The following is a 56838-nucleotide window of genomic DNA, read 5'->3' as shown; positions in this document are numbered from 1 at the left end:
CCCGGCTGCTCCGCTCGTCTTCGATACTTCAATGATGGGATAAATAAAGGCAAAGCTTGAACCAAGATAGGCCGGTACCTTTCCTCTTGTAATCAGCAGATAGGCGAGAGTTCCAAATCCACTGGATACTAAAGCGACGGCTGGGGAAAGTCCAGTCAGAAAAGGGACAAGGATGGTAGCGCCGAACATCGCAAACAAATGCTGCAGGCTTAAAGTCAGCCACTTTCCGGCTGCCGGAACTTCATGAATGTCTAATGCTGGTTGATGTTTTTCCACTTGTTCATTCCTCCTCTGCCCGTAAAAAAAGCCTCCCTACGCTTAAAAGGCGTAAAGAGGCACACGTGTAGCGGCTACACGAAGGGTCCATACGATTCCTTTTAAGCCTCACGGGACTTTTTTAAAGGGCATGTTCATTCAGTTATCTTTCGAAAATTTTCACTTCGTCTTTCTCATCCGTTTCCGCAAGCGTTACGGTGATGACTTCCTCCAGGGAGGTTGGCACATTCTTACCGACATAATCCGCCCGGATAGGAAGTTCCCTGTGTCCTCGGTCAACGAGAACAGCAAGCTGGATTTCCTTCGGTCTCCCGTGATCCATCAGTGCATCCATTGCGGCACGCACCGTTCGTCCTGTATACAGCACATCATCAACGAGAATCACTTTTTTTCCATCAATATCCGTTTCAATATTGGTTTCTTTTAATTCCGGTTCGGACGTCTGTTTCTCAGGAGTGAGATCATCCCGGTATAACGTGATGTCCAGTTCTCCCCCCGGCAGTTCCCGGCCTTCAATTTCGGCTACTTTACTTCTTATCCTCCGGGCAATGGGAACACCGCGTGTTTTTATCCCGACAAGAACAAGATCTTCAATCCCTTTATTTTTCTCAATGATTTCATGGGAGATTCTGGTGAGTGCCCGCCGGATGGCTGCATCGTCCAGAACCGTGGCTTTCGGATTCATGGGCAAGCTCCTTTACAAAAAAACCCCTTTTCCGCATGCAGGCAGAAAAGGGGTTTTTCACGCATAGATCACTCGTAAAATCACCGTACCTTCTCAGCCTCACGGGACTGCTCTTAAAGGTCTTTATATTCTATTAAGGATTATGTCAAAGCATTCATCTTTTGTCAAGACTGGATTTATCATTCACGAAGCTCGAGTTCACGAAGAACATCCGCAAATTCCTGGGGAGGATCCACTTCAAATTGCATCCACTCTCCTGTTGAAGGATGCTCAAAACCCAGCACTTTGGCGTGAAGCGCCTGACCATTAAGATCGAGAGTCTTTCTCGGGCCGTATTTCGGGTCACCAGCCAGCGGGTGGCTGATGTACCGCATATGGACACGGATCTGGTGGGTGCGCCCTGTTTCAAGCTTGCACTCGACGTGGGTAAAATCATTAAAAAGACGAATGACCCGGAAATGGGTCACGGCATCACGGCCGCCATCGACAACCGTCATCTTCTGACGGTCCTTCGTATCACGGCCGATCGGGGCGTCAATGGTTCCATATTCATGACTGATCTCCCCATGGACGACCGCTTCATATTTCCGCTCCACTGTTTTCTTGGAAAGCTGGTCTGCAAGAGAACGGTGGGCCTTATCATTTTTAGCCACCATAAGGAGCCCGCTCGTATCTTTATCAATTCGGTGGACAATGCCCGGCCGTTCCACCCCGTTGATGCCGGAAAGATCTGTACAATGATGAAGCAGCCCGTTGACGAGCGTGCCGGAATAATGACCAGCGGCCGGGTGGATGACCATGCCTGAAGGTTTATTGACGACGATCACATCGGAGTCTTCATAAACGATATCCAAGTTCATATCTTCCGGCAGAATATCCATCGGCTCCGGGTCAGGAACATGCCATGTAATGGTTTCCCCTTCCTGCACCTTATAATTACTTTTGACAGCTTTTCCGTCCACAAGAATGACATCACCCTTCAGCCATCCCTGGATCTGGGATCTGGACACATCTTCAATGACTTCTGTTAATAATTTATCAATCCGGGTGGATTGGTCTTTTTCTGTTACGTTGTATTGTTCACTCAAGATTCTATACTTCCTTTCTTTTTACGCTCGTCTAAAAAAGCAGCGATCATAATGAAAGCAACACCGATGACGAGCGCCGAATCGGCGACATTAAAGATCGGGAAATCGTAGGTGAAAATATATGTGTTCGCAAAATCCACGACTTCCTTCCGAAAAATCCGGTCAATGAAATTGCCGACAGCTCCGGCGAGTATCAAGGAAAGGGCTGCTCCTACAAGGCGGCTCTGCTTTCCCATCTGCTGAAGATAGTAAATGACAAATCCAATCACGATTACCGTAATGATGTAAAAAAACCACATCTGCCCCTGGAGAATTCCCCAGGCAGCTCCCTGGTTCCGGTGTGACGTTAAATAGAAGAAATTCTCGATAACCGGGATGCTTTGTCCTATTTCCATTTTAGTAACGACCAGATACTTCGTCCACTGGTCCAGTATGATCAGCACTAAGGCTGTCAGATAATACACATACATACGCGTCCTCCATCAAACAATTGTTATCCCTGGCTATTGTACCACATTTCGACGGGCGAAACCTGTTCCCATAGGAAAAGGCACCGCTGCACAGAACGGTGCCTGATGAATGGCACGGACCAGTTTATGTAGAATGCTGTTAAGGCTGGGAGCTGTACTCCTGTTCCATTTTCCGTTCCACTTCCTGCTCATTGTCAATCTCTGTATCAAACAGATGATCCCAATCATCATTTTCTATCATATCAATCTGTGCTTCCACAAGCATACGGAGCCTTGTTTTGAACACTTTTGCCTGCTTTTTCATATCCTCGACTTCAATGGAGATCCGGCGTGATTTTTCCAGTGCTTCATTAATAATACGGTCGGCGTTCTTTTCTGCTTCTTTAATAATGAGCTTCGACTCTTTGTTTGCACTGTTTTTTACATCTTCGGCCGTTTCTTGAGCCACAAGGATGGATTTATTCAATGTCGTTTCAATATCATTGAAATGACCAAGTCTCTCATTCAGCTGCGTCACTTCCCGCTCCAGTTCTTTCTTTTGACGGATGACAATTTCATAATCCTTAATGACCTGATCAAGAAATTCGTTAACCTCATCCTCGTCATACCCACGGAAGCCCCGGGTGAATTCTTTGTTATGAATATCCAATGGTGTTAAAGGCACACCAGCCACCTCCCCATCTAACTCGTTATGTTAAAGATTCGACAACAACCTTCGATTTCCTTCTTTTCAGCAGGATTAATTCAGGCGTGCTGTAATAATTTTGTATTTGTCCTTTTTCGTCTGGCCCGTTACTTCATCCAGACGGCTCCGGCCTTTTCCCTTGAGAGAAATCAAATCTCCTGGCTCCAGTGAAAATGCGCCGTCATCCACGGTCCGGAAATTCACTTTCACATGGCCGCCTTCAATAAAAAGACCAGCTTTCTTTCGGGACATGCCGTAGATTTCTTTAACGATTACATCCAGACGGAGTGAAGACACAGTCGTTTCTCTTTTTGTCCACGTTTCATCACTTTCTATACGATCCGCCCAAGGAACCTCCTTGAAATCGACGGTGGAACGCTTGATTCCCGTCAAATTCATTTTAATATAATCGCTGATTTCAGCGGCGGCTGTCAGCTGGATGATTCCATCCTTCACGACAACATCCCCGATTTTCTCACGACGGATGCCGAGGGACATAAAAGCCCCGAGCACATCTCTGTGTTCCATCGTTACAAATTTCACCGGATATTCGGCTTGAAGCAGGATCAGCTGGAAATCTTCCTTGTCGATCTGCTCATAATCAGGAGCAATGACCGCCCGCTTCCGCTCACTGTTTTCCGCACCACCTTCAAGCTGGTGGATCAGATCCGCGTCATTCCCCATCACTGCTTTGACAATTTTCTGCTCACGCGGGTCGAGGAAATCTGATAAACGCCGCTGGTACTTTAAAGCCACATCCTCCCGCCAGGAAACCACCTGGTCGATAAACGGATGCTCTTCCTTTCTAAAATGCTGGTACATGTCCATAAAAAGCCTCCATAACTACCAAAAGGAACAGAAAAGAGCGGGAAATGCTCTAGCTTCTGTTCCTTCTTTTATAACCCTGCAAGCATCCAGTAAAGCTGGTTCAATCCCTGCGAAGCAAACCGCAGAACGATAATGGCGACAAGCGGGGAAAGATCGATCATCCCAAGCGGTGGAATGATTTTCCTGAAGGGCTCAAGAAACGGTTCGGCCAGGCGGCCGAGTATCTGCCCAAAGCTGGATTCACGTGCTCCCGGAAACCAGGAAAGCAGGATGTAAATGATTAAGATCCAGCTGTATAATTGTAGTGCTGTCGTTAAAATGTTAAAAACAAAAGCCATGACTTACCACCTTCTATTCAAGTCCTCTTCTTCTGCTGTTATAATATCAGAAATCGATCCGGAAATTTCTACATTATCCGGTGTACAGAGGAAGGTTTGTGAACCTAGTTTTTGAATGTCTCCACCTATAGCATATACGGTTCCGCTTAAAAAATCTACTATCCGCTTCGCCTGATTGTGATCGACACGCTGCAGATTAATGACAACGGCACGGCGGCTCACCAGCTGATCCGCAATATTCTGCGCCTCATTGTAGCTGTTCGGTTCACTCAGGACCATTTTGGATGAGGACTTTGCACTTTTCAGGCTGACAATGTTGTTACTATCCTGCTTCTTCGTGTTTTTCTGGGGCTGATGGGACTCTTCGTCGTCTTCTTCCACTTCTTCTTCAATGTATTCATATTCATCGTCTAACGTAAAAAATGAACGGAATTTATTCTTCATGCTCATTTCCATCACCTCATTGTTTTATTGTCCGCCGACAAGACAGGAACCGAGTCGTACGTGAGTAGCTCCTTCTTCTACAGCCAGCGCATAATCATTGCTCATTCCCATGGACAAGTATTCACACGGCGCATGGGCATACCCTTTATCCCTGATTCGGTCCCTTAAGGCCCGAAGCTGACGGAAGACGCCGCGGAGACGCTCCTCATCTTCTGTATGCGGAGCCATTGTCATCAGACCAACGATTTTAACTTGTTTAAAGTCCTGCACAGCTTCTATAAAGCTTTCCACTTCTGAGGCAGGCAGTCCATGCTTGGAGTCCTCCCCGCTGATATTCACCTGAACGAAGCATGGTACAGGTGCAGACGCCCTTTTGTCAATTTCCTTAGCCAGGGAACGTCTGTCAAGGGAATGAATCATTGACACATAATCGATGACTTCCTTCACTTTCCGGGACTGCAGCGTCCCGATGAAATGCCAGGTAGCCTGATCGCCGACTGCCTCATATTTTTCAAGCAGCCCTTCCCTGCGATTTTCCCCAAGATTGTGTATCCCTGCTTCCAAAGCTTCCTGCGCCCGCTCGGTGGACACGTATTTCGTAACCGCCACAATGGATACTTCATTGGCATCACGTCCGCACCTTTGACAGGCCTGTTCAATATTTTCTTTAATTTCTGCTAGATTTTCTGCTACAGACATTGCTGAACTCCTTCCCGTCCCTTAAGCTTTCAAAGCAATAAAACCGAGCATCCGCCCTGTTTTCCCCTGATCGCGGCGATGGGAGTAAAACTGATCTTCCTTCTCGTATGTACATGCTCCGGAAATCTGCACAGCAGATTCCTGCATTCCCATTTCGATTAACATTTGTCTATTTAATTCTTTCAAGTCCAGTTGATACCGACCGCCGCCTTTATTCAAAACGCATGCTTCGTAGTACCGCTTGGGTATGTGACGGATGACGTTGTCGTCCACTTCATACTGCTCCGGACTGATGCATGGACCGATCACAACCTGGATATCCTCCCTGGAGCACCCTTTCTCCTCCAGCGCAGAAATCATCCGGCCGGACATGCCGTGAACGGTTCCTTTCCATCCGGCATGAGCAATTCCAATCCATTGGGATTCTGGATCAAAAAAGTACAGGGGCACACAATCGGCATAAAAAGCTCCAAGAACCAGATTCTTCTCTTTTGTGATCAGCCCGTCCACTCCAGCAGCGGCTGTTTCCAAAGACTCGGAACCAGCGCCAGCCGGCAGGGAGCCGGCGTCAGCTACTTTTGTGCCGTGAACCTGTTCCCCTATGACCCAGCGGGACAAAGGGATACCGATTTCCTCTGCAAGAAGCCTGCGGTTTTCTATGACCAGGTCCTCTTCATCATGGACATGGAGCCCCATATTCATGGATGAAAAAGAACCACGGCTGACCCCTCCGTTCCTTGTCGTTATCCCGGAAATGATTTCAGGATACTGCTGGAAACAGGAGAGCTGTCTCGTTGATTGTCGTTTGAAGGGTTCCACTTCTTAACCACCACCTCAATTTCATTCATTTTAACACATTTTCCTTCTCATTTCTTGCTCTATTCCGCTGAATCTGTCTTTTGAACTGCAGGCAGTCCTTTATAGGCAGACTTTTTCACTAATATAACGTCCGCTCCAATGTTTACGATCTGATCCCATGGGATGGTCATTTCTTCTTCTTTTCCGAACAGACCCATAGCTTTCCCTTTCATCGTCAGTACAAGCCCTTTCAAGCGCCCCCGCTGCGTATCAATGTCAAGGTCGCTGATATACCCGAGACGCTCTCCTGTTTCCATGGCGATGACGTCCTTCATCTGCAGTTCGGTAATTTTCATTTCAGCTCACACTCCTTATCTTACTATATGCAGCGGCTGTGGAGAATAGAAAAAGTGGCTCGTTCTCCTGTATTCTTAAGGATTTTCCGACATAGTACCTGCCGTGTTGGAAACAAAAAGAACTTTTCTGCCAGGCGGCAGAAAAGTTCTTTTATTGAAACATGGAGGTATTCATTTCTTTAATGGCTGCTTTTTCAAGCCTTGATACCTGAGCCTGGGAAATTCCGATTTCTTCGGCCACTTCCATCTGGGTTTTCCCCTGAAAAAAGCGTTTGGTCAAAATCATTTTTTCCCGGTCGTTCAGTTTTTTCATCCCTTCTCTCAGGGACAGTTCATCGATCCATACGGTATCTTTCTCACGATCATCCTTCAGCTGATCCACTACAAAAATCGGGTCGCCTCCATCATTGTATATGGGTTCAAACAGAGAGACCGGATCCTGAATAGCGTCCATAGCGAATACAACATCCTCATGAGGAACACCCATCCGTTCAGCAATTTCATGTGGAGCTGGATCTTTATTGGTTTCACTGATCATCTTCTCCCGCATCTGCAGGGCCTTATAGGCTGTATCGCGCAGGGACCGCGAAACCCGGATCGGGTTATTGTCTCTTAAGTATCTTCGGATTTCTCCGATGATCATCGGTACAGCATAGGTGGAAAATTTCACATTGTGACTGAGATCGAAGTTATCTATGGATTTCATAAGACCGATACATCCCACTTGGAATAGATCGTCGCCATATTCTCCACGATTGTTAAAGCGTTGAATCACGGATAAAACGAGGCGGAGATTTCCATTCACCAGTTGTTCCCTGGCCTCAAGCTCTCCACTCTGCAGTCGTACAAACAGGTCTTTCATTTCTGTGTTTTTCAGTACCGGAAGTTTTGATGTATCTACGCCGCATATCTCTACTTTATGTCGTGTCAATGTAAGACCCTCCCAGGAAGCTGTAATCAGTTCTCAGTATCTCCCTGGGTGGGAATTTTATGCATCGGCTTTACATGAGGTTTTTAGACCATTTTGTCGAACTCCCGCTGCAGACGGCGGATAATTTTCTTCTCCAGCCTTGATATATAAGACTGGGATATCCCCATCATATCGGCTACATCCTTCTGGGTTTTCTCTTTCTTTCCAATCAGGCCGAAACGGAGCTCCATAATCTGTTTTTCCCTGTCATTCAACTGCTCGAGTGCTGATTTGAGAAGCTTTTTATCGATTTTCTTTTCGATTCCTTTTGTAATCAGATCTTCTTCCGTACCAAGAATATCGGATAATAGCAGTTCATTGCCGTCCCAGTCGACATTCAAAGGTTCATCAAAGGAAACCTCGGTTTTCAGCTTATTGCTTTTACGCAGGTGCATCAGAATCTCATTTTCTATACAGCGGGAGGCGTAAGTGGCTAGCTTGATCTTTTTCTCCGGGTCAAAGGTATTCACGGCCTTGATCAGACCAATGGTCCCGATACTGATCAAATCTTCTATGTTTAACCCTGTGTTTTCAAACTTTCTGGCAATATAAACGACCAGCCGCAGGTTTCTCTCAATCAGCATGGCCCGGGCAGCTTTGTCCCCTTTGGGCAGACGTTCCAGAAGCTCTTTTTCTTCTTCCCTGGAAAGGGGTGGTGGAAGTGCCTCACTGCCACCGATATAGTAGATTTCATCCTGCTTAATCCCAAGCTTCATTAACAACCGGTAATACCAGAGCCGCGCTCTGAACATCCACTTAAACATGAAATCCTCCTTCTCCCTTACGCTGATTTTCCTTTGACCATGACATGGGGGTGGATCAGCATTTGATAAAGTCCGTCCCGGGTTAATGGTTGATGCTGGACGCCGACAAGAGGGTGTTTGATTACCAGCGGACCCTCATTCGTCTGTACAGTAATCTGATCAATCATGAGTGTAACGAGAAGCTTGCCGGATATCCCTGCTGCCTGATAAGGAACAAGCCGCACAGCGGACTGCAGCGTTTCGGGCAGTTCATGGAGAGAAGCGAGTACATCTTCCTCTTTTAACTGCTCCAGCTCCCCATCGGCCAGAAGCTGCTTCCACACCGATGGATCAGCGAGAAACACCATTTTTCTGCTGACTGGATCAATCAGCTGATTTCCACTATCCACAAGACCTTGGCATACAGCATGTTGACCGTTCCACACCATTTCCACCTCATAAACATCCTCATATTTCAATTGATGAATCTGGAGCTGGTTGAACCGCCATTTGGTAAACAGATAAGCCGACGGACAGCCGGCAGCAACAAACAGCCAGCTTACCGGATCTCCATAACCGCCGCTGAACGTGACGACCGCCCCTTTCAAGACGTCGACTTCTGAAGCGAGAAAAAAATGGACCCCCATCATACTTCCTCCAATGGCAAACGTTACGAAATAAAACGTGACCCACTGGACAAAAAAAGCACGGAGGGAGGTAAAGGTAAAGGCAGTCAGGATAATGACCACGGAAAAAAGCAGTTTCCCTGCACTGCCCACCAGCCATGAATCCGGCATATAAATGGTCACCGGTACAATCAGCGATGCAGTAAAAGCTCCGACAGCCATCCTCCATTTCGAGGACCCTGCACGGGTGAGACCCTGCGTAAGCGACAGGATCATGCCGTCCATCAAAAGATTAAGCAGCCAGACAGCATCCAGATATAAAATCCTCTCTCCCTCCCTTTTTCTGCTGTTACACCGAGTATAAGCCCGTCCCATTGAAAAGTCTGTCGCAATCTGATTACGCTGCTGGCAAGTTTTGTAGAAGGCTGAAACCGAAAAAAAGCCGCCGTACTCATATGAGTACGGCGGCTTTATGCCATCATCATCAGCGGCGGCGGTTTCGGTTTCTAAGGAATGTAGGAATATCCAGGGTGTCTTCTTCCTGCGTATTTCCTTTCTGCTGTGGCTGCGGCGCTTCACGACGCGGCTGTTCTTCACGAACACTACTGCGCTCACGTTCCGGCTGCTGCTGTTGAGGAGCAGGCTTCTGCTGGTTGATCTGCGGGCGCTTTTTCTGCTGTCCCTGTGCCAGCTGAGATTCGTCAAATCCAGTTGCAATAACCGTTACGACGATTTCATCTTTAAGATTCTCGTTGATAACGGAACCAAAGATAACGTTCACTTCCTGATCGGCTGCAGACGTTACAATATCAGCGGCCTCCTGTACTTCATACAAGCTCAGGTTCGCTCCTCCGCTGATGTTCATCAGCACCCCGTGGGCACCATCAATGGAAGTTTCAAGCAGCGGAGAGGAAATCGCTTTTTTAGCTGCTTCTGCTGCGCGGCTTTCTCCTGTAGCAATACCGATGCCCATCAGAGCAGAACCTTTGTCTACCATGATCGTTTTCACGTCGGCGAAGTCCACGTTGATCAAACCAGGAACGGCGATCAAGTCGGAAATCCCCTGAACACCTTGACGAAGGACGTTATCCGCCTCACGGAAGGCCTCAAGCATAGGCGTATTCTTATCTACGATTTCAAGAAGACGGTCGTTTGGTATCACAATCAATGTGTCTACCGCGCCTTTCAAGCCTTCGATTCCGCCTGTAGCCTGTGTAGAGCGCTTGCGTCCTTCAAATGTAAATGGACGTGTAACAACCCCTACCGTCAGGGCACCCAGTTCTTTAGCAACCTGGGCAATGACAGGAGCTGCACCCGTACCGGTTCCTCCGCCCATTCCAGCGGTAACAAAGACCATATCGGCTCCTTGAAGGGCCTCCTCAATCTGCTCTTTGCTCTCTTCAGCCGCTTTGCGACCGACTTCCGGATTTGCTCCGGCACCTAGTCCGCGTGTCAATTTTCCACCAATCTGCATTTTCACTTCTGCTTTGGAAAGGTTCAAAGCCTGGGCATCTGTGTTGACAGCGATAAATTCTACGCCCTGGACTCCATGTTCAATCATTCGGTTGACGGCGTTGCTTCCGCCGCCTCCAACACCGATTACTTTAATAGTTGCCAGCTGATCCATGCTTGTATCAAAATCTAACATCTTCCGTTCCTCCTAATACACGAGATTACAAGATTTATTGCTTCGTCCGTCGATTGACCGACTCAAACTTGTGATTTAGTCAAAGAAATACTTTAAGAGATTGCTGAAGCCTGACTCTTTTTTCTTTTCTGTTTTTTCTTTTTCTTCTTTAGGCTGTGGTTTTGCCGAACGCTTCTGCTTTTTCGGCTGTGGTCTTTCCTGGAATTCATCTGAGACAGAAGGAAATATCTCTTTTCCTTGTATTTTCGCATTACGATAGGCGAATTGCAAGATGCCTACGCCGCTGGTAAACTGCGGTTCACGAACGCCGATATAATCAGGAATAGCCAGTCTGACGTTAGCGTGGAATACATCCTGGGCAAGCTCAAGCACTCCCGGCATATTCATCGTACCACCGGTGAGAACAAAACCTCCTGGTAATTCACGAACACCCATTTTCTGAAGTTCCTGTGCTGCAAAGACGAAAATTTCTTCTAGTCTAGCTTCAATCATATCAGAGATTTGCAATTGATTGAATGCCTGTTGACGATTACTGCCAATAATTGTGACGGAAAAATTCTCATCTTCGTTCGCATCGTCAAAAAAAGCGTGTCCATGTTCCACTTTCACCTGTTCCGCTTCTTCTGTTGATGTACGCAGACCGATGGATAAATCCTTGGTAAGGTTATCGCCGCCGAAAGGAATCATGCTCGTTCCTTTCAAGTGCCCCTCTTCGAAAACAGAAATGGTTGTCGAGCCGCCTCCTACATCAATCAGAGCAACGCCGAGATTGGTCTCGTCGCTGGAGAGGGAAACGGTCCCGGAGGCAAGTGGCTGCAGACATACATCAAGTACTTCCAGCCCTGCTCGTTCCACACATTTGAGTGTATTATGTAAAACGGTTTTAGCGCAGGTGATAATCATGCCTTCCATTTCAAGACGGACACCGATCATACCGCGTGGGTCAGTAATTTCATCCTGGCCATCCACAATGAACTGGCGGGGAATCACATCGATAATTTCCCGTTCCGGCGGAATAGACAGAACCTGAGCCGCATCAATGACCCGGGTAATATCCTCATTTCCGATTTCCCTCGTTTCACTGGAAACCGCCACGACTCCGTGACACGGCTGCAGCTGTATATGGTTGCCGTTGACGCCTACGACGACACGGTCGATTTTCATGTCCACCATCCGCTCCGCCTGTTCGACGGCTGATCGAATCGAATGAACGGTTTGATCGATATCCACGATCGCCCCTTTTTTCATTCCATTCGATTTTGCTGTACCAACCCCGATGATGTTGAGGCTGTCATTCATAATTTCACCAATAATAACTTTAATCCGACTTGTGCCTATATCTAAACTTACTAGTATTTCATTTTGATTCACCAGTGACGCACCTCCTGTTACAAGCCATATGAGTAGTTCAAAGCATATCGAATTCATGTAAAAAATACAATCATTGCAATATAAACGTAAATGAAATGATATATTACATGGGTCATATCCTTTGATATCGGTATAAAAAACCAGTACATTAGTTGTTTTCCACAGACTTTCGTTAATTTCCTCTTACATACGCTTATTTTTTTATGTTTTCCACTAGTAATATCCGGGCGGGTAAAAAGGCTTTGGGAAGGGATGGATAAAAAAACCACATCTTCCAGCCCGACAGCACCTTATTCCCGCCTCAACGGTTCATCTACGACCGGATCCTGTGCCCCTTCTGTATCAGCGGCTGCGTTTTCCTGCTCCGGCTCTGCGGGCTGCTCTCCATCTTCTTCAGACGGCGGTTCACTGTCCGCCTCTGAACCAGCGTCTTCTTCCACTCCGGCGTTCTCTTCATTATCTTCAGGTGTGTTGAATTCTTCGAAATAGGCCCCTACATCGATATGGATGACACCTTCCGCCCCTTCTTCCAGCTGGGCAGCAATGGAAGGATAAGCCGGCATTTTTTCTGAAAATGTCCGTATGGATGCTTCCACCTGGTACCCATCATTCATATACAGGCGGATTTTATAAGGGTTTCCGTCCTCCGGTTCCCAGTGAACTTCTGAAATCAAGTCCGCTACACTCGGAGGCAGTTCTTTCAATTCCCCGGACATTTCCTTCAAATACATCTCTTTATCAAATCCTGCTAAAACCGGAGCGTCTCCACCAGGAAGAGCTGTTTCTTCATCGAGCCTCGAACCGTCTTCCATGATGACATAATACTGACCATTGCTCTGCACGTAACCGATGCGTTCCGCTTCTTCCACTTCAATCGTTACATCGTTTGGAAAAGAACGGTCAATTGAAGCAAAGGTAATCTCTTCGTGAGATTCAACCTTTTCCTTTAGTTCTTCTGTATCCATTCTCCAGTAATTCGTTTCGGTCGTGATTCCTGAAAGGGTCTGTATTTCCTCTGCAGGCACGTGGTATTGGCCTTCGACGGTGATATTCCGGACATTACTGAGTGGGGACTGCAGGTAAACAACGGCAGCAATCAGAAAAAATAAAATCGTTAAGTATAAGATTAATCGGCGGTTGGCTTTTTTACGCCTCGTCTGTTTCAGTTTTGGTATACGGTCTTCTATGGAAACTACTTTTCTTTCTTCCATAACGGGCATTTCTCCTTCTGGCTAGACACCCTTCTGCTGTCCATCTAGCTGTTTGAAAGAATGATAGTCCTCGCAAAGGTGTCTCGGATTTCCAAATACACCTAATTGGTTCCCATTATATCACAAAATGAGAGGGGGAGATTGAGTGAGTTTTACTAGATTCCTAACATTTTTGTGCAGAATCCGCACCTTACCTGATCGTTATGTGGAAAGTGTCTTCTTTCCTTCCTGCAAAGAAGAGCACCGCCCCCATAATTACCCCGGTCCTTCCCTGAACAAACCTTCTTTCCCTTACCAATTTTTTCTGGACTCTGCCTCCCTGTAAAAATGGAAAAACCACTGCCATTGAGGGCAGCGGTTTTACCGGGTGGAATAGCGGCTCACACTGAGCAGCAGTCCGAGAGAAGCCAGTGTTAAAGTGAGAGAAGATCCCCCGTAGCTGACAAGCGGTAGAGTGATCCCCGTCACAGGAATCAAGCCTGTGACAACACTCACGTTAATCATCACCTGAATACTGACCATGCCGACAATTCCAAGAGCAAGCAGCGACCCGAACAAATCAGGAGCGAGCAGACTTGTCCGTATCCCTCTCCAAAGCACAATAAAAAAGAGCGAAAGAATAAAAAATCCACCTAGGAAGCCCAGTTCTTCGGCAAGCACGGCAAAAATAAAATCAGTCTGCGGCTCAGGTAGATAAAAGAATTTCTGCATGCTGTTCCCAAGACCAAGGCCGAGCAGTCCGCCGGGACCGATTGCATACAGCGACTGGATGATTTGAAAACCTGCCCCAAGCGGGTCCTCCCATGGATGAAGAAAAGCTGTAATTCTTTTGATCCGGTAAGGAGCTGAAGCAATCAAACCGATCATCCCTGCCATTCCAGCGGCTGCAATCCACATAAAATGGCTGATCCGCGCGCCGGAAGTAAACAACATCACGAGACATGTCCCCACCATGACGACGCCTGTCCCTAAATCGGGCTGCAGCATAATCAATGCAAAAGGAAAAAGGATCAGAGCCAAAGCAGGGAGAAATCCCTCCTGGAACGAATTCATCTTCTTCTGCCGCTCAGAAAGAAAGCGGGAAAGATAAAGAATCAACCCGAGCTTCATAAACTCTGACGGCTGGATACTGAACATCCCCACACCAATCCAGCTCCTTGCCCCGCCTCTAACCATTCCGACACCGGGAATCAGAACAGCGGCAAGAAAAACCAGGCAGATGATCATAATTTTCTTCGAATGCGCGTGCCAGACATAGTAAGGAATTCTGGAGAGAACGACCATGGCAATCAGACCTGCTGCTGCAAAGAGGATCTGACGCTTAGCGAAGAACCATGGGTCGTCAAACTTGTACTCCGACCAGATGCTGGAGGAACTGTACACCATTACAATTCCCATGATTAAAATGCCGAGAATAGCGGTGATCAACCATATATCCGGCTTTTTTGTCGTTTCCATAAAAAAAGCCCTACCTCCCATCGGAAATGGAAAACAGGGCTTAAGCTTGTCACATAAGCCCTTATTAAAGGGTATGCACAGCTTCGATAAACATGTGGCCTCTTTCTTCAAACGTTTTATATTGATCCCAGCTGGCACATGCAGGGCTTAAAAGAATAACATCTTCCTCAGCAGAACGCTGATACGCTTCCTTGACGGCCTCCTGCATCGTATCAACCTTCACGACATCAGTAATACCAGCCCTCTCCGCTGTTCCGGCAAGAAGGTCTGCGGTTTCACCAAAGACAACCATGGATTTCACTCCAGATAAGTAAGGAATCAGGCCGTCAAAGCCCGTTCCTCTGTCCAGACCGCCGGCCAAAAGGATGACAGGCTTTTCGAAGGACCGTAGAGCGTATGAGGTGGCCAGAAGATTCGTAGCTTTTGAATCATTGTAGAATAAACGGCCGTTCTTTTTCGTCACATACTGCAGCCGGTGGGGAACTCCAGCAAAGGTTGAGAGAACCTCTACAATCGCTTCACTGCTGACTCCGTTGGCTTTCACGGCAGCCACAGCGGCGAGAATGTTCTGCAGGTTCTGTTCCCCTACGAGAACGATATCCGCTTTTTTCATAATGGCTTCTTTTTCAAAGTAGATGGAAGTCTCGTCCGCCCAGGCCCCTTTCCCCTGCTCTTTCAGAGAGAAAGGAACAAGCTCTGCGGTCACTTCAGGCAGAAAGGATGCAATGGCTGCATCATCCGCGTTGTAGACCAGCACGTCCTCGTCTGTCTGATTTTTTGTAATCCGCGCTTTAGCTCTATGGTAATTGGTCAGCGTATGATGATAATCCAAATGGGCTTCGTAGAGATTCAGCCAGACAGCAATATCCGGACGGAAGGTCTGCGTGCCAAGGAGCTGAAAGGAAGACAGTTCCGTAACCATCGTTTCAGCTTCAGACGTGTTTCTGGCTACCTCACAGGATACGTGACCGATGTTTCCGGCAAGGGAAACAGGCTTCCGATCCGCTTGAATCATTTCATGGATCAGCGTTGTCGTGGTCGTTTTTCCATTGGAACCTGTAACAGCAATCATCGGTCCTTCATGAAGCCAGCCAGTCAATTCCACTTCTGTTACGACAGGGAGATGGCGGTTGACCGCTTCTGCCACAACCGGATTCTCATAAGGAATCCCCGGGTTTTTAATGACATAATCGATGTCATCAAGTACAGATAATGGATGGCCGCCTGTAATGACTTCCGCACCGCTCTCTTTTAAATAGTGCACTTCCGGACTGTCCGGATCTGCTTTAAAGTCGTTGATTCTTACCTTTACTCCACTGTCAAGCAGCAGCTGTGCCGCTGCGGTCCCGCTCTTAGCAAGACCGAGGACAAGAACATGGGTATAAGGAAATCCGCTTAACTTCTTCATCCAAACATCACCTCAATGTAAATACCAAGCACGGCAAAAATCAGTCCGACCGCCCAGAACGTCGTTACGACCCGCCACTCTGACCAGCCTTTCAGTTCATAATGGTGGTGAAGGGGGCTCATTTTAAACACGCGCTTCCCAGTTGTTTTAAAGGATATGACTTGAATGATGACCGAGAGAGTTTCCAGGACGAAAACTCCGCCGATCACGACTAAGATCAATTCCATTTTTGTCAGGATAGCAATGATTGCGATCGCCCCGCCGAGAGCAAGGGAACCGGTATCCCCCATAAATACTTTGGCAGGGTGGGCATTAAATACAAGGAACCCGAGAAGGGCACCGACAATGGCCAGAGAGAAAATGGTGACTTCTACATTCAGCTGGCCTGTCCATGCAAGTATTCCGAATGCACCGAAGGCAATCGCAGCGGTTCCGGCCAGAAGTCCGTCCAGGCCATCGGTTAAGTTAACCGCATTGGATGCTCCAACGAGCATAAATAAAATCAGCAGGGCGTATCCCCAGCCCAAGTCAAAATCAATGGATGTACCGGGAATACTGATATACGTCGGGAAATCTGACTGACGCAGAATGATGTACACGACAAGGGCAATCACAATCTGCCCGAGCATCTTCTGTTTGGACGTTAATCCAAGATTCCTTTTTAAAGCTACTTTAATATAATCATCCAAAAAGCCAAGAAGGCCGTAGCCGACTAAAACAAATAACACAAGGAACAACTGGATGTTCCCCGTGTCCGGGTTAAACCAATAGGATGAGATCAATGTTGTGACCACGACGGATACGATGATCATGACACCACCCATAGTCGGGGTGCCGGATTTTTTCTGGTGGGACTGGGGTCCCTCGTCTCGAATACTTTGACCGAATTTCAAACGTCTTAAAAATGGAATGATTATCGGCGAAATGACTACAGTGATGGCGAATGAAAGGACCATTGTTAACAGTAGTATGTATTCATTCATAGTTTGTTTTCCTCCTTTTGCAACATCATCGCCTGTCGATCACTCCACAAGGTCTGGCAGGATGTCTTCCAATTTCATTCCACGTGATGCTTTCATGAGTACGACGGTATCCGCTGTTAATAACGGGCGGATATGATGACCTGCTTGTTGCTTTTCTTTGAAATGTTTGACTTCCATGTCCGGATACCGGGAGGAAGCAGCCTCTGAAATTTTCTCAGAATGGACGCCGATTGTAAAGACAGCGTCAATCTTTTCATCTACCGCTTCGGCTACACCGGCGTGAAGCTCCTCTGATTTCTCTCCGAGCTCATACATATCCCCTAATATTAACACCTTTTTTCTTTTGGATGTCAACTGTCGGACGACTTCAATCATTGCCTTCATCGATGTTGGGGAGGCGTTATAGGCATCATTAATGATGAGGGATCCCTTATGGCCCTGATGCTTTTCAAAACGCATGGCAGACATCTGCATCTGCTGGAACCCTTGCTGGATCTCCTCTCTTGTCAAACCAAGACGTTTGGCAAGAACGATGACAAACGAAGCATTCTTCACATTGTGGCGGCCTGTCATTGGAAGTTCATACGCTTCTTCCATCAGCTGGAATGAAGATGCATCGTCAGTCATAGCTGTAATTTCAGCTTTATAGTCAGACGACGGGCCGAAACCGCAGCCGATTACACCTGCTCTTGTTTTCACATGATCAAGCAGCGGCTCATCGGCATCAATAATCAGGCATCCATCCTCTGCCAGTCCGTCTGTAATTTCCAGCTTGGCGGCGGCAATCGCTTCTCTGGTACCTAAATTCTCGATATGGGACTCGCCGATGTTTGTAATGATTGCATGGTCCGGTCGTGCGATGTGAGACAATACGGAAATCTCACCCGCTCTGTCCATGCCCATCTCCAATACGACGGCTTCTGTGTCCGGCTGCATAGCCAGGACCGTCAAAGGAAGACCAATATGATTGTTAAAGTTTCCCGCTGTTTTATGGGTGTTGAATTTCGCGCCGAGCACAGCAGCAGTCATATCCTTTGTTGTCGTCTTTCCATTGGAGCCTGTGACGCCTATTACAATCGGATCAACTTTCTCTAAATACCAAGAGGCGAGATCCTGGAGCGCCTTGGTCGTATCCGTTACATAAAAGATCGGAAAATCCGTAGGGATCAAAGCGGGAAGCGGCTGATCTTCCTGCCACAAGGCAGCCACCGCCCCTTGTTTAATGGCTTCACCGGCAAAGGTATGGGCATCAAAGCTCTCCCCTACGATGGGGACGAACAAACTCTGCGGAGCGGCCTTTCTTGTATCGGTCATGATCGAGGAGACAGCGATTTTATCTTTGCCGGCTCCTTTAAAGGTTGGAAATAGATGTGTAAGCTCCTGAACGTCAAAAATCATTATGAATGCTCCTTCATTTCTCTTATTATCTCTCTTACCGTTGCACTATCATCAAAGGGATGGCGGACTCCTTTAATCTCCTGATACGTCTCATGGCCTTTTCCTGCTATGAGGATCATATCCCCTTCACAAGCAGAACGCACGGCCTTTCTGAGAGCCTCCCTGCGGTCTTCGACAATTTGGTAATTCCCATGCAGGTCAGCAGTGATATCCGCAAAAATCTGATCGGGGTCTTCCGAGCGGGGGTTATCTGTTGTGAAAATCACGTGATCTGCATGCTGGACACTGATTCCCCCCATGACGGACCGCTTACTTCTGTCCCTGTCCCCGCCGCAGCCGACTACGAGGATGATCTTCCCTGTAGTGACAGCTGCTGCCGTTTTCAGCACATTCTCAAGCGAATCAGGGGTATGGGCATAATCGACGACTACTCCAAAAGGCTGACCTTCCCGGATCGATTCAAACCGCCCCTTCACCCCTTTGGTATGAAGAAAAGACTGCTGAATCGTTTCAAGTGGAGCGCCGGACAAGATGGCAGCAGCTGCTGCAGCCAGCATATTATAAATGCTGAATTCCCCCATCAAAGGACTTTCAATCCTAATCGTCCCGATCGGAGTTTCCATTTGAAAAAAAGTCCCCTTTTCCGTCAGACGGCAGTCCCGGGCCTGAACATCGGCCCTCCCCTTCACGCCATAGGTCAGCAGCCCCTGCGAAGTAGAACGGATGAACTTCGGAGCTGCAGGGGAGTCAATATTTATGACGGCAAAACGCTCCCGTTGCTTATTATACCCATTCCCTAATTGTGCGAACAATAGGGACTTCGCACGAAGATAATCATCAAAATGGTCATGATAATCCAAATGGTCCCTCGTCAGGTTTGTAAATACCGCCACATCAAAATCACATCCGTACACCCGCCCCTGATCGAGCGCATGAGATGAAACTTCCATCACCGCATGCTCCACACCGGCTGTTTTCATATCGCTGAAATATTGATGGAGGGTTAAGGCATCAGGCGTCGTATTTTTCACGGGCCGCCGCTTTCCGGCAATATCTACTTCAATCGTTCCAATTAACCCTGTCTTCTTCTTCATCCTCTGGAATATATCATAAAGCAGATAGCTGATGCTCGTCTTGCCATTGGTTCCTGTAATTCCTGTCACATGAAGATCTTCTGAAGGGTTACGATAAAAAGCGGCGGCTGTCATCGCAGCCGCCCTGGTTGTATCATTGACAAGAATAACTGGAACATTCAAGGACAGCGGCTCTTCAGCTACCACAGCTGCCGCTCCCCGCTTGACGGCGTCAGCCGCAAATCGATGACCATCCATGTTCACCCCACGCATGCAGATAAACATGTCTCCAGGTGAGGTTGCGCGTGAATCCATACTGAGACCCGTAATACTGACATGCTTCAACGACCGTGAACTTTGGTAAAAAGGGACAAAGCGGAGCACCTTTTCTAATTTCATCACTGTCACCCTCACCTGTTTACAGATTTAATGAATGGATGAAGAAACATCAATCCCCAAGAAAAACACGGACGGTAGACCCTGTAGGAACCTTTACTCCCGCTTCCGGCGCCTGAGTAACGACCTTCGTCCCCTCACCGCTGACCTCTACCTCTAAATTCATCAGCATCCGGCTCAAGTCTTCCTTGTCCATTCCCGTAATTTCCGGCACTTCAACGAGCGGCTCTTCCGGCCAGGCGTATTCTTTTTCCAAACCATCCTTACGTGGTTCTACCCCCATGGCCCGCAGACTGTCCCCCATGATGTTTCCAACAATCGGCGCTGCTACGACGCCTCCGAACTGGACAGTGTTTTTAGGATTGTCAATGGCAAGATAAACAACAAGCTCCGGATCATCAGCAGGAGCAAAACCGATAAAGGAAACGATGTGGTTATTCTCCATATACTTCCCGTCCGGTCCGACTTTCTGCGCTGTACCTGTTTTCCCACCGACACGGTACCCCTCTACATAGGCGCCCCGACCGGTCCCCTGTGCGACAACACTTTCCAGTGCATGGCGGATCTGGGCAGAGGTTTCTTCCGATATGACTTGTTCTTTCATTACCGGCTCATTTTCTTCCAGCACCTCTCCTGATACTGGATCAAGCCAGGCCTCCTGGATGTACGGCTCATAATAATAGCCTCCATTCACCGCGGCGGCTACAGCCATGACCTGCTGGATCGGCGTGACAGATACTCCCTGTCCAAAAGCAGTCGTCGCCTGTTCGACAGGCCCCACATTCTCCCGTTTGAATAAAATACCACTGCCTTCTCCTTCCAGGTCAATCCCTGTCTTGGAGCCGAAGCCGAATAAGTCAATATAGTCGAACAGCTTTTCTTTGCCAAGGCGTTCTCCAAGTTCCACAAAACCAGGGTTACAGGAGTTCTGGACCACTTCTAAAAACGTCTGATCTCCATGCCCTCCACTCTTCCAGCAGTGCAGGGTCGCCCCGTCCACTTTTACAGCACCGGAATCATGGAAGTGTTCCTCCTCAAGATCCACAAGTCCCTCTTCGAGTGCTGCAGCAAGGGTTATAATCTTAAATGTCGATCCCGGCTCATATGTACTCCACACAGGAAGGTTGCGGTTGTACACCTCGGGTTTCACTTTTTGATAATCCGCTGGATCAAAGTTTGGCCTGGACGCCATCCCTACCACTTTGCCCGTATCCGGATCGACAGCAAGCGCTACCGCCCCGTCAGGGTTATATTTGGCCTGGGCGATATCCAGTTCCCGTTCGATAATGGACTGCACCTGATAGTCGACTGTAAGCTTGAGGTCTTTCCCGTCGATAGGCGGCTCATACACATCCGCCATATCCGGCATCCGTTTTCCCTTGGCATCAGAGAAAAAGGATAAGGCTCCTTTTTCACCTTTCAACTCTTCATCATAATACGCTTCAAGTCCCAGAAGGCCCTGGTTATCAATGCCACTGAAACCCAGCACATGGGATAAAAAAGAGCCGTGCGGGTAGTACCGCTCTGAATCCTCAGCAATATAGACACCCGGCATATTCAACGATTGAATCGCCGCCGCCTGCTCCTCTGAAATCTTCCTTCCCTCCGGGTGAATTTTTTCAATGGAGATCAGCTTCGTGACGTGTGTATAAGCTTTCTCCACACTCATATCCAAAATCTGAGAGAGGTTCTTCGCTGTCTGTTCGGGTTCTTTAATCTGCCGTGGTACAACCATGACCGTCGGCGCCGACTGATTTCCTACCAGCACCTCTCCATTCGTATCAAGAATCTTTCCGCGCTCGGGCTCGAAGGTAATATCCCTGCTCCAGGACTCCTCAGCCTTCGCAATCAGAAAGTCGCTCAAGAAGAACTGGACATACCCGAGCCTGCCGGCAATGACCATAAAAATAAACATGCCCACAAAAAAGACAGTGACTAATCGTTTCTTTACGATCACCTGTGATACTCGTCTCATCTCCATAACTCCTTTAACAAGTCGTAGAGTCAGCTTGTATCACTATATGCAATCGAAAAACGATTAGAACACTGCCTGGACAAGGGGTTACGGCTGTTCCGGCACAGCCAGTTCAACGACTAAATAGCCATCATCCTTGATTTCAGAACCAGCAGCAATGCTTTGCGTTTCCACATAACCGCTGCCCATAATTTCCATTTTCAAGTTGAAATGCTTCGCCAGACGTTGGACATCTCGGAGCGAATATCCTGTCAAATCCGGCATCTTCGGCTGATCGGTTACAATAAACACCCGCTGGTTTTCCACTACCTGCTCTCCTGATGAGGGTAGAACAGCTTCAACGGTATTTCCGTCACCAATCACTTCCACATGAGGGAAAGAAGCTTGAAGCGTGTCCTCAGCTTCCTGAACGGACTTTCCAGATACATCTGGAATCGCGACGGGTTCCAAGGACTCTTCTGCATCTTTATCAGGCTGAATGTTCAAGTAATGCAGGCTGTTTTCCATCACGGTCCGAACGATATAGGAAACAGGCTCAGAGCCAAGCTCTGTCACCTCAAGATCCGGCTGCTGGACAGCTACATACATCAACAGCTCGGGGTCTTCTGCAGGAGCCATTCCGAGGAAAGAAAAGACATAATTGTTCCGGCCGGTCAGATACCCTTCCCCGGGCTTACTGATCTGGGCGGTTCCTGTCTTTCCTGCAAGGGAATAATCGTCCAGCTTAAAGGATTGGCCCGTTCCGTCTTCCGAAGTAATCACCGTGCCCATCAATTCACGCATCTGCTCGGCTGTCGAAGCGGAAACCGGCTCACCAATCTTCTCCGGCTGCCCTTCCTCGATCACATCTCCTGTGTCACTGGATGTAATCTTGGAAAGCATATATGGGCGCATCATTTCCCCATCGTTGGCAATGGCTGTAGCCCCTGTCATGAGCTGGATCGGCGTAAATGTAGAGCCTTGGCCGAATGATGTCGTAATCTGCTCAATGGGACGCTCATACACAAATTTCCCAGTCGTTTCATTCGGCAGATCAATCCCCGTCTTCTGATCGAGGTTGAAATCGGATAGATATTCCCTCAGCTTCGTCGGTCCCAGCACCTCATAGGCAAGCTTTGAGGAAGCCACGTTGGAGGATCTGCGGAAACCTTCGTCATATGAAATGTCATCCCAGCCACGTCCATTGTTATGATCACCAATGGACGGGGAGCTTTCCGTCACTTTATAAGTTCCGGATTCAAAGAGTTCATTCCCGTTATAGACGCCCTCTTCCATGGCACCTGCCCATGTAAAGATCTTCATGGTGGAACCGGGTTCGAACGGATAGGAAATCAAATCGTTGTACCAGTTATCCACGTCACCGATATCATTCGGATTATAGCTTGGGCGGTTACTCATGGCAAGAACCTCTCCTGTTTCAGGGTCCATCACAGCAGCCATGATTTTCTCCGGACTGTATTGTTCATCCACCTGGGACATCGCATCCTCGAGGAATGTCTGGATTTTTTGGTCAATCGTTAAATACACATCACTGCCATCCTCCGGTTCGGTCATAATTTCATTCGGATTGAGCAGCTTCGTCCCGTATTTATCCCGTTCATAGCTGATTTTCCCTTTTTCCTCCTGAAGGTACTCCTCCATCTGCTTCTCGATGCCGGTCACACCGGAAATGCTGCCTTCCTGAGTGCGGGCAAAACCGATCAAATGGGAAGCAAACACACCGTTCGGGTAATAACGTTTGGATTCTTCCTTAAAGGAGATGCCATTCAGTTCAAGGTCTTTGATTTCTTCCATTTCCTCTTGAGTGAGAGAACTGGAATTCGTCCCGAACTCTACCTGAAAACGGTCGTTTTCCTGAGCGGACCTCAGCTTGTCCGCAATCTCACTCTCTTCCATCCCTAATAAAGGCGCCAGCCCCGAAGCGGTTTTGTCGATATCATCGACGTGCTGGGGCTCAGGAAGGTTCTTGGAATAGGAGGGATCTACGACAGCATAAAGCCTGTAGGTGGGACGGTCATAAGCAAGGACCATCCCATTCTTATCGTAGATTTTCCCCCGTGCGGCATCGATTTCATAGGAACTTGTACGGATGTCTTCTGCATACTCGGACAAATCCACCCCTTCGATGGTGGCGGCGGTTTCTATGTAGAGGAAGCGCCCCACGATGACGAGGAAGAACAAGGAAAACACGGCGATTAATATTAAGGAACTAAGGTTTTTTTTATTGTCCATCATAGATGATCACCAGCGTTTATTCTTGACTGATTTTGCCGGCCTGTTTCACCTGGGCATTCTGAATGTTCAACCCGTTCTCCTTGGCTATAGTCAGGATTCGGTCCGGGTTGCTTAATTCCTTCACCTGGTAGGCCAGATTTTCATTCTGGGATTCCTGTTTGGATATGTCCTGCTCCAAACTGCGGATATCACGGTTGATGGCATCCGTTTCTGCTGAGGTATGGATTAAAAAAACAGAAGCTGCCAGTACTACAGATGTGGTTATGGAATACAAAAATTTTTCGCCGGTACTTAACCATTTCTTTTTATGTACCTTTACTTTGACCTGTTTCTGTCTGTCAGGCTGCTGTAAAGGCTGCTGTTTTCTAATCTTTTCAGCACTCATGTTTGTTTCCACCCTTCATTAAATTCAAATTCTTTATTCCAAGGTTTGACTTTCTCGGCAATCCTCAATTTCGCTGAACGTGAACGGCGGTTTTCCTCCAATTCGCGCTCTTCCGCTACTATAGGCTTTCGACTGACTAAACGGAAAGGTGGCTGTTTGTCCTCAGGAATCATTGGAATATTTTTTGGAAGTGGTGGGTTCGAGCTCCATTTTTTAAAGGCCTGCTTACATAACCTGTCCTCAAGGGAATGGAAGGTGATGACGGCTACCCGGCCGCCGACGCTGACCATTTCTGCTGCCTGCTGAAGGCTGTCCTGAAAAGCACCCAGCTCATCATTAACAGCAATCCGGACTGCCTGGAATATCCGTTTTGCCGGGTGTCCACCTTTTCTTCTTGCCGGTGCAGGTATTCCTTCCTTCACTAATTCAACAAGCTGTCCTGTCGTTTCAATCGGGCCGTTTTCCCTCGCAGCTTCAATTTTACGGGCAATCTGCTTTGAAAACTTTTCTTCCCCGTATTTAAAGAAAATGCGGACAAGATCTTCATACGCCCATTCATTGATGACATGCCAGGCGCTTAAGTCACTATCCTGGTTCATGCGCATATCCAGTGGAGCATCCTGATGGTAGCTGAAGCCGCGTTCTTCGACATCCAGCTGAGGGCTGCTCACTCCCAGATCGTAAATAATTCCGTCAACTTCTGAAAGACCAAGTTCAAGAAGCTCTTCCTTTAACTGGCGGAAATTGGCACGGACAAACGTAATGTGCTGCTCATAAGGTTTCAGACGCTCTTTTGCCGCTTCCAGGGCTGTTTCATCCTGGTCAAAACAAATGAGTCTTCCCTTCCCTGTCAAAGCAGAGGCGATGACTTCCGAATGCCCCCCGCCGCCAAGTGTGCAGTCGACATAAATACCTTCCGGGTCCACATTCAAAGATTCAATGGTTTCATTTTTTAGTACACTGTAATGTTCAAACATAAATTTCACTCGTTTCTAATCTGTCAAATATCAAATATCAAAATCCAGCATGTTTTCAGCAATTTCAGAGAAGGATTCTTCTGATGCATCAAAGTAACTTTCCCACTCATCGTGACTCCAAAACTCGATACGGTTGGAAACGCCGATGACCACACATTCTTTTTCCAGGGAAGCGTACTTACGCAGAGGGGCGGGAATGTTGATCCGTCCCTGCTTGTCCACTTCGCACTCTACAGCTCCCGAAAAGAAAAAACGGGTGAAAGCACGGGCATCTTTTTTAGTAAGGGGAAGCTTTTTCAGTTTCTCTTCCAGCAGTCTCCACTCATTCATAGGATAGGCAAATAAGCATTGATCTAATCCCCTCGTCAGGACAAAACAATCGCCCAGGCCGGGACGGAATTTCGAAGGGATGATGATTCTCCCTTTCGTATCAATGTTGTGTTGAAATTCTCCCATGAACATAGAGGTCCCCCACCTTCTATTTTCACCTTACCACATCGCCCCACTTTTCTCCACTTACTTTTTTATGATTCTCCCCCCACAAAAAAAATCCTGCCTGTGAAGGCAGGATTTTCAAAGGAATCACACGTTTTTATACAGGTGGGAGAAGGTGGGGACACGTCCTACAAGTAAACGACATAATGGTCGTGTTCAAAGCTCAGATGGTGTCTGTTCATCTCCTGGAACAAGGACAAGCCGTATCCATTCACCCATGGGAGAATGTTCCACATGCGTTCCTGCAGACCACCAGCCGGATGCAGGGTGATATCGATATCATCAAACTGGTCGAGCTCTTTGCGATACGTATCCTCCAGCGAGTGGAGCATCCGCTTTTCAAGAAAAGCCACCGTCTCCTGAAGATAGGCAAGGTTTTTATCGGCAAGCTGGCCGAGGTCTCCTCCAAGCTCTGCAGCTTTTTCACGGAGAGGAGTATGGATCCGGGCTATTTCATCCTTCACCTGCTCACTCAGACGCTTCACCGGTGGTGTGCTCATGGCACCGATCCAGTTCATCTTCTTTTCCGCCGCTCCATTCTTCACCACATCTTCAACAGAAAGCTGGAAATGACGAAGACTGCGGTCTGTTTTCCTGTCTACCAGCGTAAAGGATAACCGTGGCAGTACAGGCGGCATACAGAGATCAGCGGCATCGAATGCCGGCTTAAGCGCAGACCAGTAATTGATTTCACCAGGGCCGCCGATGAAAGCCAGGACCGGGAATAAGGATTCCTGCATCAATGGTCGTGTGACTACATTATTACTCAGTTTTTCCGGAGATTCCTCCGCGATTTGAAGAAGTTCTTCTTTAGACAAAACCACTTCGTTATTTTTCCCTCTGAATCTTCCCTCCTCGTCACGGACGAGAAGAATACGATCGCCACGGTCATGGTAAAAGAGGTGGGCATCCTGCATTTCACTGTCCAGCAGGGTTTCATAGCCTTCCTGACGGTTTTTCTGAAGAACAGAAAAAACACCTCCGGCCATTTCCCTGTTTTGATGAATCATAGTTGTGAAATAGGGAGTCTCCAATCTCCTCACCTCTGGGTCATGGGCATCGATCAATACAAGACCCTCGTGCGGGAACAACTGATAGATCAACCGGGCAAAAAAGTCGGTATAGCTGTCGGACTGGTGCAGATGATCCTGCACCAGCTGGTAGAAGTGGTTCGTGTTCTCGGTTTCCGGCAGCATACGGAACACATCTTCAAGCCACGCATCCGCTTCTGTCTGGTCCAACTGCAGTTCGGAAACGGAGGATTTCACTTCAGGCACATGCCCGATCGTTTTCTTTTCCATCCGTCCCTCCTGCTTCATCATGATGTGATTGATTTCATCAAAGTCATGATCCTCCCCGGCGATCCAGAAGACGGGAATGACCGGCCGGCCCAGTTCCTTTTCTTTCTGTCCGGCCAGTTGAAGGACAGAAATGATTTTATGAACCGAATATAAGGGCCCCGTAAGCAGACCAGCCTGCTGGCCCGCTATAACAACAACACTCTCTTCATCTTTCAGCCGTTCAATATTTTCCAGCGTTTCTCTAGGGACCTTCCACTTTTCGTTCATTGTCTTCAATACTTCCGAGAGGGCTTCTCTCTGGTACGTCTTTGTTTTCAAATCCTCAAGGCGGTCGGCCCAGACATTTTCGTCGTAAGGAGAATAGGAAAAACGGTCGGCAATTTTTTCATAGTTATATTTATAATCACGAAACAGTGTCTGTTTCGGCTCCATGTTCATAGAATCAATACGCATATTAAGGCTCCTTTGTAGGCAGAATTACACTTTACAGTATGTATCCTATTGTATTGTACAAAAAACCAACCAAGAGTTCACCTTATCTGTTTATAAGATGGACATTTCTTCTTCACCCTGCCCTCCTTCCTTGAAGCCGTAAGGTATAGAGTCATAAAAAAACTGCTCCTGATAGAGAGCAGTCTGCTGCTATAGTATTCCCGGTCCTGTGCAGGCCTACACGTGCTGAGGAATCAGCTGAAAAACAACCGGAAAATCAATCCGAAGGTCGACAATCCGATGTAAAACAGACCGAATAAAAGGAAGCTCACTCTCCAAAAACCACGGACAGCCCGAAACAGCCGGACCTCTTCCTTTAATTTGTACTGGGTAATGATGGACAGCCCCAGCAGAAGGAGAAGAAAAATTAGAATGAAAGGAAAAAAACTGCGGTCAAACAGAACCACCAGCAGAACATGGACAGCCAGAACAAACACAGGAGCCGTGAAGCCGGCCGTCCGGTGGATGGCTTTCCACTTATGCTTACTCCATTTCCTTGCGAAGAAATAAAAGATAATCAGGAATGGAAGAGGAAGGGTAAGGACAGCACCGATACCATAGGCAAGCCAGTCACTCATCAACGATCACCCCCTTTTCATACTCCATGGCGTGCACCGCTTCTACGATAAACTGATGAACAGGAAGATCTTCACGGGCCCGGTCGAGAATAAACCCGGAAATGGCGTCTATTTCTGTCCGCCGCCCCTCTTGAAGGTCCTTCCACATCGATGACTGGTTTCCACCGGTCTGTTCCGCAATAGCAAGCACCCGGTTCCACTGGTGTTGGACATCCAGACTAAGCGTACGGCAGGCTTCCTCACAAAGCCGGTACCCGAGTGAACGGATATAAGGATTATCTTTGACCGCACGGTTCTTCTGCTTGAATAACGCAGTCAGCGGATTGATTACCGCGTTGACCACCAGCTTTTCTGAGAGCATTCCCACCGCGTCAGCATGGACAAGAAAAGGAAAATCCTCTTGATGGAGGGATTCCGCCAGCTCTTCCATATCAGGAAGTGAACCTGTGAAAGGAGCAGCTTTTATCCGCCCTTTCCCTGTATGGGCCACTTCATTGAAGGAGACTTTGAGCGCTCCATGTTCCACCACGGCAGCAAACGTATCCAAATAGAGGCTTTGAAGCTGGTCCAGGTGGCTCATACCGTTTTGGAGAAAAAGATACTTTCCGTTTTGCGGAAGAGGTAGAGATAGAACCTCTTCAAGATCATACTGCTTCACACTGACAAGCCAGACGTCCATGTCCCGGGGCAGCCGCGGATACAAATGAGCTTCTACAAAAACAGCTGCGGAAAATGCATCGCACCAGATCCCTTCGCGGCAAAGGATATCTTTTTGTTCCTCATTCCTTACCACCATATGTACATCATGTGTCCTTCCGAGATAAGCTCCGGCTAATAACCCGACAGCTCCTCCGCCGATAACCCCTACTCTCATCCCCTCTCCCCCGTTCATCCTTATCTAAGTTCTCATTGTAGCAGAAACTTTTTCACAATTGCAGTCGATTCCTGTCCCGTTGGTAATTATTCATTTCTTTCTGAATATTTTTATATTATAATGGATGTATATATAGATAATTGAAAGGGGTTTCTTTCATGATGACAAAAACAAAAGTAGAACCTTTATTAGTCAATTACAAAACACTGGAAGAATTCAAGCGCTTCAAAGAATACGGCAATCAGGAACTTGCGATGCTTGAAGATCTCGAAAGCAATATCGTGGAAAACGACAGCGAATCTCCTTTTTACGGCATTTACTATGGAAGCGCTTTAGTTGCGCGGATGAGCCTGTACAGAGTCAGAGCGAAATACGATCACTATTTTGATCCCGCTCAGGATTACCTTGAGCTGTGGAAACTGGAAGTGCTTCCTGATTACAGGGGACAGGGCTTCGGCCAGTCATTGGTAGAATTCGCCAAGAGTTTTGAACTTCCAATAAAAACTAACCCGAGAATCAATTCACACGGTTTTTGGGAAAAGATGGGTTTCCAAAAAGCTCAGTATGATATGGAAAGAGATTTAGGAGAAAATCCGCTCATCTGGATGCCTTCCGGCGTGGAGGAAAGAGAATCCTGATGGAAGGAGAATGAGGCCGCTACACTCTGCTGTAGGGCCTTTTTTTTTGAGGATAGATGGAATAACAGATATAAAACCAATCTCACAGGCCGTATGAATTACACACCACTTTCACTTGTCCGCTGCTTTTTGACCCAGTGGACGAGCTTATCCATTTCATTCCAGGCAGCTTCCCACTGTTTAAGCTCCTGCCTTAACTTTTCATTGTCTTCATTCAGCTGTTTCAGTTGATCTTCCAGACTCGCCTTTCCTTCTTCCTCATGCTGTCTTGATTTCATTTCTTTCAAAAATGAGATCGCCGCATCCAGGGACATGGGGGTTTCTTCCGCAGTGGCCGGGGGGGTGTAGAGAGTGCGTGTGGCTTTACGGCTGTTTTTTGCCTCTTGAATTTCCTTATGGTACTGCTTTCTCACTGTGGCATTCCAGCGAAAGCCACAGGCTGCCGGAGTACGGTGCAGATGAGCCGCGACCTCCTGGAAAGCTTCCAGCTGTGTTTTCCCTTCCCGGATGTACTTTAAGACCGTTGTTGCGAGCAGAAGGTCCTCATCATCTTTCCACGCGTCCTGCCTAGGGGCATCCATAAACATCCCTCCTCTATCGTTTGCTTATAGTTATGCACGAGGGATGATTGATAGAATCGTAACCTTTCATCTTTTTCTTGTCTGCAAGAATTTTTTTACGGCTCTTTTATGCTCCACAGATTCCCAGAGTCTGGAACACTGCAGCACTTCAGCCTCCATACGGTCCAGAAGATCCCCTTTGTCCAAGTGCTTTAAATACTGCCCTTTCAAAATCCTCATCTGTCTGGGCGTTTTGTTCATAAATCCCTGGAACATACGGTCTTCCACTTCTTTTTCCGTCCATACTTTATGAAGCCACCCGATCCGGAAAGCCTCTTCTGCTGTATACATCTCTGCGTCCATTAACCAGTGGGCGGCCCGTGTTGGGTGGATCCTTTCATAAAGCAGCTCCCCACCCCCGAAACCAGGCACAAGTCCGAGATTGCCCTGTACGAAGCCAAAGGACGCTGTTTCCAGCCCATAACGAAAATCACAGGCCGTCGCCAGCTCACAACCGCCTCCTCTCGCCTGCCCGTTCAAGAGAGCTGCGACAGGAGTGGGAAACGTCAGGAGATCGTAGACAACCTCTTTGATCCGATTCAGCTTTTCATACGCCTCTTCCGCAGTTAAATGACCGTGGAACTCCGTCAAATCCCCACCGGCACAGAAGGCTTTATTTCCAGCTCCCGTAAGAACGACAAAGCTTACATCCTCCATTTCCCTCAGTTCTTCCAGCTGCCATTTCAGTTCTGAAGCCATTTCTGAAGATAAGGCGTTCAGTTTTTCCGGTCTGTTCAAGATCACTTCAGCCATTCCTTCCCGGCGTTTGACGATAACCCGGCTCATCAGCACCTCTCCCTTCTCTTTCTTCCTTCAATGTATCAGATCTTGACACCGAATCCTATACGACCATAAAAAAAAGCCTGACCGAAGTCAGGCTTTCCTGGTGAATTAGTTGTTCACCACTTGTTTTCCATTATATTGTCCACAAGATTTGCAAACATGGTGTGGTTTTGAGAACTCGCCGCAGTTATCACATTTCACCATTCCTGGTGCGTGAAGTTTCTTGTGCGTACGGCGTTGGTTCTTGACTTTCTTAGACGTTCTGCGCTTAGGTACTGCCATGTTGTACACCTCCTTTAAGTAAGAATCTGAGAACCATGAAAATAGTCTTATTCGTTCTCTTTGTCATTCAATAATGATTGCAGTTTAGCCATTCGAGGATCCACTTTCTTTTCCTCTGGTTCCTCTGTAACCACCTGCCAGCCTTTCCCTTCATCAGGGGCTGCTTCATGAGCCTCATCATCTTCGGAAAATACGCGTGTCGGAATCTCCAGTTGTACATTTTCCTTGATATAAGGCGTTAAGTCAAGCACTTCTCCATTCACGGGATGAACTTCAGAGTCATCTTCTTCTGTATGGTAAGGTGACAGATTGAATGCCTCCAGAGCATCAATGTGAAATGGGTAAGTCACATCTACTAACGTCCGGGCACAAGGCAACACCATTTCTCCATCAATTGAAAAAGTTACCGTTATATCATTTCCTCGTGTGATTGCTTGACCTTTGACATGAACAGGGGAAATCCTGCGAATGTCATTGTTCATCTGTTCTAATTCGCGAATATCTACATGTTCCTCAAAGTAAAACGGATCATCACCCGTCTGTTTGAGTTTTTGTAGAGGAAATTTCATAGTTATCACCTCATGGCAACAAGAGTTATTGTAAAAGGATTTCGCTGATTTGTCAACATTTTTTCTTTACAGCATTTCCTTTCAGCTGTGTTGTTTAATAAAGATAACATATTTACAGGGAAACAAGCGAATTTTCCCCTATTCCATGATAAAATAAACCAAACACATGTTCAACAGCGGAAATCAGTTAAAGGAGGCTTTTTATGAGATCATGCGGGGTTGTTGTCGAGTACAACCCGTTTCATAACGGGCATTACTATCATTTGGAGCAATCCAGGGAGCACTCCGGGGCGGATGTGATGATCGCCATTATGAGCGGTCATTTTCTGCAGCGCGGAGAACCAGCCATAATGGATAAATGGCACCGGGCGGAAACAGCCTTGAAAAACGGGGCGGATCTTGTTCTTGAACTGCCGTTCCTTTATGCCGTCCAGCACAGCGACTATTTCAGCCAGGGAGCTGTTCAGACACTCGCAGAAGCCGGGGTCGACGCGATATGCTTCGGAAGTGAAAGCGGGGATATCGGTGCCTTCATGGACGCATACAGCCATATGAATGTTCACCAGGATGAATTTAACGCATCCTTGAGAAGTCACCTGAATGAAGGGCATTCTTTCCCTGAATCCTCCCGGCTGGCCTATGAGTCCATTCAGTTCCCTTCAGGAGCAGTCGACCTTTCCCAGCCCAACAACATCCTGGGCTACAGCTATGTCAAACAGATCATGTCCTATGCTCCCTCTGTCACCCCTTTAACCATACACAGGAAGAACAGCCACTACCATGATGAGGACATCACCGGTCCAATTGCAAGCGCTACAAGCATCCGGAGGCAGATGCTTAAAGCCGGGACTTTGACCAAAGAAACGGAACAGACCCTGCCGTCGTCCGTCCCCTCCCTTCTGGATGATTATAAACAGATGTACGGCTGCTGGCATGAGTGGGAGGCTTATTTCCACCTGCTCCAATATAAAATCCTGACGATGGATGAAGACACACTCCGCTGTGTCCACGGCGTAGATGAGGGGCTTGAATACCGCTTAAAACGAGCGATGAAAAAAGCTGTCACCTTCGAGGACTTTATGAACCGTGTCAAAACGAAGCGCTATACATGGACGAGACTTCAGCGGACAATGACCCATGTGCTCGTCGGGACAGACAAAGAGGACGCACGAAGGGGCTTAAGAGAGACGCCCCCTCCCTATGCCCGCATCCTCGGTATGAACGAGACCGGAAGAAAATATTTAAAATGGGCGAAAAAAGAAACACGGATTCCGTTCATCACCCAGCCACAGGCGATGCAGCATCCGCTTCTTGACCTTGAAGCACGGGCGGCCGCTGCCTATTACAGCCTCTTCCCAGCCGCTGTGCGGGTAAGCCGGTTGAATAGAGAATACGAGGCGCCTGTCATTTTACCTTCCCACCCTTAATAAAAGCCGTGCCCCTCTGTTTGCACAGGAGGGGCACGGCTTTTTAATGACCGTCAGCTTTGATCAGCATTCCGGTTTTCTAAATAATCCAGAGCATCCTGGAAAGTGTCGACAGGGACAATTTCCATTTCTGTATCGATTTCTTCTGCTGCCGCTTTGGCGGTTTCATAGTTCGATCCTTCTCTTCCTTCTTCATTAGGGGCAAAGAAAACGTCTGCTCCATGTTCAGAGGCCGCTACGACTTTCTTATCAATGCCTCCGATACGTCCGACGATTCCTTCGTAGTTGATTTCCCCTGTTCCAGCGATCTCGAGTCCTTGAGTCATATCCTGTTCTGTCAATTGATCATAGATTTCAAGCGAGAACATCAATCCAGCGCTCGGCCCGCCGATTTCCCCGCTTTTCACATTTACTTCAGGATCTACTTCGACCGTCCTGTCTGTTACAAGCGAAATCCCTACCCCTGTTTTTTCCGGGGTATCGGGGAAAGGGGCCAGTTCGATGTCACGCTCCAAGGTTTCCTCTCCACGGATGAGCGTCAAGGTAACCTTTGATCCAGCTTCTTTACCATTCACATAGTCAATCAGGTCACTCGTCTCCTGAATGTCATTGCCATCCACTTTTGTAATTTGATCTCCGGTCTCCAGCACTTCCTCCGCCGGCATCCCTTCAATCACACTCATCACAAAAACACCTTCGTAATTGATATCAATATCCCTGTCTGCCGCCTGGTAAGCGACCACTTTAGATGCCTCTTGAGAGGATTCCATCATCTGCAGCTGGGCATGATAATACTCTTCTTCAGTTACCCCTTCTGGACGGATGTCTTCGATCGGGTAAATTTGATGAAACGGCTGAAACTGGGCAAGCAGCCAGAGAATCGGCGTCGCTTGTCCACCCCGAACCGTTACGAGGTGCATGTCCCCTTCACTCGGGTAGCCTCCCGCCACTTCTACAATGTCGTCCAGCGCATCCGCAGTCCCTGGTTTGTATATGTAATAAGGCAGACGCCATGAGGTTAACAGGACCGTCACTAAAATAACGATAATCCCTGTAATAACCAGTTTTCTATTCGCTTTCATGATCATTTAACTCCTTCCACGCCGCAAGCTTTCTCTTGATTTCCTCTATCCGATCCTCCGCCGCCTTTTCACCCGCCTTCACGATTTCCTCCAGGTTTGTAAACGCTCGTGAACTGTAGGCCGCTACATCAGGCTTGATCATCACATTTGCATCCGAGGACACCCCGATGGCGTTGACGAGTTCATCCTGCATAATATCAATACTTTGAGTGATCACGTCATAAATAGAATGAATGTTGGGGTCGGAATCAAAATGGGCACAATCCACGGCAATAATGAAATCAGCGCCCATCTGTTTGGCAACAGAAACAGGAACACGATCAATCACACCGCCGTCTACATACAGTCGGTTATTGATTTTCTCAGGAACAAAGATTCCCGGTATAGCGATACTTGCCCGGACAGCATCACAAGCTGGTCCTGTCGTAAATATCTTTTTTTCTCCTGCATACAGATCTGTAGCTACAATCGAAAGTGGGATTTTAAAATCCTCGATATTTTTACCAAACGTAAACAGCCGGATATATTCTTTAATTCTGCGCCCCAGTACAAAGCCCATCTTAGGCACAGTAAAATCAAGGTAATATTTACGTTTAAAGGTTAAGGCCAGTTTATACATATCATCAATGCTCTGTCCGGCAGCAAAAAAAGAGCCGACAAGAGCTCCCATACTGCTGCCTGCCACCATATCCACAGGAATATCATGATCATGAAGGACTTTAATAACGCCCAGGTGAGCGAACCCACGCGCTCCCCCTGAACCAAGCGCAAGGCCGATAACAGGTTTATTCACGGATACTCCCCCTTCATCATGTGGTTTATTTTATGGAATAAACCATTCCCTTATGAGCGTACAAATGATATAGGGACAAGTGGTATCTTTGTCGAAATCTATCACCATTTTACTATTTCCACAATCATAAGTACAGGAAACTGCGGGTGGAAAGGAGGGGGGCCTTACCTGTGATAAAATCCATCACTCTCGCTTTTTTTGCAGTCGGACTGGCTGCATCTTTAATTTTATTCCCCACTCCCGTTTTAACCGCGAGCTTGAGAGGCCTTGATCTTTGGTGGGAAGTGGTTTTCCCATCACTCCTTCCATTTTTCATCACCGCTGAGCTTCTGATCGGATTCGGTGTTGTCCACGGCCTCGGTGCTGTCAGCGAGCGGATCATGCGTCCGTTATTCAATGTCCCCGGCTGCGGAGGGTTTGTGTGGGTCATGGGAATGGCGAGCGGATATCCAGCAGGAGCCAGGTGGACAACTGACCTCTACAAAAACGGACAGGTCACAAGAACCGAGGCGGAAAGGCTCGTAGCTTTCACGAACGCCTCCAGCCCCTTGTTTATATTCGGAGCCGTCGCGGTCGGCTTTTTCCACGATGCAGGACTGGGAATTTTAATTGCTTCAGCCCATTACGGCGGCAATTTCATCATCGGTATCCTGATGAGGTTTTATAAAAGAAAGGACCTGACACGCAGGCGGGACCACACCTCCTCCTCTCTCAAAGAAGCCTTCTGGACGATGCACCACTCCAGATTAAGGGACGGCCGGACACTCGGAAAACTGCTGGGGGATGCAGTGACCAAATCTGTGGACACCCTGCTGATGGTGGGGGGATTTATCATGCTGTTTTCCGTGCTGACGGAATTATTGAAGCAGACGGGGCTCATCCACCTGTTCACCCATTTCCTGGCTCTCACCCCGCTCCCGGAAGGGTTTCATATCCCTTTGACCGCAGGGATGCTTGAACTGACGACGGGAATCGGTGCTGTTACCCAATCTCACGAGGCACTTCCGGCTCAGCTGGTGGCTGTCAGTTTCATCCTCGGATTTCACGGCTTTTCTATACAAGCCCAGATTGCGAGCATTCTGGCAGAGACGGATATACGTTTCCTCCCCTATGCTCTCGCCAGGTGCGCGCACGCCGTCATTGCTGCCTGTCTAACGTACCTGTTGTATTTTTTGTATCAGCCCTTTCAGGCATCGACCATTCCAAGCTGGAACCCTGCCCGTTCTGATCCGTTTTCCATCTTTGCATTTTTCCAGCAGTACGGACCGCCGCTGACTTTGAGTGCCATCCTGCTGATGATTTTCATCCGTTGGCGGGCTCAGGCAGTAAAAAATTATTAAATAGAAAGGCTGCCGAGCATCACCTCGACAGCCTTTATTCGTTTATTTATTATTTTTTCGACCTGGAGCACTTCTGCACAATCTTATTATAAAGGAGAAATACTCCGCTTTCGTCAGCCGCTGCACGGAGCAGGAAATCCTTTTATTAAAACTTTTCAGAAAGTGCTTTTTCCACGGGCGGTGGCACAAGATCACCGATATTGGCACGGTATTTCGCTACTTCCTTCACAATGCTTGAACTCAGGAAAGAATACTGATTATTCGTCATAACGAAAAACGTCTCGATGTCTTCGTTTAGTTTCCTGTTCATAGACGTAATCTGCATTTCATATTCAAAGTCGCTAACCGCTCTCAAACCGCGGATAATGGCTTGAGCACCTTTTTCTTCAGCGTAATCCATCAAAAGACCGTTACACGCGTCTACAGACACGTTATCAAGATCTTTCGTCACCTCTTTCAACAAGGCGGTTCTTTCATGTACATCAAACAGCGGGGATTTGCTCTGATTATTAAAAACCGCCACAATGACATGGTCAAATACTTTCGCTCCCCTTCGGATAATATCCAGATGTCCGTATGTAACGGGATCAAAACTTCCCGGGCAGATTGCCAGCCGCGTCATACCTTTCACTCCTCATTCAAAAATAGATACACCGATATTACTGCCATAATGATCGGTCTTCATTCGCTTAAATGAACCTACCTGCTCAGGAATCTTTTCCGAAGCATCGTGTTCACAGATGATTATCGCTCCTTCAGCAGCAAGACCGTGATCTAAAAGCGCTTCCATCAGCTCCTTATAGGAAAACTTCTTATAAGGGGGATCCAGGAAGATGTAGTCAAACTGAAGCCCGCGTTTCCCCGCTGCTTTCATAGCCCGGTACGCGTCCGTGCGAAAAACCTCCGTGCGGTCCTCCAGCTTCAGTAGTTCAATGTTTTCATATACCGTTTTGACCGCCTGATGCTGCTGGTCAACAAAAACACAGGAACCTACACCCCGGCTGAGTGCTTCGATTCCGAGACCTCCGCTTCCAGCAAAAAGATCAAGAGCCCTGCCTCCATCAAAAAACGGACCGATCCCGTGGAACACAGCTTCTTTCACTTTATCTGTCGTTGGACGTGTTTTATGTGTAGGGACAGACTTCAATGGTCTTCCCTTAAAATCGCCTGCAATCACTCGCATCCAGTACACCTCACTTGTCAGCATTCCCCATAATCCTACCACAAATCCGAACAACCAGGGAAGTACAACCCTGTAATGTCAGAGGAAGAAAAAATTTCACCCATCGTGAATAAAAGAAAAGCCCCCCGTCCATACTAGTTTTTGAAGCGGATGATACTGCTTCTGAAAACGGAGAAGGCTTACATCCCCATAAGCTCTTCCTCCGGTTTCTCCTCTCCCTTTACTTTTTTGTTTCATTTCGCATGATACAAAAAAGCGGGGCTGTCCTTTATGGACAGCCCTATTTTTTTTGGAAAGCAATCACGTCTTCATCCTTTACCACTCGGAAATTGAGAAGGTTCTCCAGCTCCTCCTCTTTCATGTAAACGATCCCTCCCAGGGACTTGACCACTTCCTCTCCCGTGCCGAAGCTCTCTTCATTCACGATAAAGGAATCATGATCCACGAAAAAACGAAAATGGTTATCATCTGTCTGTATTCGAAAAACCTTCCCGTCTTCAAGGGTGCTCCATGGAAAATCGGACGCTTTTAAAATGGATGCCAGCGGATAGTACCAGACCTGCTTGTATCGGACCGCCCTTTCCTCGAGACGGGCGCCTTGGAGTTGGAGATCCTGATCCAAGGTGAAGAAGAAGGAGACGTCCTCATTAGCCGCCTTCCTTTGGAAGAAATGAGTCGTCCCTTGTGTTATTTCCGAAAGCGTGTCGTCAAGAAAAACCGGAACATTCTCCACCTGATTTTCAGATAAGAGAACCTCCTTCCAGGACCGGAGTTCCTGCGTCGACAAACCTGACTTTATCTGTTTTCCAGCTTCTGTCACTGGAGGATCAGAACGGTACACGTCCTGTATAACCTGTTCATGAAAATCAGATATTCCGCCAGCCGATGATTGAAGGTGTGCGGTTAGAATTTCTCCTTCAAGGTTCTCCACCTCTCTGTCTTTCCGTTTCACCAAAGATGCCGTGGTGCTTGAATGGTTGCGGTCCAGCTCAACAACCCTCCCGTTCTGCCCCTCAAGCGCCCGATGGAGGTCTGCTTTTTGTTCATAGGTAAGAGGCTCATCCTTTTCATAGATGACCACATTATGTTCAACCTTCCGTACATCCTGCTGTGTTTGATCAGCAGCGAATAAAGGAAACGGAACCTCTGCTGCCTCGAAGCGGTAATAATGGACATGTTCCATAGCGATGCTGCTCTCCAGCTTCACAGGAGCTGTCCATCTAAAAGCTTCCTTTGAGAAGTCTTTTACAGTCAAGGTGAAAGGTATTTCCTGGTATTCACCATCCTTATGGAGTTTCAAAAGCCACGACTCATCGACAAAACCCTCTTCAAAAGGCTGTTGATAATGAACGATCACTGGGTCTCCGCCCTCGTAGTTCAGCTGCTGCTGGTCCATCCAGCAGGAACGCCCGTCTTCATAAGAACAGGACAGCTCCCCGGCCTTCTCCGGTAATTCAGCTTTGTAAATGCCCGGTTCCAGGTTGTGAAACGTATAGGAAATGTGGAGCGTATCCCTTTCCACATGGACGCCCACCTCTCCTGACCTCTCTGTCTCCTCCGCCTTTTTCTCTGCCCCGCTCCATGGATATAATAAGACCAATATGCCGCCGATCAAAAAGATGGGAGCCATCCTAAAAAAGAGTTTCATACGTCAACCCACCTGCTGCTTTTAGTATATTTACCGTTCACATTTAGAAAAAAACATGCTACGTTTAGTTTAATGGATACGAGAAAGGACGTACATGCTCATGATACAAAAATTTATTGAACTCGGCGAAGGCTACGCCGATATTTATGAACTGATTGAAATGGGGGAGCGGATGCCTGAACGCATTCAGCATGCCGTCGCCTTTTACTGCGAGAAAGAAGGAAGACCTTCTGCTTCTCTTGCGTTGATCATGAACCCGACGGCAAACGGGAAATTCCAACCCATTTACATCTGTCGTGAAGGAATCCCTAATCCGCATGAGGTCCCGAATCAACGGTTCGAGCTCTTTCAAAAGATGGTGAAGCAGGCTGATAAGGAGGTTCATGAGTTTACCATCAAACCCTCCTCCCTGTTTCCGGAAACGGAATTATATTATCAGCATTTGATCGGGATTTTACGTATGAACCGGTACATTGCTCCTTTAAGCTGAAAAAAAGCGCCCCTGAGGGCGCTTTTTTTTGGAATTATATTCCCATTTTATAATCATACTGCTTCGCTTTATCAGGCTTGGAGTTTTCATAATCCGTGCGCACTTCCGGTTTATGCGAAGGGACAACACGGGAAACGAAAGGTAACCGCTCCAGTTTTTCCATCTTGAATTCAACATCCTCTTGATTCACATAAAGTAACGCATACTTCATCTTTTTGGAGGCGTAGATCAAGTGACCGTGTTTTTTTATCTGTCTAATATTTTTCATGTGCTGAAAATATACGATAAGACCTTGCCGGTTTGTTTTGTTCATACCATCCCTCGACTCCCTGTGGAACGTTGATTTCTAACGTAAGTGTACCAAATCCTCAGGACGGGGGCAATGAAATCAGACAATTTCAAGGAGGTGTGTCCAGGATGTGGACTGACCACGAAAGAGCCGTACAGCAGTTTGAACAGCTGCTGAATGAATCCGATCTTCTGGCAAAAGCAGAGTTCAAGTCGTTTACAGGTCTTCCTTTTGTCTATGTGTATCCAAGAGAAAACACCTCACAAAAGGATATTGAAGAACAATTAAAATGGTGTGCGGCGAAAGCGATGAAAGGAAAACGCCTGAGCCTTGCGATGAATTATGTACGCAGGACTCAGACGTTTTATGTTTACCGTGTGCGGTTTCTTGTCCCACAGAGAAAGATGTTCTGCTGCGGCAATTTTTGTGACGACTGTATCCGTTTTACGAACCCGTAATCAGGAAGCACACCCGCAACTTCCCCCACTGCCACAGCCGCCGCTGCAGCCTGTATCTGTGAGGGCCATCCCGTTCTTAGGCACTTTGATCTGCTCACTCACACTGAAGGCGACACTCTCACTGATTTCATCGAGCAATTTTTGGATATTCCGCTCTGCCCGCTTGAACCGGGCCACCGTTTCATGCATGTCCATCTCGCGTTTTACGGTGCGGACCTGCTTCATGATGGAGTTATAATCAGGGTGGTAGCGTCCAAAACGCTGCACATCCTCATAATGATCTTTCATATCTGCAAAGCTTTTAATGAGTCTCTGCGCCTCTTTATCTTGTTCAAGGGCAGATTTTGCCTCCTGATATTGCTGCATCGTTTCAGAATGTAGAACCATCTGGCCAATCGTTTCTGAACGGTCCAAAAGATCGACAATTTCCATTGTTGCTAACATACTGTATGTCCACCTCCCTCTCTATCTTATCAAATAGAAAAGCAGATGGAAATGAGAGAAACTTTCCACCTGCAAGAAATTAATAATACGGATATTCAAATTCCTGCTCATCTTTTTCCCGTGTTTTTCTTACATCCGTCATAAACTGCTGAAACTGTCCAATCGCTCCGTTCAATTCCTCTATCTGCTTGGAGACCTCTTCCCAGTTCAAATCTTCCATAAGGACACCCAGTTGTTTCAGCCAATCCATCTTCTTTGTCGAATCACTTTTTTTATCTGCCTCAGGGAGACTTTCCCAAAAAGGGTCATCCTCACCAAGGATCATAAACTTTTCATAATAGCTTTGAATAAGCTTATGATTTTTTCTCAATTGATTTTTGACACCGGGGTGTTGATCGACAAATGCTTTGAACTGCTGGACAGATGGATGCAGTTCCCCTGTACTCATCCTCATCCCACCTCACACATAAAACTAACAGTATAGCCTATGCATCATGGAGGCAGGCGTTCATCCAAACGGAAAATCCCCTACGTTGATGAAATAAAAAAAGCCTGCGGCAGGCAGGCTTTCTTGGCTGTAGAAAAAGCCTGTGTTGACCAGTTAGAGTTGTCCATTTGTCACATTCCGCTTATTGGTGGATGAATGACGCGGGCACGCCCTCAGCTGACTTGGTCAGGAAGGTCGCCTGCCCAAGTGGATCTTCGGCCTGTGCCGTTCCCGCAGGCATCACCACCGAACGCTCCTCGTGCCGACGTTGGAATATAGAGGAGAGAGATTGTGTACTAGCAGGTTCTTAGATTCCAAAGAACGGCATGGGCTGCGCTATTGGCGCTTGCGTGGAAAAAAAGGGAAAGAACAGGCACTGATGACGGCTGCCTGCCGGAATATGAAAAAGATTGTCCTCCATACAGCAAGGATGAGCTGGGTGAAGGACAATCTTTTACAATTTTAAAGAACACTCAAGGAGCGGTGCCCCTTCCACTCCTGCGGAAGAACGAGTGGTCCGAGATCACCGAGCATGGGTTTTGCGAGGAATCTCGGGCGCTCGTCCGCGGAAAGGGAAGGGGCTTTCGCTCCTGGCGGTAAGAAAAAAAGCTCGTAAAGAAACAGGGGTTTCTCTACAAGCTGGAAAGCCTGCGGCAGGCAGGCTTTCCATTATTAATGAAGTTCAGGCCGTTCTGAAATATCCTGCAGTGCCACTCCTGCTGCATGATCAGACATCTCATCTGTGGACAGGTCACCAAGGGAGATGATTCCGGCCAGACGTCCGTTCTCAACAACAGGCAGGCGGCGGACCTGGTGTTGAGCCATGATACGGCTCGCTTCCTCCAGGGAGCAATCCGGTGCGCAGTTGTACATCCGGTCACTCATCACCTGCTGTATTGGTGTTGAATCCGGTTTTTTATCCGCATAGCCGCGAATAACCAAGTCACGGTCTGTGACCATACCCATGACATTGCCTTGATCGTCGCAGACAGGAACAGCCCCGACGTTTTTGTCTTTCATCAGCTTGGCTGCATCACTTAGTTGGTCACTCGTCTGACAGACGGAAACATCCTTCGTCATGATATCTTTTACGGTTTTCATTCAAAGATCCTCCTCATTGATCATGATCACTGTTTAGTGTCCCCGATCGACCGAATTTATTACATGCAGCGTGTGTCTATTTATAGTATAATGAGGAAGAAACCGCTGACACGCCCTGGTGTTTCTGCCAGGAATTGCAACCTGGGTCATTTCATACTAAAATAAAGGAAGATACATACCAAATAGGTGAGGTGGAAAGTAATGAAATTAGAAGGCACTGGTCTTGAAGGTCTTGTGGTCGATTACAAACCATTGACTGAAATCATGGAGAAAAACGGATTTATCCTGGGCGGTTCCTGGGATTATGAACGTGTTACATATGATTACAAACTAATGGCTCCTGAGAAAAACATTACCCACTACGTCCGGATTCAAGGGTTTGCCCTTGAAGGTGACGTTGATAAAGGAGATGCGGTGATCCGTCTGATGAAGCCGCTGCTCGGCCGCCATTACTACCCTCACGGTGTAGAATACGGACATCAGGAAGGTTTCTCAGATGACATGATCCAAAAAGCCAAAACACTGATTGCCAAAGTAGCTGAACCTGCGAAAAAATACCACAGCCAGGTACCGGAGCACGTCGTTCTGGACAAGCTGAAAAAATGGGCACAGGAAAACGAAAACGACGAAGTCCTGCAAAAAGTGGAAGAGCTTTCAAACGACCCGGAACGCCGCTGAGGTTCACCCAATAAGTGATTTCTTTAGTCGCACATCATTGTATGGTGAGCGGCTTTTTTTAAAACCGGAATCCCCCGGATAAAAGAATCACTTGATTTTAATGGGGAAAGGAGAAAATTACATAAATTGTTACGCTATCTTTCAAAAAAACAATGGATTCTACTTATACTTTCCATCCTGCTCATCGTGGCAGGTTACTTCATCCTGCCTGTGTCCATCCCCTTGATCATTGCGTTTGTGACGGCTCTGTTTCTAAACCCAGCCGTACGCCTGATGCAGTTCCGGTTCCGGATCAACAGAAAAATGTCTGTGACGATTGTCTTTCTGCTGTTCCTCATTCTACTCGGACTGCTTGGAGCTTTCGCTGTCACAAGAGCTGTTACGCAGGTGGTCCAGCTGGCAGATAACGCACCGTTATACATTAATCAAATAAACAATGTGCTGTTAGACTGGGAAAAACACATGGCCAGCTTCACTCAAAATATGCCGAAGGAATTTGTCGATAAAGTGACCAATGAAATATACAACACCGTCGACCGGACTACATCGGCTATTTCAGAAAAGCTGCAGCTGGGCAACATTGCAGCAGCGGCAGCAAAAATCCCGGAGCTGCTTGTCAGCTTCCTCGTTTACTTGATTGCGTTGTTTCTGTTCATGCTTGAGCTTCCGCGTCTGCGTGAAAAGATGCACGAATCTTTTACTGAAGCCACATCTGAAAAAGTGAAATTCATGAACGCCCGCCTCGGATATGTCGTTTTCGGCTTTTTAAAGGCACAGTTTCTTGTAAGTATCATTATTTTTGTCGTCTCCCTTATCGGACTGCTCTGGATTACACCAGAAGTGGCCGTCATCATGTCGCTGATTATATGGGCAATTGATTTTGTCCCGATTATTGGTTCCATAGTTATTCTTGGTCCATGGTCAGTGTATATGTTGATTGTCGGGGATATTGCCATGGGAACACAGCTGGGTGTCCTGGCTGTAATCCTGCTTGCCATACGAAGGACTGTAGAGCCAAAGGTGATGGGACGGCATATCGGGTTATCTCCGCTGGCTACATTGATTGCTATGTATCTTGGTCTGCAGCTGATTGGTCTGCTTGGATTCATCCTTGGACCGCTCGTGGTTATTGCCTTTAACTCAGCCAAGGAAGCCGGCATTATCAAATGGAACTATAAACTTTAGCATCAATGACACTGTATGTAGATCACATCCTGCCCAAAGTCCGGCAGGAGAAATCCACCAAAACAGAACGCTTCCTTATGGGAGTACTTTTCTACAAACAAAAAACCTGAAGCTGTGCTTCAGGTTTTTTTCTGCTTCATTTAGCCTTATAGGAATTTTGTTTATGGTCGTTCCTCGCCTTTTCCTTCTTAAAGACCAGAATGTCCTGGCTTCTTCCTGTATGTGAAAATCCGTTATTGATCAAAACTTTTTGTGACGGAATATTTCCTTTATCACACTGAGCCTCAATGCCTTCCACACCCGGCTGGGTGAATGCCCATCGGCACAACTCTCCGACCGCTTCGGAAGCATAGCCTGCATTCCTCTCCGAGGCAACGACATGATAACCAATTTCGATGTTCCCATCCTCATCAGGGCTCCCTTTAAAGCCGATATCTCCAACGACATGTTCCCCTGCGGCGTCCATCATCACCCACGGGCCAAAACCCATTTCTTCCGCACGATCCTCCAATCGTTCGGTGTAAAGAGGCAGCATGGCTTTCAAGCCGTCGTGAGGCCAGTTTTTGTTCCACGGGAGCTGGTATTGATAATAAAAAGCCAATGAATTCTTCATCAAGGTTTGAGCCAGATCAAGGGTGATCGGAAAAATCCGCAGCCTTCCTGTATTTATTTCCACTAGTATCCATCCCTTTCATTATGTAGGCAGATTATGTTCATCGGTTCTCTTATTCCTTTTATCCCCGTGGTTTAAACAATAAAAACATTTCTTTCAAAATAAAAACAACGGACCGTACGAACGGTCCGTTGTTTCCTCATCCTCCAAGTATGGCCTTGATCATACTTGTGGTCGTACCACCATCATAGATGATATATAAGAGCAGGTAGACGGCTACTCCGGTAACCGCAGTACAGAACCAGATCACGCTTGTCACGGGCCCCACACGCCGGTGCCTGCTGATCTTCCGTTTAAAAGCAAGGACGAGTGTTACAATCCCGAAGACCGCCCCTACCGTTGCCAGGAAGATGTGAAAAATTAAAAAGATGGTATAAAAAATTTTAATGTCGTCCGGGCCGCCAAAGCTTGTATTTCCTACAACAATGGTCCGGCTTACGTAAATAATGAAAAATGTCAGGGCACTGACAGCAGCCGCAATCATCACTTTTCTGTGCGGCTCCCTCTTATCCTTCACGATCAACACCCAGCCGACTGCAACTAAAACAGCGCTCAAAACGATGAAAAAAGTACTCAACGTCGGCAGCAAAGGCATACCTTCACCTCTCCTCAATAAATCTCTCTATGTTTCCGACGACAGCTCACCAGGAAGCGGATCAATGGTGTCACGCTCACGGTTGAACCAGCTGAAGAAAATATAGGCGATGACGGAACCGAAAATGATTTCCTGCGTCACCTTCATAATGATTCCACCCAGCTGCTGATCTTCAATTAGCGGCATCGGAGTGAAATAGGCCGGCCCGCTTAAACTTGCGGATAAGTCCGACAGCACGTTAACGGGTACGCACAGACTCATGGCCTGCAGCCATGCGCCTGCTTCTGAATAGGTCGCATACAGCGGAGACCCTGCAAATATAATCAACCCGCACGCTGGTGTAATCAGTACCCCATTCGCAAATATGAATCCGATTTTCATAATAGGACTGAGAGCGTCCATACTTTCGAGAGGTGGAAATATAGAAATCCACATACAAAAGGCGGTAATCAAAATGACCGTAGTAATCACCGCATGGGCGGTTTCACTGGATTTGGCGTAGTCAAAAATGACCGGCATATGATAAAGCGAAAACAACCCATTAAACAAAATTAAAGATAAGAGTGGCTTCGTCAACAGCTTCATGACCGGACGTACAACGTTCTGTTTGAACAGCCATTCCCATATCCATGCGGGAATCCCACGGATAATGAGGATCGGAAACAAAAGATAATACAAAGCCATCTGCGTCATATGGGCCGTAAACATGATGTGCCCCAGTAAATCAACAGGAGATCCTTTTACGATATACAAGAGCACAAGGCCCGTATAAAACATAAACTGCCGGGCTGTATTCGGCCTCTCCTCCCCCTTTTTCCTGCCGGGGCCTGTAATATAGAAATAGACCAGAGCCAGTCCGAGAACAAACAGGAAGTATAAAGGACTCCATAATGCCCGAAACCCGAATATTTGTAGTTCCAACCACATTGGTGTCTCACCTCAGATTGTAGACTTTTACGTCTTCATTTTACCTAATTTATCAATAAAAAACGAGCCTTCCAGGCAGAATTTTACGATTGTTCATAATTTAGCCATAACTGTTGATAGACGCAAAAAGACCGGATACCCGGTCTTTTCGCTTTTCACCTATCTGATTTTAATTGATTACCACCAGATGATCGAAGTAAAGGTGATGATTGTCAGAAGAGCGACAGCTGCTCCCCCGTACATCATGAGTGCAACCATGTCATGCCCCTTGTTTTTCATATGCATGAAATAGTAAAGCTGGAAAGCGACTTGCACGATAGCAAGGATGATCAGCGTAGGAATGATGAAGTAGGAATTCACTTCCATGACAACCATTCCAAAGGCAATCAGCGTAAACAGGATCATTAAAGCAAAGGTCAGGACCTGATGTTTCATTTCCTCTTTGTGCTGCTGCTTCTCATATTCCACTTTGTGCATCGGTTTGGATTGTGTTTGATCAGCCATCCGTTAACCCACCTTTCCCATAAGGTATACAACGGTGAAGATGAACACCCATACGACGTCAATGAAGTGCCAGTAAAGGCTGGCAATATAATACTTCGGAGCGTTGTACAGGTTCAGTCCTCTCTTCCGGTTCCGGAGAAGAAGAGCGGTAATCCAGCTGAGTCCGAACAGTACGTGTCCGCCGTGGAAACCAACGAGCGTATAGAATGCGGATCCAAACGCTGAAGAGCGGAACGTAAATCCATACTCATGGATGTAATGGTAGAACTCATAAATCTCACACCCAAGAAACGCAAGACCGAGAAAGACCGTAATGGCAAGCCACGTCTGCATCTTGCCAAAATTATGGTTTTTCATATGGTACATCGCATAAACGCTTGTCAACGAGCTTGTAAGGAGAAGCATCGTCATGATGAAAACAAGTTCCAGCCCAAACAGGTGCTCAGGCGTATTCTCTCCCTGTGTGGATCCATTCAGTGCAAGATAGGTACCGAAAAGACTCGCGAAAAGGACCGTTTCTCCTCCAAGAAAGAACCAAAAGCCCAGAAATTTATTTTTTCCTTCGAGGGTGGCCTTTTCTGGATCATGGGGCATATGCTTTGGATTTAGAACATCTTCATGACTCATTATCTGCCCACCCCTTTCTTAATATCTTCTTCCAGTTCTTCTTTATGAATATGATGGCCGAGATCATCTTTCAGTGAGCGGATCAGCATAGAACCAAGCGTGATTCCCATACCTGCAAAGACGGCGATGAGCCATACTGTATCATCCACCTGGTAGATGAACCCAAATCCTGCGATGAACAGTCCGAGAGAAATCGTAAATGGAAGGATTGAAGCGTTAGGCATATGAATATCCCCCAGCGGTTCTGCCGGTGTCATTCCTTCTTTTCCGTCCATTTTTTCCACCCATAGTGGGTCAAGACCACGTACAAGTGGTGTTTGAACGAAGTTGTAGTGCGGCGGTGGGGACGGAATGGACCATTCGAGCGTCCGGCCGTTCCAAGGATCGCCGCTGACCTTTTTCTCTTTTACAGACGTGTACACAACGTTAATCAGGAAGATGACTGTACCAATAGCCATCAGGAATGCACCAATTGTACTGATTAAGTTTCCTGCATCAAGACCCTGCCCCTCCAGGAAGACCCAGTAACGACGCGGCATTCCCATAAGTCCAAGGAAGTGCTGGATAAAGAACGTCAGATGGAAACCGATGAAGAACGGCCAGAATGCCAATTTCCCAAGTTTCTCGTTCAGAACTTTACCGAACATTTTCGGCCACCAGTAGTGAAGGGCTGCAAATAGACCGAAGACGACCCCTCCAACTATAACGTAGTGGAAGTGTCCAACGACGAAATACGTATCGTGATACTGATAGTCCGCTGCTGCGGCCGCAAGCATAACCCCTGTCATTCCGCCAATTGTAAACGACGGGATAAAAGCGATGGACCAGAGCATGGCGGCGGTCATTTTAATTTGACCACCCCACATCGTAAACAGCCAGTTAAAGATTTTAATCCCTGTAGGTACGGCAATTGCCATCGTAGCTACAGCAAAGATGGAGTTGGCAATCGGTCCCATTCCGACCGTAAACATATGGTGAGCCCATACCATGAATCCAAGAAACCCGATCAAGACTGTCGCAAATACCATTGCGGAATAACCGAACAGACGCTTCTTGGAAAAGTTGGAGAAAATATCACTGAATGCTCCGAACAACGGAAGAATTAAAATGTATACTTCCGGGTGTCCGAAAATCCAGAAAAGGTGTTCCCAGATAATAACGTTACCACCAAGACCTACATCAAAGAATGCAGATCCGAACATCCGGTCAAACATCATCAGGAACAAGCCGACCGTCAGAGCCGGGAAAGCAAATAAAATCAACGTGCTGGTTACGAACGTAGACCATGTGAACAGCGGCATACGCATATAAGTCATCCCGGGCGCTCTCATATTGACGATGGTTACAAGGAAGTTAATCCCCCCGATTAACGTTCCTGCCCCTGAGATCTGCAGCCCCATGACATAGTAGTCCACGCCGTGTCCCGGCGAGGATGTTGAGAGCGGTGCATAGTTGGTCCATCCCGCATCCGGTGCCCCTCCTGTAAACCAGGAAACATTCAACATAAGGCCTCCGAACAAAAACAGCCAGAAGCCGAGTGAGTTCAGGAATGGAAAGGCAACGTCCCTTGCCCCTATCTGCAGAGGAACGACCGCATTCATTAGAGCAAATATAAGCGGCATAGCTGCCAGAAAGATCATCGTTGTTCCATGCATCGTAATCATTTCATTATAGAGTCCAGCTGAGATGAAATTGTTATCCGGTTTCATCAGCTGAATACGAATTAACATGGCTTCAAGTCCGCCGATTAAGAAAAACAATCCGCCGGCTACCAAATATAAGTGGGCTATTTTTTTGTGATCAACCGTAGTTAAGTAATCCCAAATCGCAGCGCCGAGCCCACGCTTTTGTGCTGTTGCAGTACTCACGCTTTAACCTCCCTTTTCAACCTCTTTCGTAAAACTTATTCGCTTGCTTCAATGACAGGAACGTCCTGACCGACATCCGAATGCTGCAGCTCCAGCAGATAATCAGCAATCTTATCTGCCTCTTCCTCTGTCACGAGCTCTGCAGGCATTTGGTTGCCCGGCTTGATTTCATCAGGGTGTACGATCCAGTCTTTCAGATTTTCTTTTGTAGGCTCAAGAATACCGGCGATTTTGGAACGGTTTCCGAAGTTGGCCAGGTTGGGGCCTACCCCTGCGGAACCTCCGCCGATAGCATGGCAGCTCATGCAGTTGTTGTTGAACAATTCCTGCCCTTCCTGAGCTGAAGCGGTTTCAGGTTCGGCTTCAGGATCCACATTTTTCATGTCCTCCACCCACTGGTCATATTGGTCAGGACTGACCGCTATAACTTTAAAGTACATCAATGAATGGGAAGGACCGCACAATTCCGCACAGAACCCTTCATAAACCCCTTCTTCATAAGCTTCTAAGTACATCGTGTTCGTGTTTTCACCAGGATTGGTGTCCATCTTACCAGAAATAGCAGGAACCCAGAATGAATGGATCACATCGCTGGATTTCATGTTTAAGTATACCCTTTCATTTGTAGGTATATAGAGTTCCTGGCTCGTTGAAATTTCCTGGTCGGCGTATGTAAACTGCCACCAATACTGATTTCCTGTTACATCAATCGTCAGTGTCCCTTCATCATCCTGGGAGGATTGATCCGCAAGATCAAACGTTGCCTGTACCGTAGGGATTGCAAGTACAAGCAGGAGAATAATTGGAATGACTGTCCAGATCACTTCCAACGCCTTGTTTCCTTCCGTCTGCTTTGGAATCACGTCTTCCTGTCCTTTTTTCTCCCGGAATCGGAATAGAACGAAAGCATAGATTGCCATGACGATAACAAAGACAAAAATCATGATTGCAATGCTGATCATCATTAGATCAAATAATAATTCCGATCCGTAGCCCTTTGGTTTTAAAGCGCTAACATTTTCAATACCACAACCGGTAAGAATCAGTGTCAGTGCACCAAAGAGTAATAACGAACGGAATTTTCCCATCCAACCTCTCATCTGAAATACCTCTCTTTCTTTTGTCATGCATGATTTATTTAATAACCGACCCCCGGAGAGGGGGTCAGTTCATTAAAATGGGAAAGGCAGTGTCACGATTACCATCATAAAAAACAGGATGGTCATATAATTCAAAGAATAAACAAACATCCATGTGGCCCATTTATCATCATTCTTCATAAAGAAACCAGCTATACCCAGGGCCAGCCAGCCAAAGGATAAAAGGAAAGCTGTAACAAGAAAAACAGGACCCAGTGATGCCAGATATACCGGCAGGGGCAGAAGACATGCGACGTAGACGACGATCTGCCGCTTAGTCATCTTAAACCCGTGTACAACAGGCAGCATCGGAATACCCGCAGCTTTATATTCATCTTTTTTCTTCATGGCAAGCGCCAGGAAGTGAGGCGTCTGCCAGATGAACATGATTAGAAATAGAATCAGGGCTTCAAGCTGCAGTCCCGGATCTACCGCAGCCCAGCCGATAAGCGGCGGGACAGCACCCGAGAAACTTCCAATTACCGTATTGATCGTGTACCGGCGTTTTGACCACATCGTATAAAGAACGACGTAGACAAACCAGCCGAACGCCCCCCATAATGCTGCCTGCCATGTAGTGAAAAGCAGAACAACAAACCCCAGTATGGAGAGGGCGATTCCCATATTTTTAATTACAGGCAGTGATATGGAGCCTGTAACGGTGGGACGCGTTTGAGTTCTCGACATGATCGGATCAATATCCCGATCATACCAGTTATTAATAACACAGCCACCCGCTATTACCAAAGCGGTACCAAGCATCGTTAACAGGAAAGTGACCCACTGGTCTGTGAATTGAGTGCCTGTAAAATATAAGGCCAGCCAGAACCCTGTAAACGCGGTAATCAAATTAGAGTTAATAATACCAACTTTGATTAAACTTTTTATATCAGCTAACAAAGTAGTTTCCTGGGTTTTTGTTTGGATCATTTCTGTAGAAGCAGATTCGACTGTTCTTGGATTGTCCATCGTTTATCTTCCTCCTTCTACTTCCCCCGATTCATCATTGTAACAATTTCATGACGAAACAGGAGATGTTTCCGTCCTTGCACGTATCCCAGTGACAAGAAACATCAAAATAATTGTATCATGTAATGTTTTTTCTATCTATTTAAACCGGATAATTTTATGAATTTGTGACAACTTTGTGAAACCTGTCCTCCTCCCTCTTGGTATCTACCACGCCCGCTTTTTTCCACTCCCTGTCTGGAGTGTTGACAACGTTCATTGGAATGTTCAACTGAAAGTTCGTCTGCCTGCCGGCACGTTGTACATGAAAATGCATTAAATCTGTCATACGGTTGTAAATTCCGCTCCGTCTATTTTACATGACCGTATTGGGAACATGGACCATCAGGAGTGAACGTTCTATGACAAAAATGTCCTTTTCTATCAGTCTGCCCTGATTGATGGATGTTCCTACATGGGTCTGCTTAAAATCGAAGGAAAATTGCTGCACAATAGAAAACCCCGCTGTTGTACTCTCTGGGAGCACAACAGCGGGGTTACCGGGGGTTCACCTAATTGAAGGTGCTGGTGTTATTCATTGATCCTCTTTTCATTCAAACTCAATCAAAAGGTCGCCAACATGAATGGCTGCATTATTAGTGACGAAAATGTCTTTGATGACACCATCAAAAGGAGCCTGCACGGTGGTTTCCATTTTCATAGCTTCCGTGATCATTAAATGGTCGCCTTTATTCACCTTTTCCCCTTTACTGGATAAAACTTTAATCACAGTGCCGGGCATCGTCGCACCGATATGCTTTTGATTTGTTTTATCTGCTTTTGGACGCTCCTGGACCGCCGCTTTTACATTTTCGTCTTTGACGACGACCTCCCGGGGCTGTCCATTCAGCTCAAAGTATACCGTCCTCGTTCCATCGACCTGAGGTTCACCAACCGAGACGAGTTTTACGATCAAGGTTTTCCCCTGTTCGATTTCGACTTCGATCTCCTCCCCGAGTCTCATTCCATAAAGGAAGGACGGCGTATCAAGCATAGACATATCTCCATACTGCTCTCTGAATTTTTGATGATCCATAAATACCTTCGGATACAACGCATAACTGATCATATCAAAACTTGTCACCTGTCTGTCCAGAGAGTGGAAGAGTGTTTCCTTTAAATTATTGAAGTCGACCGGCTCCAGTAGTTCTCCAGGGCGTACTTGGATGGGTTCTCTTCCTTTCAGAATGATCCGCTGCAGTTCAGCCGGAAATCCTCCATAGGGCTGACCGAGGTATCCTTGGAAAAACTCAATGACGCTGTCCGGAAAATCAAGAGACTCTCCTTTTTCATAAATGTCATCTTCATTCAAATCATTCTGTACCATATAAAGAGCCATGTCTCCTACAATTTTGGAGGAAGGTGTGACTTTAACAATATCACCGAACATATCGTTCACCCGGCGGTACATACTCTTCACTTCGTCCCAGCGCTCACCAAGACCGACAGCTTTTGCCTGCTGCTGAAGGTTGCTGTGCTGCCCTCCCGGCATTTCGTGTTCATACACCTCGGTATGCGGGGCATTCATGCCACTTTCAAAATCCTGATAGTATTTTCTGGTGTCTTCCCAGTAATGACCAAGCTTTTCGTAGGATTCGATGTTCAGTTCAGGCTTACGCTCATGCCCTTCCAGTGCGTAGTAGAGGCTGTTGGCACTCGGCTGTGAAGTAAGGCCGGCCATCGAACCAGCAGCCACATCAACGACATCCACGCCTGCATCAACAGCTTTACTGTAGGTGAGCAGTCCATTGCCGCTGGTGTCATGTGTATGAAGATGGATCGGAATATCTACGGTTTCCTTCAGTGTGGAAATCAGTTGATAGGCGGCTTCTGGTTTTAATAGTCCCGCCATATCTTTGATTCCGAGGATGTGGGCACCAGCCTCTTCCAGTTCCTCCGCCAGCTTTTTATAATAGGTCAGGTCATATTTTTGTCTACCTGTATCAAGGATGTCACCGGTATAGCACATGGCCGCTTCTGCCACTTTACCGGATTCCCGAACCGCATTGATCGTCAGCTTCATCCCTTCCACCCAGTTCAAGGAATCGAAAATCCGGAAGACATCAATACCCGCAGATGCACTCTTATCCACGAACTCACGAATCAGGTTATCCGGATAATTTTTATAACCTACTGCATTGGATGAGCGTAAAAGCATTTGGAAGAGCACGTTCGGGGCTTTGGCTCTCAGCTTCAACAGTCTTTCCCACGGGTCTTCATTCAAAAATCGGTAGGAAACATCAAAAGTCGCTCCTCCCCACATCTCAAGCGAAAACAAATCCGGCAGCAGACGTGCCGTCGGTTCCGCAATATTTTCCAGATCTTTTGTACGGACACGTGTAGCCAGCAGGGATTGATGCGCGTCACGGAAGGTGGTGTCGGTCAGCAGTACTTTCTTTTGACTTTTCAGCCAAGCGGCGAGGCCTTCTGGTCCCTGCTCATCAAGAATCTGTTTCGTCCCATCGTGCATCCGTTCAGAATGTTTGATCAAAGGAATACGCGGCTTAGGGAACACCGGCTTCTTCCTGTTTCCATACCCTTCAAATCCATTAATTGTCCTGTCCGCTATATACGTAAGCATCTTCGTCCCACGGTCTTTCCGCTTGGGAAAGACAAAAAGCTCCGGAGACCGGTCAATAAACGTCGTATTATACTCTCCTGACAGAAACTGCTTGTGCTGCACAACATTTTCCAGAAACGGTATGTTCGTTTTAATCCCGCGGATTCTGAATTCCTTCAGGTTCCGCAGCATTTTATGTGCCGCCTGATCAAAGCTCAGCGCCCACGTAGACAACTTCACGAGCAGGGAGTCATAATACGGCGAAATAACCGCTCCCTGAAATCCATTGCCCGCATCAAGACGCACACCGAACCCTCCACCTGAGCGGTAAGCCATAATTTTTCCGGTATCGGGCATGAAATTATTAAGCGGGTCTTCTGTTGTAACCCTTGATTGGATAGCAAACCCATGAGTACGGATCTCTTCCTGCTTCGGAATTCCTATGTGGCTGCTGTGAAGACTGCGGCCTTCAGCCACCATGATCTGAGTCTGGACGATATCCACTCCTGTGATCATCTCCGTAATGGTATGCTCAACCTGGACGCGTGGATTCACTTCAATAAAGAAGAACTCTTCACCCGTCACTAAAAATTCAACCGTTCCGGCGTTGACATAAGAAACGTTTTCCATTAACTTGACAGCTGCCTGGCAGATCTCTTCTCTCAGCTGGTCACTCAAATTCACACTCGGAGCAATTTCTACAACTTTCTGATGACGCCTCTGCACGGAGCAGTCCCGTTCATATAAATGGACGATATTTCCTTCGCGGTCTCCGATGATCTGCACCTCGATATGCTTGGGTTCCTCAATCAGCTTTTCAACGTAGACTTCATCACTTCCAAAAGCTGCTCTCGCTTCCGAACGGGCACGGTCATACGACTCGTCAAGTGTTTCAGCACTTCGGACCACTCTCATTCCCCGGCCGCCCCCTCCCATAGCTGCTTTAATCATAAGAGGGAAACCATGCTTGGCTCCGAAATCGTGAATTTCCTTCAACCCTGTCACTGGTCCATCACTGCCCGGGATCACCGGTATGCCTGCCTGAACAGCCTGATCCCTTGCTTTCACCTTATCCCCGAACATATTTAAATGGTCACTGGTCGGACCGATGAAAACGATCCCTTCTTCTTCACAACGTCTGGCAAATTGAATATTTTCAGATAGAAAACCATAGCCTGGATGAATGGCATCCACTCCGACACTTTTGGCAATATCGATCATGCCTTCAATATCAAGGTACGCATCAATCGGCTTTTTCCCTGCCCCAACGAGGTAAGCCTCATCAGCTTTATAACGATGATAGGAACCAGTGTCTTCCTGGGAATACACCGCTACTGTGCGGATATTAAGCTCTGTACACGCCCTGAATACACGAATGGCAATCTCTCCACGATTCGCCACAAGTACTTTACTGATCTTCTTTGCCTCTGTCATTCTCCCACTCCCTCTATGTACGTAAAATCTTTTGCTCCACTTACCTAGATTCTTCATACCGTGGCAAAATTCCTTCAAATCTGACAATTTTACATTTACCCCGACTAGAAGCGTCCGTTCTTTTAAGAAATGACATAAAAAAAGCTCAAACTACAACAGGATCTGTCGCAATTTGAGCTTTATTTTATGACTTCTGGGCAGCTTCGTGCAGAACGTTCAGCTGCTTTTCCAAGTTATCCAGTAAATCCTTACCTTCTACTTCGCTGATTAAATTCAAGCGAACTGCGAAATGTATTTCACGGGATAATCCAAACATCTGTGTATCTAAAACTTCTTCATATAGTGGACACTGGGGCATTGTGAGATTATCCATTTGGACTTTAATCAGTCTTAATATTTTATCAGCGTCAGCTTTTAGAAGGGCATAGGCTTTTTCCCGATGATCCACAGCCACATCAGACAACATTGAAATCCCCTCCATTACACAAGTCTTTCTTCTAACTATATTATCGTCTCGGCGTGAAAATTGCAACAATGGAATGGAGGCGGCTTAGAAGATGGAGAGGTCGTATCGATTGGACAATGTTTCCAGAAGCTTCAACCCTACGACACTGTTTCCTTTTTCATCCAGGCTCGGACCATAGACAGCTATCCCTCCGAAATTATTCAGAGAAGCCAGAACCGATCCGGAGACACCGCTTTTGGCAGGAATTCCAACTTTAATGGCAAAGGACCCGGAAGC

62 protein-coding genes (2 of these 62 only partly in view) are annotated in these 56838 nt (G+C 47.2%); 7 read left to right on the top strand and 55 right to left on the bottom strand.

The features are described 5' to 3' along the window. The 30 genes from H615_RS0105125 to H615_RS20900 form a co-directional block, all read right to left on the bottom strand. On the bottom strand, positions 1-276 hold the 5' end (the start) of the coding sequence (locus tag H615_RS0105125) for a solute carrier family 23 protein (protein ID WP_027954130.1). 1113 nt of this gene lie to the left of the window's left edge; 276 of the gene's 1389 nt are visible here — the first part of the coding sequence; its start codon is at positions 274-276; the stop codon falls past the left edge of the window. Positions 277-418: 142 nt separating this feature from the next. Then, complete coding sequence (gene pyrR, locus H615_RS0105120; protein WP_027954129.1) at positions 419-961, bottom strand: bifunctional pyr operon transcriptional regulator/uracil phosphoribosyltransferase PyrR; 543 nt, start codon at positions 959-961, stop codon at positions 419-421. A gap of 179 nt (positions 962-1140) precedes the next feature. Continuing rightward, entirely contained in the window at positions 1141-2049 is a 909-nt protein-coding gene (locus H615_RS0105115) for an RluA family pseudouridine synthase (RefSeq protein ID WP_027954128.1), read from the bottom strand. Beyond that, entirely contained in the window at positions 2046-2519 is a 474-nt protein-coding gene (gene lspA / locus H615_RS0105110; RefSeq protein WP_027954127.1) for a signal peptidase II, read from the bottom strand. Before lspA ends, H615_RS0105115 begins: the two co-directional genes overlap by 4 nt. A 139-nt stretch (positions 2520-2658) precedes the next feature. After that, positions 2659-3183 (bottom strand): DivIVA domain-containing protein, encoded by a 525-nt coding sequence (locus H615_RS0105105; protein ID WP_027954126.1) that lies wholly within the window; start codon positions 3181-3183, stop codon positions 2659-2661. 75 nt (positions 3184-3258) lie between these two features. Continuing rightward, entirely contained in the window at positions 3259-4032 is a 774-nt protein-coding gene (locus H615_RS0105100; RefSeq protein ID WP_027954125.1) for a YlmH family RNA-binding protein, read from the bottom strand. A gap of 68 nt (positions 4033-4100) precedes the next feature. Continuing rightward, positions 4101-4370, bottom strand: coding sequence for a YggT family protein (locus H615_RS0105095; protein WP_027954124.1), 270 nt, complete (start codon positions 4368-4370; stop codon positions 4101-4103). 3 nt (positions 4371-4373) lie between these two features. Next, positions 4374-4820, bottom strand: coding sequence for a cell division protein SepF (locus H615_RS0105090; RefSeq protein ID WP_027954123.1), 447 nt, complete (start codon positions 4818-4820; stop codon positions 4374-4376). A gap of 18 nt (positions 4821-4838) precedes the next feature. Continuing rightward, positions 4839-5513, bottom strand: a complete 675-nt coding sequence (locus H615_RS0105085) for a YggS family pyridoxal phosphate-dependent enzyme (protein WP_027954122.1) — start codon at positions 5511-5513, stop codon at positions 4839-4841. 21 nt (positions 5514-5534) lie between these two features. After that, complete coding sequence (gene pgeF, locus H615_RS0105080; protein WP_027954121.1) at positions 5535-6332, bottom strand: peptidoglycan editing factor PgeF; 798 nt, start codon at positions 6330-6332, stop codon at positions 5535-5537. 59 nt (positions 6333-6391) lie between these two features. Continuing rightward, entirely contained in the window at positions 6392-6667 is a 276-nt protein-coding gene (locus tag H615_RS0105075) for a YlmC/YmxH family sporulation protein (protein WP_027954120.1), read from the bottom strand. A gap of 151 nt (positions 6668-6818) precedes the next feature. Then, a complete protein-coding gene (gene sigG / locus H615_RS0105070) occupies positions 6819-7598 on the bottom strand; it encodes an RNA polymerase sporulation sigma factor SigG (RefSeq protein ID WP_027954119.1) in 780 nt (259 codons plus the stop codon). A gap of 83 nt (positions 7599-7681) precedes the next feature. Next, on the bottom strand, positions 7682-8401 hold the full coding sequence (gene sigE, locus H615_RS0105065; protein WP_027954118.1) for an RNA polymerase sporulation sigma factor SigE: 720 nt from the start codon (positions 8399-8401) through the stop codon (positions 7682-7684). A 17-nt stretch (positions 8402-8418) separates the two neighbouring features. After that, the gene (spoIIGA, locus tag H615_RS0105060; protein WP_084162995.1) at positions 8419-9381 is read right to left on the bottom strand and encodes a sigma-E processing peptidase SpoIIGA; all 963 of its coding nucleotides are present in this window, start codon (positions 9379-9381) and stop codon (positions 8419-8421) included. Between the two features lie 109 nt (positions 9382-9490). After that, positions 9491-10654 (bottom strand): cell division protein FtsZ, encoded by a 1164-nt coding sequence (gene ftsZ / locus H615_RS0105055; protein WP_027954116.1) that lies wholly within the window; start codon positions 10652-10654, stop codon positions 9491-9493. Positions 10655-10729: 75 nt separating this feature from the next. Further along, a complete protein-coding gene (ftsA, locus tag H615_RS0105050; protein WP_027954115.1) occupies positions 10730-12025 on the bottom strand; it encodes a cell division protein FtsA in 1296 nt (431 codons plus the stop codon). 290 nt (positions 12026-12315) lie between these two features. Further along, positions 12316-13236, bottom strand: coding sequence for a cell division protein FtsQ/DivIB (locus H615_RS20905; RefSeq protein WP_084162994.1), 921 nt, complete (start codon positions 13234-13236; stop codon positions 12316-12318). 360 nt (positions 13237-13596) lie between these two features. After that, on the bottom strand, positions 13597-14694 hold the full coding sequence (gene spoVE, locus H615_RS0105040) for a stage V sporulation protein E (protein ID WP_027954114.1): 1098 nt from the start codon (positions 14692-14694) through the stop codon (positions 13597-13599). A gap of 64 nt (positions 14695-14758) precedes the next feature. Then, positions 14759-16102 carry a UDP-N-acetylmuramoyl-L-alanine--D-glutamate ligase gene (murD, locus tag H615_RS0105035; RefSeq protein ID WP_027954113.1) on the bottom strand — a complete coding sequence of 448 codons (1344 nt, stop codon included), beginning with the start codon at positions 16100-16102 and terminating at the stop codon, positions 14759-14761. Then, complete coding sequence (gene mraY, locus H615_RS0105030) at positions 16099-17085, bottom strand: phospho-N-acetylmuramoyl-pentapeptide-transferase (RefSeq protein WP_027954112.1); 987 nt, start codon at positions 17083-17085, stop codon at positions 16099-16101. The genes murD and mraY overlap by 4 nt, the downstream gene beginning before the upstream one ends. A 39-nt stretch (positions 17086-17124) precedes the next feature. After that, positions 17125-18483: a UDP-N-acetylmuramoyl-tripeptide--D-alanyl-D-alanine ligase gene (locus tag H615_RS0105025; RefSeq protein ID WP_027954111.1), complete on the bottom strand. Its 1359-nt coding sequence runs from the start codon at positions 18481-18483 to the stop codon at positions 17125-17127. Next, a complete protein-coding gene (locus tag H615_RS0105020; protein WP_027954110.1) occupies positions 18483-19955 on the bottom strand; it encodes a UDP-N-acetylmuramoyl-L-alanyl-D-glutamate--2,6-diaminopimelate ligase in 1473 nt (490 codons plus the stop codon). The genes H615_RS0105025 and H615_RS0105020 overlap by 1 nt, the downstream gene beginning before the upstream one ends. A 49-nt stretch (positions 19956-20004) precedes the next feature. Continuing rightward, a complete protein-coding gene (locus H615_RS0105015; protein WP_027954109.1) occupies positions 20005-21927 on the bottom strand; it encodes a stage V sporulation protein D in 1923 nt (640 codons plus the stop codon). Between the two features lie 87 nt (positions 21928-22014). Continuing rightward, positions 22015-24162 (bottom strand): penicillin-binding protein, encoded by a 2148-nt coding sequence (locus H615_RS0105010; RefSeq protein ID WP_027954108.1) that lies wholly within the window; start codon positions 24160-24162, stop codon positions 22015-22017. A 16-nt stretch (positions 24163-24178) separates the two neighbouring features. Further along, positions 24179-24547, bottom strand: coding sequence for a cell division protein FtsL (gene ftsL, locus H615_RS0105005; RefSeq protein WP_027954107.1), 369 nt, complete (start codon positions 24545-24547; stop codon positions 24179-24181). Continuing rightward, on the bottom strand, positions 24544-25524 hold the full coding sequence (gene rsmH, locus H615_RS0105000) for a 16S rRNA (cytosine(1402)-N(4))-methyltransferase RsmH (protein ID WP_027954106.1): 981 nt from the start codon (positions 25522-25524) through the stop codon (positions 24544-24546). Before rsmH ends, ftsL begins: the two co-directional genes overlap by 4 nt. A 30-nt stretch (positions 25525-25554) precedes the next feature. Next, positions 25555-25986, bottom strand: coding sequence for a division/cell wall cluster transcriptional repressor MraZ (gene mraZ, locus H615_RS0104995; protein ID WP_027954105.1), 432 nt, complete (start codon positions 25984-25986; stop codon positions 25555-25557). 161 nt (positions 25987-26147) lie between these two features. Next, entirely contained in the window at positions 26148-27773 is a 1626-nt protein-coding gene (gene bshC, locus H615_RS0104990; protein ID WP_027954104.1) for a bacillithiol biosynthesis cysteine-adding enzyme BshC, read from the bottom strand. 233 nt (positions 27774-28006) lie between these two features. Continuing rightward, complete coding sequence (locus tag H615_RS0104985) at positions 28007-28390, bottom strand: DUF3397 family protein (protein ID WP_027954103.1); 384 nt, start codon at positions 28388-28390, stop codon at positions 28007-28009. Then, positions 28383-29264: a 2-dehydropantoate 2-reductase gene (locus H615_RS20900; protein ID WP_051254595.1), complete on the bottom strand. Its 882-nt coding sequence runs from the start codon at positions 29262-29264 to the stop codon at positions 28383-28385. The genes H615_RS0104985 and H615_RS20900 overlap by 8 nt, the downstream gene beginning before the upstream one ends. Before the next feature lie 161 nt (positions 29265-29425). Between H615_RS20900 and H615_RS0104975 the strand changes: the two genes are divergently transcribed. Beyond that, positions 29426-29902: an N-acetyltransferase gene (locus H615_RS0104975; protein WP_027954102.1), complete on the top strand. Its 477-nt coding sequence runs from the start codon at positions 29426-29428 to the stop codon at positions 29900-29902. A 98-nt stretch (positions 29903-30000) separates the two neighbouring features. Here H615_RS0104975 and H615_RS0104970 read toward each other — a convergent pair whose 3' ends face one another. The 4 genes from H615_RS0104970 to H615_RS0104955 all read right to left on the bottom strand — a co-directional run bounded on the left by H615_RS0104970 (position 30001) and on the right by H615_RS0104955 (position 32156). Continuing rightward, on the bottom strand, positions 30001-30483 hold the full coding sequence (locus H615_RS0104970; protein WP_027954101.1) for an RsfA family transcriptional regulator: 483 nt from the start codon (positions 30481-30483) through the stop codon (positions 30001-30003). A gap of 66 nt (positions 30484-30549) precedes the next feature. Next, the gene (locus tag H615_RS0104965) at positions 30550-31308 is read right to left on the bottom strand and encodes an enoyl-CoA hydratase/isomerase family protein (protein WP_027954100.1); all 759 of its coding nucleotides are present in this window, start codon (positions 31306-31308) and stop codon (positions 30550-30552) included. Between the two features lie 105 nt (positions 31309-31413). Continuing rightward, entirely contained in the window at positions 31414-31587 is a 174-nt protein-coding gene (rpmF, locus tag H615_RS0104960; RefSeq protein WP_027954099.1) for a 50S ribosomal protein L32, read from the bottom strand. Between the two features lie 47 nt (positions 31588-31634). Further along, a complete protein-coding gene (locus tag H615_RS0104955; protein WP_027954098.1) occupies positions 31635-32156 on the bottom strand; it encodes a YceD family protein in 522 nt (173 codons plus the stop codon). Positions 32157-32359: 203 nt separating this feature from the next. Between H615_RS0104955 and H615_RS0104950 the strand changes: the two genes are divergently transcribed. Continuing rightward, a complete protein-coding gene (locus H615_RS0104950) occupies positions 32360-33583 on the top strand; it encodes a nucleotidyltransferase (RefSeq protein WP_027954097.1) in 1224 nt (407 codons plus the stop codon). Between the two features lie 53 nt (positions 33584-33636). Here the strand turns inward: H615_RS0104950 and H615_RS0104945 are convergent, their stop codons facing one another. Both H615_RS0104945 and H615_RS0104940 read right to left on the bottom strand, forming a co-directional pair. Next, on the bottom strand, positions 33637-34665 hold the full coding sequence (locus H615_RS0104945) for a SepM family pheromone-processing serine protease (protein WP_035531282.1): 1029 nt from the start codon (positions 34663-34665) through the stop codon (positions 33637-33639). Further along, positions 34652-35458, bottom strand: coding sequence for a patatin-like phospholipase family protein (locus H615_RS0104940; RefSeq protein ID WP_027954095.1), 807 nt, complete (start codon positions 35456-35458; stop codon positions 34652-34654). The genes H615_RS0104945 and H615_RS0104940 overlap by 14 nt, the downstream gene beginning before the upstream one ends. A 170-nt stretch (positions 35459-35628) precedes the next feature. Here H615_RS0104940 and ylbJ point away from each other — a divergent pair, with 170 nt between their 5' ends. Then, a complete protein-coding gene (gene ylbJ / locus H615_RS0104935) occupies positions 35629-36798 on the top strand; it encodes a sporulation integral membrane protein YlbJ (RefSeq protein ID WP_342341471.1) in 1170 nt (389 codons plus the stop codon). A gap of 145 nt (positions 36799-36943) precedes the next feature. Here the strand turns inward: ylbJ and coaD are convergent, their stop codons facing one another. From coaD to H615_RS0104915, 3 genes are all read right to left on the bottom strand, one after another. After that, complete coding sequence (gene coaD, locus H615_RS0104930) at positions 36944-37420, bottom strand: pantetheine-phosphate adenylyltransferase (RefSeq protein ID WP_027954093.1); 477 nt, start codon at positions 37418-37420, stop codon at positions 36944-36946. Positions 37421-37432: 12 nt separating this feature from the next. Continuing rightward, positions 37433-38005: a 16S rRNA (guanine(966)-N(2))-methyltransferase RsmD gene (gene rsmD, locus H615_RS0104925; protein ID WP_280513296.1), complete on the bottom strand. Its 573-nt coding sequence runs from the start codon at positions 38003-38005 to the stop codon at positions 37433-37435. Positions 38006-38261: 256 nt separating this feature from the next. Beyond that, the gene (locus tag H615_RS0104915; protein ID WP_027954090.1) at positions 38262-39629 is read right to left on the bottom strand and encodes a hypothetical protein; all 1368 of its coding nucleotides are present in this window, start codon (positions 39627-39629) and stop codon (positions 38262-38264) included. A 100-nt stretch (positions 39630-39729) separates the two neighbouring features. On the opposite strand from H615_RS0104915, the gene H615_RS0104910 reads away from it, so the two are divergent. Further along, complete coding sequence (locus H615_RS0104910; protein WP_027954089.1) at positions 39730-40119, top strand: DUF7147 family protein; 390 nt, start codon at positions 39730-39732, stop codon at positions 40117-40119. 34 nt (positions 40120-40153) lie between these two features. On the opposite strand, the gene H615_RS0104905 is transcribed toward H615_RS0104910, so the two are convergent. Next, a complete protein-coding gene (locus H615_RS0104905) occupies positions 40154-40432 on the bottom strand; it encodes a YlbG family protein (protein WP_027954088.1) in 279 nt (92 codons plus the stop codon). A 104-nt stretch (positions 40433-40536) separates the two neighbouring features. On the opposite strand from H615_RS0104905, the gene H615_RS0104900 reads away from it, so the two are divergent. Beyond that, complete coding sequence (locus H615_RS0104900; RefSeq protein WP_027954087.1) at positions 40537-40866, top strand: hypothetical protein; 330 nt, start codon at positions 40537-40539, stop codon at positions 40864-40866. Here the strand turns inward: H615_RS0104900 and H615_RS0104895 are convergent, their stop codons facing one another. The 3 genes from H615_RS0104895 to H615_RS0104875 form a co-directional block, all read right to left on the bottom strand. After that, on the bottom strand, positions 40867-41310 hold the full coding sequence (locus H615_RS0104895; RefSeq protein ID WP_027954086.1) for a YlbF/YmcA family competence regulator: 444 nt from the start codon (positions 41308-41310) through the stop codon (positions 40867-40869). 79 nt (positions 41311-41389) lie between these two features. After that, positions 41390-41758, bottom strand: coding sequence for a spore coat protein YlbD (ylbD, locus tag H615_RS0104890; protein ID WP_027954085.1), 369 nt, complete (start codon positions 41756-41758; stop codon positions 41390-41392). 711 nt (positions 41759-42469) lie between these two features. After that, positions 42470-42898, bottom strand: coding sequence for a CBS domain-containing protein (locus tag H615_RS0104875; protein ID WP_027954084.1), 429 nt, complete (start codon positions 42896-42898; stop codon positions 42470-42472). Positions 42899-43099: 201 nt separating this feature from the next. Here H615_RS0104875 and H615_RS0104870 point away from each other — a divergent pair, with 201 nt between their 5' ends. After that, on the top strand, positions 43100-43576 hold the full coding sequence (locus H615_RS0104870; RefSeq protein ID WP_027954083.1) for a YugN family protein: 477 nt from the start codon (positions 43100-43102) through the stop codon (positions 43574-43576). A gap of 126 nt (positions 43577-43702) precedes the next feature. After that, positions 43703-44761, top strand: a complete 1059-nt coding sequence (gene ytvI, locus H615_RS0104865) for a sporulation integral membrane protein YtvI (protein ID WP_027954082.1) — start codon at positions 43703-43705, stop codon at positions 44759-44761. Between the two features lie 136 nt (positions 44762-44897). Here ytvI and H615_RS0104860 read toward each other — a convergent pair whose 3' ends face one another. The 12 genes from H615_RS0104860 to glsA all read right to left on the bottom strand — a co-directional run. Next, positions 44898-45437 carry a GNAT family N-acetyltransferase gene (locus H615_RS0104860; protein ID WP_027954081.1) on the bottom strand — a complete coding sequence of 180 codons (540 nt, stop codon included), beginning with the start codon at positions 45435-45437 and terminating at the stop codon, positions 44898-44900. A 136-nt stretch (positions 45438-45573) separates the two neighbouring features. Next, positions 45574-46029: a DUF420 domain-containing protein gene (locus H615_RS0104855; RefSeq protein ID WP_027954080.1), complete on the bottom strand. Its 456-nt coding sequence runs from the start codon at positions 46027-46029 to the stop codon at positions 45574-45576. 27 nt (positions 46030-46056) lie between these two features. After that, positions 46057-46956 (bottom strand): cytochrome c oxidase assembly factor CtaG, encoded by a 900-nt coding sequence (ctaG, locus tag H615_RS0104850; RefSeq protein WP_027954079.1) that lies wholly within the window; start codon positions 46954-46956, stop codon positions 46057-46059. Positions 46957-47133: 177 nt separating this feature from the next. Beyond that, positions 47134-47460, bottom strand: coding sequence for a cytochrome c oxidase subunit IVB (ctaF, locus tag H615_RS0104845; protein ID WP_027954078.1), 327 nt, complete (start codon positions 47458-47460; stop codon positions 47134-47136). A gap of 3 nt (positions 47461-47463) precedes the next feature. Then, complete coding sequence (locus H615_RS0104840) at positions 47464-48087, bottom strand: cytochrome (ubi)quinol oxidase subunit III (RefSeq protein ID WP_027954077.1); 624 nt, start codon at positions 48085-48087, stop codon at positions 47464-47466. Further along, entirely contained in the window at positions 48087-49955 is a 1869-nt protein-coding gene (ctaD, locus tag H615_RS0104835) for a cytochrome c oxidase subunit I (RefSeq protein WP_027954076.1), read from the bottom strand. Before ctaD ends, H615_RS0104840 begins: the two co-directional genes overlap by 1 nt. Before the next feature lie 35 nt (positions 49956-49990). Beyond that, positions 49991-51055 carry a cytochrome c oxidase subunit II gene (gene coxB / locus H615_RS0104830; RefSeq protein ID WP_027954075.1) on the bottom strand — a complete coding sequence of 355 codons (1065 nt, stop codon included), beginning with the start codon at positions 51053-51055 and terminating at the stop codon, positions 49991-49993. A gap of 72 nt (positions 51056-51127) precedes the next feature. Then, on the bottom strand, positions 51128-52063 hold the full coding sequence (gene cyoE / locus H615_RS0104825) for a heme o synthase (protein WP_027954074.1): 936 nt from the start codon (positions 52061-52063) through the stop codon (positions 51128-51130). A 355-nt stretch (positions 52064-52418) separates the two neighbouring features. After that, the gene (locus tag H615_RS22795; RefSeq protein WP_280513295.1) at positions 52419-52553 is read right to left on the bottom strand and encodes a hypothetical protein; all 135 of its coding nucleotides are present in this window, start codon (positions 52551-52553) and stop codon (positions 52419-52421) included. 99 nt (positions 52554-52652) lie between these two features. Then, the gene (pyc, locus tag H615_RS0104815) at positions 52653-56096 is read right to left on the bottom strand and encodes a pyruvate carboxylase (protein ID WP_027954073.1); all 3444 of its coding nucleotides are present in this window, start codon (positions 56094-56096) and stop codon (positions 52653-52655) included. A 184-nt stretch (positions 56097-56280) separates the two neighbouring features. Then, positions 56281-56562 carry an Fpa/YlaN family protein gene (locus tag H615_RS0104810; protein WP_027954072.1) on the bottom strand — a complete coding sequence of 94 codons (282 nt, stop codon included), beginning with the start codon at positions 56560-56562 and terminating at the stop codon, positions 56281-56283. An 84-nt stretch (positions 56563-56646) separates the two neighbouring features. After that, on the bottom strand, positions 56647-56838 hold the end of the coding sequence (gene glsA, locus H615_RS0104805; RefSeq protein WP_027954071.1) for a glutaminase A. 738 nt of this gene lie beyond the right edge of the window; 192 of the gene's 930 nt are visible here — the last part of the coding sequence; the start codon falls outside the window, past its right edge; it ends in the stop codon at positions 56647-56649.

The organism is Halobacillus kuroshimensis DSM 18393 (assembly GCF_000425705.1).
Lineage (GTDB): Bacteria > Bacillota > Bacilli > Bacillales > Halobacillaceae > Halobacillus > Halobacillus kuroshimensis.
This window is presented reverse-complemented; position numbering and strand designations above follow the sequence as displayed.

What these genes read in the sequence shown, in the direction of transcription:
- coaD (WP_027954093.1), bottom strand. Translation starts at nt 37,420, where the DNA reads ATGACGCGGCTGGCAATCTGCCCGGGAAGTTTTGATCCCGTTACATAC.
- H615_RS0105010 (WP_027954108.1), bottom strand. Translation starts at nt 24,162, where the DNA reads ATGATGGACAATAAAAAAAACCTTAGTTCCTTAATATTAATCGCCGTG.
- ftsL (WP_027954107.1), bottom strand. Translation starts at nt 24,547, where the DNA reads ATGAGTGCTGAAAAGATTAGAAAACAGCAGCCTTTACAGCAGCCTGAC.
- ctaG (WP_027954079.1), bottom strand. Translation starts at nt 46,956, where the DNA reads ATGTGGTTGGAACTACAAATATTCGGGTTTCGGGCATTATGGAGTCCT.
- H615_RS0104910 (WP_027954089.1), top strand. Translation starts at nt 39,730, where the DNA reads ATGATACAAAAATTTATTGAACTCGGCGAAGGCTACGCCGATATTTAT.
- ctaF (WP_027954078.1), bottom strand. Translation starts at nt 47,460, where the DNA reads ATGGCTGATCAAACACAATCCAAACCGATGCACAAAGTGGAATATGAG.
- lspA (WP_027954127.1), bottom strand. Translation starts at nt 2,519, where the DNA reads ATGTATGTGTATTATCTGACAGCCTTAGTGCTGATCATACTGGACCAG.
- H615_RS0105095 (WP_027954124.1), bottom strand. Translation starts at nt 4,370, where the DNA reads ATGGCTTTTGTTTTTAACATTTTAACGACAGCACTACAATTATACAGC.
- ftsZ (WP_027954116.1), bottom strand. Translation starts at nt 10,654, where the DNA reads ATGTTAGATTTTGATACAAGCATGGATCAGCTGGCAACTATTAAAGTA.
- H615_RS20900 (WP_051254595.1), bottom strand. Translation starts at nt 29,264, where the DNA reads ATGAGAGTAGGGGTTATCGGCGGAGGAGCTGTCGGGTTATTAGCCGGA.
- coxB (WP_027954075.1), bottom strand. Translation starts at nt 51,055, where the DNA reads ATGAGAGGTTGGATGGGAAAATTCCGTTCGTTATTACTCTTTGGTGCA.
- H615_RS0104965 (WP_027954100.1), bottom strand. Translation starts at nt 31,308, where the DNA reads ATGAGCCGGGTTATCGTCAAACGCCGGGAAGGAATGGCTGAAGTGATC.
- H615_RS20905 (WP_084162994.1), bottom strand. Translation starts at nt 13,236, where the DNA reads ATGGAAGAAAGAAAAGTAGTTTCCATAGAAGACCGTATACCAAAACTG.
- murD (WP_027954113.1), bottom strand. Translation starts at nt 16,102, where the DNA reads ATGAAGAAGTTAAGCGGATTTCCTTATACCCATGTTCTTGTCCTCGGT.
- H615_RS0104945 (WP_035531282.1), bottom strand. Translation starts at nt 34,665, where the DNA reads ATGAAAGCGAATAGAAAACTGGTTATTACAGGGATTATCGTTATTTTA.
- spoIIGA (WP_084162995.1), bottom strand. Translation starts at nt 9,381, where the DNA reads ATGGGACGGGCTTATACTCGGTGTAACAGCAGAAAAAGGGAGGGAGAG.
- H615_RS0104955 (WP_027954098.1), bottom strand. Translation starts at nt 32,156, where the DNA reads ATGAAATTTCCTCTACAAAAACTCAAACAGACGGGTGATGATCCGTTT.
- H615_RS0104875 (WP_027954084.1), bottom strand. Translation starts at nt 42,898, where the DNA reads ATGAAAACCGTAAAAGATATCATGACGAAGGATGTTTCCGTCTGTCAG.
- pyrR (WP_027954129.1), bottom strand. Translation starts at nt 961, where the DNA reads ATGAATCCGAAAGCCACGGTTCTGGACGATGCAGCCATCCGGCGGGCA.
- H615_RS0105090 (WP_027954123.1), bottom strand. Translation starts at nt 4,820, where the DNA reads ATGAGCATGAAGAATAAATTCCGTTCATTTTTTACGTTAGACGATGAA.
- rpmF (WP_027954099.1), bottom strand. Translation starts at nt 31,587, where the DNA reads ATGGCAGTACCTAAGCGCAGAACGTCTAAGAAAGTCAAGAACCAACGC.
- H615_RS0104810 (WP_027954072.1), bottom strand. Translation starts at nt 56,562, where the DNA reads ATGTTGTCTGATGTGGCTGTGGATCATCGGGAAAAAGCCTATGCCCTT.
- H615_RS0104905 (WP_027954088.1), bottom strand. Translation starts at nt 40,432, where the DNA reads ATGAACAAAACAAACCGGCAAGGTCTTATCGTATATTTTCAGCACATG.
- H615_RS0105015 (WP_027954109.1), bottom strand. Translation starts at nt 21,927, where the DNA reads ATGAGACGAGTATCACAGGTGATCGTAAAGAAACGATTAGTCACTGTC.
- H615_RS0104970 (WP_027954101.1), bottom strand. Translation starts at nt 30,483, where the DNA reads ATGGATGCCCCTAGGCAGGACGCGTGGAAAGATGATGAGGACCTTCTG.
- H615_RS0105025 (WP_027954111.1), bottom strand. Translation starts at nt 18,483, where the DNA reads ATGATTTTTGACGTTCAGGAGCTTACACATCTATTTCCAACCTTTAAA.
- H615_RS0105085 (WP_027954122.1), bottom strand. Translation starts at nt 5,513, where the DNA reads ATGTCTGTAGCAGAAAATCTAGCAGAAATTAAAGAAAATATTGAACAG.
- cyoE (WP_027954074.1), bottom strand. Translation starts at nt 52,063, where the DNA reads ATGGACAATCCAAGAACAGTCGAATCTGCTTCTACAGAAATGATCCAA.
- H615_RS0104985 (WP_027954103.1), bottom strand. Translation starts at nt 28,390, where the DNA reads ATGAGTGACTGGCTTGCCTATGGTATCGGTGCTGTCCTTACCCTTCCT.
- mraY (WP_027954112.1), bottom strand. Translation starts at nt 17,085, where the DNA reads ATGAATGAATACATACTACTGTTAACAATGGTCCTTTCATTCGCCATC.
- pyc (WP_027954073.1), bottom strand. Translation starts at nt 56,096, where the DNA reads ATGACAGAGGCAAAGAAGATCAGTAAAGTACTTGTGGCGAATCGTGGA.
- H615_RS0104975 (WP_027954102.1), top strand. Translation starts at nt 29,426, where the DNA reads ATGACAAAAACAAAAGTAGAACCTTTATTAGTCAATTACAAAACACTG.
- H615_RS0104855 (WP_027954080.1), bottom strand. Translation starts at nt 46,029, where the DNA reads ATGCCTTTGCTGCCGACGTTGAGTACTTTTTTCATCGTTTTGAGCGCT.
- H615_RS0105075 (WP_027954120.1), bottom strand. Translation starts at nt 6,667, where the DNA reads ATGAAAATTACCGAACTGCAGATGAAGGACGTCATCGCCATGGAAACA.
- H615_RS0104915 (WP_027954090.1), bottom strand. Translation starts at nt 39,629, where the DNA reads ATGAAACTCTTTTTTAGGATGGCTCCCATCTTTTTGATCGGCGGCATA.
- mraZ (WP_027954105.1), bottom strand. Translation starts at nt 25,986, where the DNA reads ATGTTCATGGGAGAATTTCAACACAACATTGATACGAAAGGGAGAATC.
- spoVE (WP_027954114.1), bottom strand. Translation starts at nt 14,694, where the DNA reads ATGGAAACGACAAAAAAGCCGGATATATGGTTGATCACCGCTATTCTC.
- H615_RS0105020 (WP_027954110.1), bottom strand. Translation starts at nt 19,955, where the DNA reads ATGAAATTAGAAAAGGTGCTCCGCTTTGTCCCTTTTTACCAAAGTTCA.
- H615_RS0104840 (WP_027954077.1), bottom strand. Translation starts at nt 48,087, where the DNA reads ATGAGTCATGAAGATGTTCTAAATCCAAAGCATATGCCCCATGATCCA.
- rsmH (WP_027954106.1), bottom strand. Translation starts at nt 25,524, where the DNA reads ATGTTTGAACATTACAGTGTACTAAAAAATGAAACCATTGAATCTTTG.
- H615_RS0104870 (WP_027954083.1), top strand. Translation starts at nt 43,100, where the DNA reads ATGAAATTAGAAGGCACTGGTCTTGAAGGTCTTGTGGTCGATTACAAA.
- H615_RS0104950 (WP_027954097.1), top strand. Translation starts at nt 32,360, where the DNA reads ATGAGATCATGCGGGGTTGTTGTCGAGTACAACCCGTTTCATAACGGG.
- ylbD (WP_027954085.1), bottom strand. Translation starts at nt 41,758, where the DNA reads ATGAGTACAGGGGAACTGCATCCATCTGTCCAGCAGTTCAAAGCATTT.
- H615_RS0105100 (WP_027954125.1), bottom strand. Translation starts at nt 4,032, where the DNA reads ATGGACATGTACCAGCATTTTAGAAAGGAAGAGCATCCGTTTATCGAC.
- bshC (WP_027954104.1), bottom strand. Translation starts at nt 27,773, where the DNA reads ATGCGTATTGATTCTATGAACATGGAGCCGAAACAGACACTGTTTCGT.
- H615_RS0104895 (WP_027954086.1), bottom strand. Translation starts at nt 41,310, where the DNA reads ATGTTAGCAACAATGGAAATTGTCGATCTTTTGGACCGTTCAGAAACG.
- sigE (WP_027954118.1), bottom strand. Translation starts at nt 8,401, where the DNA reads ATGTTTAAGTGGATGTTCAGAGCGCGGCTCTGGTATTACCGGTTGTTA.
- H615_RS0104900 (WP_027954087.1), top strand. Translation starts at nt 40,537, where the DNA reads ATGTGGACTGACCACGAAAGAGCCGTACAGCAGTTTGAACAGCTGCTG.
- rsmD (WP_280513296.1), bottom strand. Translation starts at nt 38,005, where the DNA reads ATGCTGACAAGTGAGGTGTACTGGATGCGAGTGATTGCAGGCGATTTT.